This is a genomic window from Shewanella profunda (assembly GCF_023283765.1).
GTDB classification, from domain to species: Bacteria; Pseudomonadota; Gammaproteobacteria; order Enterobacterales; family Shewanellaceae; genus Shewanella; species Shewanella profunda.
Window position 1 is genome coordinate 112,801 of sequence record NZ_JAKILG010000001.1, and the last position, 57,671, is coordinate 170,471.

The window sequence follows — 57,671 nt, forward strand, 5'->3', positions numbered from 1 at the left end:
CTAATACACAGGAATATGAGTGCAGATATCCAACGGAGCATTTTGATTTCCTTATAAATTATCGACTATGGTTATTATTTTTGTAAAAACTGGTTTAGCTCGGGGTCATTTAGAATTTCCCCTGACAGTTGGCCGAGTAATTTATTCATATCTAATTCTAAGGTGGCAAAATCCGGTGTTAGAGGGCCTTTTAGTGTCCCCTTGGCTTTATAACGTTTAACGAGTTCTTGGGTAGAATTTCGCGCTTGCACAGCAATCAGTACACTGTGCTTAGCTTCGTAACCAAAGGTTTTTTTAGTGACATCCATCTGCAATTCTTCTAATTGAATTTGTACCGAATTGCTGGCTCCTGGATCAATTTGATAACCCGCTTGAGTAAAACCATTACGGAAAACCTCGTCGAGTTGTAACTTTGGCGGTTCACTCGGGCTGACTAAACGGGTTTCTGTGCCTTTCTCAATAAAGCGTGCGACATATTCGACGTTGCGGGTATCAAGGGTTTCCAGTGAGATAGGTATGGTTCTTGAAATTTGTTGGTTAACATCTGGAATTTGCGGGCTGAAAGCCATATGAGTTGGCTTTTGGCTAGCACAGCCCACGAATAGCAAGGGAAGAGTCAAAGTCAGTAATAGCCGTTTCATAGGATCTCTCGTGCAAGTAAAAGTGGTTACAGCATACCAGAAATCACTTTTGATTCCACAGACCTGCACGATTCAGTTAAGGTGCAGGCCATCGACGTATTATCGAAAGGCGCTTTTTTATTTTCAAATTTAATCCATTATAAATTTTGGATGTGGGTTTAGTTACAAACTAACAACAATTTGATGTTGCACTCTTTTAATGCAGAAGGGGACAGGTTAGAGTAAAAATTTGATGCATACATAAGAGAGCATTGATGCTCCCGAATCCTTTTACCACTGCAAGGCATAGCCATGTTAACGATAGCAACCCAAATAGCCCCCGATAGCCTTATCAATCCTAAGGGGTTACCCCACTTTGGTCATTTTGATGGCATAGTGAAAACCTTAGGTTTGGCGGACTTTACCTATTTCGATACGATGGACAAACCAGCATCTCCTTGGGCAAAACGCTTTAACTACAAGCAGTTTCAGTTTGTCTCTCTGGTGACTCCCCGATATGTCATTGGTGTTGCGCTGGCTGATATTGCCTATCTTGGCAGTGCCTTTTGCTATGTATATGACATTAAAGCCAATCGTTTATCACAGCGCAATTGGCTAAAGCCTCTGGGTGTTGGCTATCAGATGACGCCATCTCCCGCTAATGGTAAAAGTGGCATTGGCCGTAAGGGCTCGCGGTTAAGTTTTGATATTCTTGAAGGTGGCTGGCGCCTGATCATTGATACTAAAAACCTGCAAGCTGATGTGACGTTACATCCATCACCTCTGAGTCTACCTATGGCCATGTGTAGTCCAACGGGCTATAGCGGCTGGACTTATACTCAAAAACACAATGGCTTAACCGTTACAGGAAAATTAACTGTTGACCATGAGCAGCAACCCCTCAACGCTGCTCTAGCTGGTTATGACTTTTCTGCTGGCTTTATGCGCCGTGATACCAGTTGGCGCTGGGCGTCCATTAATGCCCAAATCGATGGTGGTATTATGGGGCTCAATTTAGCGGCTGGCGTTAATGAAACCGGCGCTAATGAAAATGTATTTTGGATTAATGGTGAGCGGCATTTACTTGGACCAGTACAATTTGAATTTGACCGTCATGCGACTAAAGGTACTGAGGTATGGCGTATTTATAGCCATAACGGCCAAGTTGATTTGCTATTTTCAGCGCGAACCTGCCGTAGCGAAAAACGTAATTTAATCTTGCTTAAGAGCAACTTTCGCCAATATATCGGTCTTTTTAGTGGGACTATTATTGATAATGCAGGGCGATGCCACCAACTCAATAATGTCCTTGGATTGACTGAAGATCACTATGCCCGTTGGTAGTGAGCCATGTTTTGTTATTAATTGATATTATTAACTGTATCAAGTCCTCGAAGCTGCTGGAACAATAAGAGAATAATAAGAATAGGGTAAAGGTATATGGATATCGCCTCACTAATTAATCACCCCGAAATTTTGCTACTAGTGCTCGCCCCAGTATTTTTTCTGTGTATTTTGCTTGAATGGTATTTGGGCGATAAGCGGCAAAAACTGCCTTTAAGTGCACGTTACCGCGGCCAAGAAGTGCTATGTAATTTTAGCCTCGCGGCTATGCATCAAGGTGCCGATCTGCTCACTGGTTTGCTGGTCGCTAAGCTGTATCTGGCGATTTTTGGTTGGAAGTTGTTTGATATTGAAATGGGCCCATTGAGCTTTATTGCGTTAATGGTTGCGCAGGATTTTTGTTATTACTGGTTCCACCGAGCGAGCCACAGGGTGCGTTGGATGTGGGCTGCCCATGTGGTACACCATAGCTCTGAGAATATGAATTTTAGCACTGCATTTCGTCAGAGTTTAATGTATCCCTTTGCGGGCATGTGGGTGTTTTGGCTACCGCTGGTGATAATAGGTTTTGACCCTAACTGGGTCATTTTCGTGGTATTACTTAATCTAGGTTTACAATTTTTCGTTCATACACAATCGGTTAAATCACTTGTGCCGCTTGAATGGATTTTCAATACTCCTTCACATCATAGGGTGCACCATGGCCGTAATCCCCAATATATCGATAAAAACTATGCAGGGATCCTGATCATTTGGGACAAATTTTTTGGTACCTTTGAGCCTGAAGTCGATACTGTTATCTATGGTATTACTAAGCCTATAAATAGTTTTAATCCTGTTAAAGTCACCTTTAGCGAGTGGAGGGATATGTTTATCGATGTCACTGCAAGAGGTTTAACCCTTAAACAGCGCCTTAGTATCCTGTTTTTACCCCCAGCCAATAGTTATAAAGATGATGATTAATTAGCCATCAGCTTTTCCATCAACGTCGTTTCGCGATCACAATCTTTCCTGAGCGAACAAAATTTAATCTCCAAACGTCAACTCATTCTAATAGCCTATTTTTCTTTTTTTTCAAATAAAATGGATTAAAAAATATACAAAACTAGGTGTTGGTGGTAATTTTTGCTACGGGTCTCTCATTATTAGGTGGTTGTCATATGGTGGATGAGCCTTATTTATCGGTGGAAGAGTTAGCTTGCTTTAGTGAGCTATTTGCACCCACATGTGTCAGCGCTACTTTCGGACCAGATTGCTTAACCGAAGAGCCTCTTGTTAATCATGTTCTTACCGTTACGACTGAAGTGCCGCAGGCTATTGCGTCTATTTTAGGTAAAGCGAAGCTCACGCTACTTGCCGAGGTCGGGCCCTATAAACTCTGGTTTCCCCTACGGATGAAAGTGGATGACTTTGGACAGTTGCATCCTACATTAGGTGTGCCAGAGGTTTTAGATGCTTCGGGGGAGGAACGAAGCTGGCGTTTGACTAAGGCAGAAAATGTATGGATATTTGACCATGATCAGGGTGAACAATGGTCTGTTGTATCGTTGTCAAGTTCAGGGATGGCTATAAAGGCTAAGTCGCAGCAACAGTTTGAGCTGTTACTGGATAGTAAAGATGTGCAGTTACAACTCCCAGATGGTGAAACAATGCATGTTGATATCGAACCTGTTCGCAACGTCAATGGGTTAGCGATTGTGAGGTTTCGGGCTGAAGCCGAAGAACGTGAAGCCCTGCGCCAGTTCCTATTTAATCGCCATCGCAGCCTGCATGCCAAACTCTATGCTAGCTTACGTGAATAAGTTAGCTTTGTTGGTCACTAAATTACGATGCTGTATAGGATTGTAAAATGTCCCTGCAGATCTTTTGTGATTGACGCCCTTTTCCGAGTTCTTACCTGCCAATCTGTCGCTTGATGGATTAGAATAGCCTCGAATTCAAAAACATCAGAGCGAGCAGTATGCACGTACATATTTTAGGAATTTGTGGAACCTTCATGGGTGGTCTAGCGTTATTGGCTAGGGCAAAAGGTCACAGGGTAACGGGCTCGGATGCCAATGTGTATCCCCCAATGAGCACGCAACTTGAAGAGCAAGGCATTGAACTGATACAAGGTTTTAATCCTAGCCAATTGGGTGAAGCGGGACATTATCCTGACTTAGTCGTGATTGGTAACGCCATGAGTCGTGGTAATCCCTGTGTGGAAGCAGCATTGAATTTAGGGATCCCCTATACCTCTGGTCCGCAGTTTTTAGCCGAGCATATTTTACCTGAACGCTGGGTTCTAGCGGTTTCAGGTACTCACGGTAAAACCTCTACCTCGAGCATGTTAGCTTGGATTTTAGAGGATTGTGGCTATGAACCAGGATTTTTAATTGGTGGAGTGCCCCAAAACTTTGGCGTGTCGGCGCGTTTGGGTCAATCAGCATTCTTTGTGGTTGAGGCAGATGAGTATGATAGTGCCTTCTTCGATAAGCGCTCAAAATTCGTGCATTATCATCCACGTACTCTCGTGATCAACAATCTCGAATTTGATCACGCGGATATTTTTGCCGATCTAGCCGCTATCCAAAAGCAGTTTAATCACCTTATTCGTACTGTACCCAGTGAAGGAAAAATCATTTGGCCTGCTGATGCTCAAGCGGTGAAACAGACTATCGAAATGGGCTGCTGGAGTGAGCAGGAAAACTACCATACAGCAGAGTCTGTTACTGGCTGGTATGGTAAAGCACTCACTGATGATTGCCATCGTTTTGAAGTGTTTTTAGATGGGGAGTCCCAAGGCGAGCTTGAGTGGGACTTAATTGGTCAACACAATATTGAAAACGCCATTATGGCTATTGCCGCCGCGCGCCATGTGGGTGTAAAACCGAGCGCAGCGATTGATGCCTTGGCGAAATTTATGCCGCCTAAACGTCGTCTTGAGTTGTTGGGTACAGTGAATGGTGTCAGTGTATACGATGATTTTGCCCACCATCCCACGGCGATTGCGACCACGTTAAAAGGGATGCGTGCTAAGATCGGCCAGAGCAAAATTATCGTAGTGCTTGAGCCTCGCTCAAATACGATGAAGAGTGGAGTGCATAAAGATACGCTGGCTTATTCTATGATGCAGGCCGATGAAGCTTTTTTATATCAAGCAGATACCATTGACTGGAATATGAAAGAGGCGATGGAAGCCTCGGTTATTCCTGTGATGGTATTGCATCAAATTGATGATGTTGTTGCTAAGGTTTCGGCAACTGCCAAAGCAGGCGATACCGTAGTGATAATGAGTAATGGCGGGTTTGGCGGTTTGCATAAGAAGTTGCTTGCAGCACTTGAATTGAGCCCGCAATCAACAGAGTCGACTCCATCATCTTCTGAGAAGAGTCTTTAAGATGGCTCACGCTAAGTCGGTTAAGGCGATTAGCCTTGCTTGGACTGGTGCTTCTGGTGCGCCCTACGGGTTGAAGTTGCTGGAGTACCTGTTGGCGTCGGGTTATCAAGTGTTTTTGATGATTTCTAGCGCCGCGCGAGTGGTATTAGCGACTGAGCATGGTTTGCAGCTCAGTGCGAATAGTGAAAAAGCGAAACAACAACTGCTTGCTTTATTCGCCGAAAAAAACGCGACGATAGTGGGGGAGCTGGTTGTGCTTGGTAAGGATGAGTGGTTTTCGCCTCCTGCGTCTGGCAGCGCTGCGCCTAAACAAATGGTCATTTGCCCTTGCTCGACAGGCACACTAGCAGCGGTCGCCACAGGGATGAGCAATAACCTGCTTGAACGAGCTGCGGATGTGGTCATCAAAGAACGCGGCCAGCTTATCCTAGTGCCTAGAGAAACGCCTTTTAGTGCCATACATTTAGAGCATATGCTAACCCTTTCGCGCCTCGGTGTGACTATTATGCCTGCCTCCCCCGGTTTTTATCACAATCCCAAATCGGTAGAAGATCTGGTAGACTTCATGGTCGCTCGAATTCTTGATCATTTGGGCGTTGACCATGCATTAACGAGTCGCTGGGGTTATGACAAGCAGACCCACCGCGACCTCGACAATTGAGACTGATATGAAACACACCACCGAAGTGATGATCTCCGCCGAAGAGATTAACCAAAAATTGGATCAAATGGCTGAGCTAATCAATGCCCATTATGTCAACAGCGAACGTTTGCTGATGGTGGGATTGTTAAAGGGCTCAGTAGTCTTTATGGCTGATCTGTGTCGCCGTATTAAGGGCCATGTTGAAATCGATTTTATGTCGGTTTCCAGCTATGGCAATTCGATGACCAGTTCACGGGATGTAAAAGTACTGAAAGACGTGCAATCGGATATTGCGGGTCGCGATGTGCTGATAGTAGAAGATCTCATTGACTCGGGTAATACACTGAGCAAAGTCCGAGAAATGCTACTACTGCGCGAACCTAAGAGCTTAGCGCTTTGTACTTTGCTTGATAAACCTGAGCGCCGAGAAGTAGATGTTAAGGTCGATTTTATCGGTTTTACGATTCCTGATGAGTTTATCGTTGGTTATGGTATTGATTACGCTGAGCAGTATCGTAATCTGCCCTATATTGCCAAAGTGGTGCCACTCGAATAATTGCATTCTTGTTAGGTTTCAACACTTAAAACTCCCGCTACATGCGGGAGTTTTGCTTTATTAAGGTTCAGTGGATTGATTCAAGCTAAATGCAGCCGTTCATTGGTGTCTGCTAGCTGGTTACCTATTAGAAAAAGTTCATAAACTAGTGTCCATTATTCAATAGATTAACAATACATTTCCCTTTATATAAAGTTGACGTATTGCATTTGGTTTTTTTGCCACCATCTTATTAGTCTCGTTATGTTAAGGATCAGGAACATCTATGGCGAATACAGCCCATGCTCTGGTACTCGAAGGGCTTAAAAAAACCTATAAAGGCGGCGTTGAGGCGGTCAAAGGCATCAGTCTTACCGTTAATCAGGGGGATTTCTTTGCCTTACTTGGCCCCAATGGCGCGGGTAAATCCACCACGATCGGCATTATCAGCTCTTTAGTTCAGAAAACGGCAGGTACGGTTAAAGTCTTTGATTATGATATTGATAAACAACTAGAGCATGCCAAGTTATGCATTGGTTTAGTGCCACAGGAATTTAACTTTAATCAGTTTGAAACCGTATTACAGATAGTGGTAAATCAAGCGGGTTATTACGGTGTACCAAAGTCTATCGCCCTAGAGCGTGCACAAAAGTATTTAACTCAGCTAGATTTGTGGGAAAAACGTAACAGCCAATCGCGGGAATTATCCGGCGGTATGAAGCGGCGTTTAATGATCGCCCGCGCTCTGATGCACGAGCCTAAGCTATTGATTTTGGATGAGCCTACCGCAGGGGTGGATATTGAGTTGCGCCGTTCTATGTGGGAATTCCTCAAGCAAATTAACCAGCAGGGCGTGACCATTATTCTCACCACCCATTATCTTGAAGAAGCTGAAATGCTGTGCCGCAATATTGGCATCATAGATAACGGTGTGCTGGTGGAGTGTACCAGCATGAAGGCACTGCTCAGTAAGCTGAATATGGAAACCTTTATTCTCGATCTTCGCCATGATATTCAAACTGCCCCAGTGCTCAACGGCATGGTATGTCGCCTAACCGATCCCCATACCTTAGAGGTGGATGTAGCGAAAGAACATAATCTTAATGAGGTATTTCGCCAATTAAGTGCGGCGAATGTGGAAGTGTTGTCGATGCGCAATAAGTCAAATCGGTTAGAAGAACTCTTCGTTGAACTGGTGAATAAACCCCAGGGAGTCAGCGCATGAACCAACTCTACTTTATCGCCTTCAAGAGTATTCTAGCGAAGGAGATTAATCGTTTTACACGGATTTGGATCCAAACCTTAGTGCCACCTGCCATCACTATGACATTGTATTTTCTGATTTTTGGCAATTTAGTCGGTAGTCGAATTGGTGAAATGGGCGGCGTATCCTATATGGAGTTTATCGCCCCTGGGTTAATCATGATGTCGGTGATCACTAACTCCTACTCGAATGTTGCTAGCTCATTTTACAGTGCTAAGTTTCAACGTAATTTAGAAGAGTTGATGGTGGCACCTGTGCCCCATTATGTGATGATTGCCGGTTACGTAGGTGGCGGTGTGGCGCGCGGTTTGTGTGTTGGCCTAATTGTGACACTGGTGGCGATGTTCTTTGTCGATATACGCTTGCATCATGCGGGTTTAGTGGTGATGACAGTGTTTTTAACCTCAGTGCTATTTTCCTTAGGTGGACTGATTAACGCGGTTTTTGCCAAAAGTTTTGATGATATCAGTATCATACCGACTTTTGTGCTCACCCCATTAACCTACCTTGGCGGGGTATTTTATTCCCTGTCACTCTTGCCATCATTCTGGCAGGGCGTGTCGGCACTTAACCCTGTGGTCTATATGATCAACGTGTTCCGCTATGGTTTTCTCGGTTTTGCCGATATCAGCGTGCCGCTATCCATCGCCATTATGGTGGGCTTTTGTGTAGCGTTGTGGGCTTTAGCTTACTATCTTATCTCACGCGGGATCGGGTTGCGTTCTTAATATTTTGAGAATAAAAGCTTAATAAAAAAGGAGCCACTAAGGCTCCTTTTGACTGTCTAACAATATGTTACTTCATACGACGACGTATTGCCGCCAATGGTAACAGTAGGGCTGTTAACCAACCAAGAGAACCACTATCGTTCTTTTTAGCGGGTGTTGGTTTGGCTGTTACTGTGACAGTCGCAGTGCCTAGAGTACTATCTAGCTCACCATCAGATGCAACTACCGTAAATATCAGCGATTGTGCACCTGCTGGAGCGGTGAAGCTGATAGTTTCACCACCATTTGTGAAGGTAACAGGGGTTCCACTCGTTTGTACCCAGTTATAGGTTAGAGTGTCTTGTTCTATATCAGCACCATTAGCGGTTGCTGTTACCGTTGACCCTTCCAAACCTGTTGAACCTACTGGAGCGACTGTTGGTGCATCATTAACATTTTGAACGTTAATCGTTACTAATGCAGCTTCTCCAGTATTACCATCTTCATCAACTGATGTGTAGCTGAGTGTATCTGTACCAAAGAAATCTAAGCTAGGGGTATAGTCAATATTACCCTCGGCGTTCACCACTGCAGTACCATGGGAAGGTGTTTCTACTATTTTTACTCCACCTAAGGCTCCTTTAGGCATAACGTCAATGACACGTAGTGCTTTCGCCGTCATTCCATCGCCAGTGACGGAAGCTTGGGCTACCTTTTGATCTGGTTTAGTATCGTTTTCTAGTACTTTGATAGAAACTAAAGTTTCCTCGTCCGTTTCAATTACATCAGCTTGACCAACATTAAGGGAAGTTGGTTTAGCATTGTAATTAATAGTAACATTGCCAGCCGTTGTATTTCTTAAGGTTATAGCGTCTCCAGATGTCACGGTGCCACCAGTACCATTAAAGTGATAAGTGGTTCCAATCGTTCCTCCTATGTTTTCTGCACCGATGGTGACTGCAGATGGTATATTTGGAATGTCGATATAGTTGAATACAACATCTTCTGTAGTGCCGGTTCTAATCCAAATACTAAAGGTATAAGCTGAACCTGATGTATCATCATAGAGTTGGCCTTTGTTCCACTCTATAGCTAACCATGTCACGCCAGCGCCATCGGTAAACACACCAATAGCAAGATCGCCACCACCAGTATCACCAACAGTTTTATCTGATAAGTCAAAGTCAGACCAGAATGGGGCTAGAATATTATTGGGATTTGCACCATCAGGTAGTTGTTTATTGGCATAAGTACCGCTAGCGCTTCCTCCACCAACAATTGCCAGACCGTTATCTGATATTGTAATTCTGGAGTAGCTCACACCGTTATATTTGAAGCTAGGAACATTGTAGCTGAAGCTTACCTCGTCACACCCATTCGTACATGCTATAGGATTGGTTCCTAAGTCAATAATACTAGGGAATCTTTGAGCCCCTTTTGTGGTCGCCATCTGAGGTAAATTAAGAGAACCAACCCAAGTAATCAGGCCTAAATCTTCATTTACCTGTAGTCCATTTTGGGTTGCCCCCGCGAGAGTGACTGTCACATCCTCTTTAGCGGTTAGCTTAGTCCCTTTCGGCGCCTGTGCTGTAAAAGTAACAGTATTTTCAAACAGTGTATTATTGAGTGTTGCAACTAGAGGAATTATATCACTGGCGTTAATATCTGCTTTGGTCGTGTTTGTTGAAATTAAGGATGCATTACTTGATTCTTTAGCTAACACAGCTAAAGGTAAGTGAGCATTTTGTAACCCTTCAGTACTGTTAATTAGTACGTTAGCAAAGATCCATGAGTCATACGTTGCAAAGGTTGAATCAACCGTTACTGTAAATGTTGCTGAGGCTCCAGGGGCTAGTTCTAATGTAGTAGGTGATACTGTGATACCAGTGCTATCAGATGAAGTTGATAAGCTCCAAGAGGTTGTAACATCGCTTTTGTTATAAACGGTGCGAGTGAAAGTACATGGGCCAACACAAGAGTCTGATGCTATCGATGGTCTGTCGAATGTTAATACAGCCTTGGCTGCAGCATCTAAATCCATGCGCCCTGCACCCATGTCAAATGGAGTTGCAGGGGTTGTTGCATCATCATCGAGAATGCCTTCATATTTAGCCGTCGAAGTGAGAGCAGTTTTTATATCATTTGCACTCCACTCTGGGTGCAGTTGGCTCATAAGAGCTGCCGCACCTGCAACATGAGGGCTTGCCATACTGGTACCAGAAATGACATTGAAATCTTTACCTCCATCATCTGGTGAGAAGGCCGATAGAATATCTGTGCCTGGTGCTGCTATATCAGGTTTTAGGATATTTTGATTGCCATCAGGGCCACGTGAGCTTGAACTATTCAGATTATCAGCAAGAACCGGGGTCATTATACGCTTGGTTTTTGCGACTAGAGTGCCTGTAGTTGCTGTTTCTCCCATGGCTTCGATAATGGCTAAGCCTGCATCTTTGGCAATCATTACTGCTGGAAACGGCTCATCGGGCATAGACATAGTAGTCGGAGCGCCTGCAACGCTGTTATATACAACAACCGCTTTTGCGCCTGCCGCTTTAGCATTGGTCGCTTTTAGTGAGAAGTTACACACGCCACGAGAAATTAATGCGATACCATCCTTGAACGAGTCAGCAGGAAAGGCATCACAGCCATTCGCATTCTGAGCGTTTAGTTTTACAGCTGCAATAACAGGAGCGGTAATATCTGCGCTCAACACTGCATCGGAACTTGGTATCGCCAGTAAATCTTCACCACCAGCATTAAAACTATTAGCAAAATAGCGGCCCGTAGTGGTGTTAGCGACCGTAATACCGGATTCAATACAGCCTGGACAACCTACAGTTTGTGCACCATTACCATCATTACCTGCGGCAGTGACTACAACAACGCCAGCCGCTTCTGCCGCTTCAAACATTGTCTTATATGGACTGTTAGCAGGATCTCCACCCGCGCCGCCACCCCATGAGTTGTTGATGACATCTGCACCATCATTGACAGCATGCTCCAACGCTTCCATTAACATAATATTCGAGCCGCTGCCTCTTTCACATTCGAGATTGCTATAAAGTGCCTTATAGACCATCAGATATGCGGCTGGGGCTACACCCGATAACTCAACAGGAATATCTTTGAAAGTTGTTGAAACCTTATTGCCGACTGCCGTTCCCGCTACGTGAGTACCATGCCCACCATAACCGAGTGGGCTCATATATTCTTTAGCGCAAACGGGGAAGGTAGGTTGTGACCAACGAGCCACAATGAGTTTGTTGTTACAAAAAGATGCGTCAACGGTAGAGCAATAATCATCTGAAGGAAGGTTGCCACTTGGAGCCGTGAAACCTGCATCAGCAAACATTGGGTTCTCGGGGCGTATACCACCATCAATGATTGCAACTTTAATTCCTTTACCTGCATTTTCCATCCCAGAAACGGCTTCCCACATTGCTTGGGTATTAATCACTTGGTGAGAAGCATCCATGTTTGTTTCATACATGGTTTCTGGATAGACGGATTTAACGCCAGGCATCTGAGCCAGTTTTTCAGCACTCAATCCTTGGCCAACAACGGTTACACCATTAAAAAGTGTTTGGAAATGACGTTCAACTTTGGCGTTAGGGATTGTTTTTGCTAAAGCTGATGCAAAATTATTTTGTTCTTTGGCTAGATGGCTGGCATAGCTTTTAACTTCAGCGGATTGTACGTTGAGCTTTTGCCCTTCTTTTGTCGAAGCTGTTGGGGCAAATGAACCTATACCCCCCTGATAAGTCGCGAGTGCAGGTGATTCCATTTCAACGATAAAACGCTGCGGAGCTGCAATATTGGATACAGCAACTTGAGGTTTACTGTATTTATCATGGGAGGACATTTCAGGTGAGTAAGGTTTAAAGGTAAATTCACTGTTTGCTATGGCGGTACTAGATAACAGTGCTGTAGATATGGCGATCGATAGTTTTGTCTTCACAACTTCATTCCTTGTCAATTAATGCCTTTAGCACTTTAACTGCATATGCCTGTAGCTGAATTGTTATAGTTATGCTGCACTCTTTGGTGTTAGCAATGAAGTTGTAACACAAAAGTGCTGCGTGGTTAACACTTTTGAAGGAAAAAAGACTTATGTCATATTTTGCCGTGCTTAATAGCACTTATAGCCAGTTAGATTGTGGCAATTTAAGGCTTAACCGCTCTGACTATCGGGTTTTGTAGGCTGATCAAGGTTTCTGTTGACTGGATTTCATCGATGGACTGAATGCGGTTGATAAGAACGTGTTGTAAACCATCAATAGATTGGCACATGACTTTTACAAAAATACTGTAATTGCCCGTGGTGTAATAGGCTTCGACGACTTCTTCGAGGGCGTTGAGTTTAGCGATAGCGGCCGGATAGTCGCCAGCACTTTTAAGATTGATGCCGATAAAACAACAGACGTCATAGCCTAGGGCTTTAGGGTTTACCGTGATCTGCGCGCCAGTGATAATGCCTGCTTGCTTCATTTTTTCTACCCTAACATGGATAGTGCCTGCGCTTACGCCAAAACGTTTGGCGAGTTCGGCAAAGGGTGTGCGAGCATCCTGCATTAGGGCTTCGAGGATATGATTATCGAGTTGATCGCGCTGAAATGCGGTATCCATAAATAAACTCTCTATAACGTAATGAATTGTCATAAAGTTACGTTTTTTTATGGAGAATTGCTACCGATTTTGCCCGTATTATTTGATTTTAGTGATCATTGTTCACCCAAAGGCTCACAAAAAGGGGCTTCAGCGCTAAAAGTCATACTGACACCCGTGTATGGATGTTTGATGGTGAGTTCTGCCGCATGTAGTAGTAAGCGGGGGGCTAAGGATTTAGCGAGTGAGTCGGCATAAAAACCATCACCTAAGATCGGATGACCTATTGCCATCATATGCACGCGCAACTGGTGTGAACGACCAGTAATGGGGGTGAGTTTTACTAGCGTTGAACGTTGGGCGTAGCTTAACACTTGATAGTGAGTTAAAGATGGCTTGCCAACGAGATGATCGACTTTCTGTTTAGGTCTATTCGGCCAATCACAGATCAACGGGTAATAGACACTGCCAGTATTGTTTTTGATATGGCCTGCGACCCTTGCAAAGTAGGTTTTGCTGGTTTCTCTGTCGTGGAATTGACGTTTTAGTTCCCGCTCGGCACTGCGGATCAAGGCGACAACTATGACGCCTGAAGTTGCCATATCGAGGCGATGAACGATTTGGCAATGGGGATGCTCGGCTTTTACTCTGGCATAGACACTATCGTAATGGGCAGGATCTCGACCGGGCACAGACAACAATCCCGAAGGTTTGTTAATGACAATAATATCTTTATCTTGATAAAGAATATCGAGCCAAGGAGTTGTAGGTGGTTGGTAAATAAAATCAGTCATCATAGTGCCTATTGGTCAATGCGGGACAAAGATACTCTGCTCGGCTTGAGGGCGCAAGTGCGTGGCCTAAAGATTGCCTGTTGTAACCACCCGCTCGAACAGAAGGAAAGCGCATTAGTTGATGATTTGCTGATAGAGCTACATTGGAGTTCTTGCTATAATCACGCTCTTTTTTGTTACTGATCATTTTGAGCCTGTGAAGCCATGAGCCAGCCAGAGATTTACACACCTGAGAATCTTTCTCACGTCCATAACCGCCTCGAGTTATTGGCGCCTGCAAAAAATGCTGACTACGGTATCGAAGCGATACGCCATGGTGCCGACGCGGTTTATATCGGTGGTCCAGCATTTGGCGCTCGGGCAACGGCGGGCAACAATGTTGAAGATATCGCGCGCCTGTGTACTTATGCTCACAAGTATCATGCTCAAGTGTTTGTTGCGCTGAATACTATCCTGATGGATAACGAACTCGCCGACGCCGAAAAACTCATTTGGCAACTGTACGAAGCCGGTGCCGATGCGCTGATTGTGCAGGATATGGGCGTATTGCAACTCAATTTGCCGCCGATTGCCCTGCATGCCAGTACTCAAATGGATAACCGCAGCCCTGAAAAGGTGGCGTTTTTAGAGCAAGTGGGATTTTCGCAGGTCGTGCTTGCCCGCGAACTTGGTCTAAGTCAGATCCGTGAAGTGGCGGCGCATACTAAGATGCAGCTCGAATTCTTTATTCACGGCGCGCTTTGCGTGGCTTTCAGTGGGCTATGTAACTTAAGCCATGCCTTTAGTAATCGCAGTGCTAACCGCGGTGAATGTTCGCAAATGTGCCGTTTGCCGGGTAATTTAAAAACCCGTGCGGGGGATGTATTAGCGCAGAACGAGCATTTATTGTCCCTTAAAGATAATAACCAAACCGATAATCTCGAAGCCTTAATCGATGCCGGTATTCGTTCATTTAAGATTGAAGGTCGCCTTAAGGATTTGAGTTACGTTAAAAACGTCACCGCCCACTATCGTCAAAAGTTGGATGAAATTATTGCGCGCCGCCCCGAATTTGTGGCTTCATCCCACGGCCGCTGCGAGCACACTTTTACCCCAGATCCTGAAAAGACCTTTAACCGCGGCAGTACTGATTATTTTGTCCATGAACGTAGCCAAGGGATCAAAGATTTTCGTTCGCCAAAATACATAGGCGAAGAAGTCGGTAAAGTGGTCAGCATAGGCAAAGACTTTATCCAAGTGAGTTCGACCCATGAGTTCAACAATGGTGATGGCTTAGCGTTTTTCCCCCTCAATTATGCCATGGCCAAACAGTCCGATGATAAGCTCCAAGGCCTACGGGTAAATCGTGCAGAAGGGTTGAAACTGCATATATTGCAGGTGCCAAAGGACTTAAAGGTTGGGATGACGTTATACCGTAACCATAATCAAGCCTTCGAAACCTTACTCGCCAAGGAGTCATCTAAACGCATTATTGGCGTGGATATGCGCTTGAGCGATACCACAGATGGACTCGCGTTGACCTTAACGGATACTTATGGGTTAAGCGCCAGCGTGAACTTAGTGGCCGAAAAAATCCCTGCGACCGATATTGAAAAAACGCTGCAAAATACCCGTACTCAGCTTGGCAAGCTCGGTAGTACCGACTTTGTTGCCCGTAGCATCAGTATCGATACGGCCCAAGCGTGGTTCTTACCTGCGTCTGTGCTTAATGGTCTGCGCCGTGATGCGGTCGCAGCATTAGAAGTCGCTCGCGTGCAGGGATATATACGTCCAAAACCGTGGAAATATAATCAAGATGCAGTTTATCCTGTTAAGCATTTGAGTTACTTAGGTAATGTGGCAAATGAAAAGGCCAAAGATTTTTATCAACGCCACGGCGTGATTGAAATTCAAGACACCTATGAGAAAAACGGCGTCACCGAAGATGTCCCCTTAATGATCACTAAGCATTGTTTGCGCTTTAACTTTAATCTTTGCCCTAAAGAAGTGCCGGGGATTAAAGCCGATCCTATGGTGCTCGAAATTGGCAACGATGTGCTTAAGTTAGTGTTCGATTGCCCAAAATGCGAAATGATGGTGGTGGGTGAAAACCGTCAAGTTAGAGGACAGAAGCATCTTTAATCTGTAACTCAACAGTCCCAAAATGCGGCCCCCCACATTTTGGGACTTTTAAATATGAGCAGATATTTAGGGCTAACCTAATGATTCAGTTCAACACGATTGAACTTGTGTTGGTTGCCTGTTCAATCCGCTCTCCGTTCATTGTATAGGTTTCTGAGAGTGCTATGCGGCCTTGATCGTCGTATTGATTGTGGATGCCAACCCAGAATTGTTCTTGTCCTTGGATTTGTAAATTACCTTCTTCGGCAATATGGCTATTGGGATGATAGCGTTTCAGTGTATAAAGTTTGCTTTCGTCATCAAACTTTAAGTGATAGGAGAGTCTTAGCGTTTCAGTAGACCTTGTTGTAACCACTGGTACCGCTTCCTCTTGTGCTTGCTTTGCCGCAGTATCACCATCACTAACATTTTTGCCGTTATGCGACTCTGCTTCGTCATCATCTTGGGCGGTAGTATTTTCATTAAAATCAAAGTAGTGACGGCTTTCGATAAGTTGTCCTTGCTCATCTAGCCACACTTCACGCAGGAGTTGTCCTTGAGGGGTAAAACGTTGCCAGTGACCAATATCGAGGTAGCGTTGTTCCGTGATTTGAATTGTGCCTGTTTCTAATATTGTGCCGTTTCTGGACAGTGACTTAGCAGTAAATAAGTTGTCTTGAATACAGGTTAATAACCAACGAATAGTACCATCTTCATAGTATTCGATTCGTGTATCTGGGATCCCTTGTTGGTAATATTCCCGTTGATTATTCTCCAGATTATAACCGCAGCGAGTATTGGAATGGCTTTGATAGGATTCGAGTATGCCTTGCTTATTATAGAAGCTGGATTCTTTAAGGTAGCCTTGGCCATCGCGCACTTCATATTCTGAAATAGTACGTATAGTACCATCCTCATAAAACCAGCGGGCGGTGCCATCACGGTAGCCTTGGGTGTGTGGTAGATACATTTGTATTTGCTGGTTTTCGTAGTATTCGGTAAAAGGGGATATCGAGAGGTTGTTTTTATATTGGCCTTCTGCCGAGAGCACACCGCTCTTATAGTAGCTTTTAAACAAACCTTCCCTCAGACCATTTTCTAGGTAAATCTCAAGGGCGAGTTGGCCATTGTCATGGTACCAATTGGCCATGCCCTGTTCTTTGCCATTCTCAAAATAGATTTTTTCTTCAAGTTGACCATTGGGGTACCATTTTACATGTTCACCGTGCAACTCGCCTGCAGGATTAAATTGTTCACGCCAAGCCAGTTGCCCGCTTTCATAAAATTCTTCAATGGTCTTTCCTGCGCTATCGGCGAGCATTTTTTGCTTTAACACGCCATTGGAATGATACCAAAATGCTTGATATTCATATCCTTGGTCGTAGTAGCGTTCCGCCTCTAGGGAGCCATTGTTGTAATATAGATATTCGATCCCATGGATCTGATCGGCGACCATAGGGCGGGTGAGCTGCACATTTCCTGATTCATAGAAGCGAGTTAAGGTGTTGATATAAGCCCCATCACTATCGATTTCTGCGGTTTCGCTAATATTGCCATGATCATGATAACGCGTAATAAACATCCCATTAGGGCGGCGATCTTCGCTGTAATTAATTTTACCTGTGTGGTGAAACCAAGTTTGTAATCCCACTTGCTGATCCTGAATAAAATGACCTTCAAATAACAAGGTGCCAAGGGCATCAAATTGGCGAGAAATACCATCGCGCTCGCCAAAATAGTTAGATTCAACGACTTGGGTCAATTTGGGAGTTTGAGTAATAACTCTTAGGCTACTTATTCCATGTTCATCTTCTACTTCATGGAAAGTGCGCTGAAGTTTCCCCGTTAGGCTGGCGTGATCTTGTATATCACCACAAACGATAAAGTGTGGATCTATATTAAAGCGACTTATCAGCAAAGCTTCGATATTGTAGAGCTCTACCTTCCATAACATATTAGGTTGGTTGGGTATTGTAGGTATGACACTGCACACTTTTTCCTTGCCTAACCAAAAGTGTTGCTCAGGCTCATTGGTTTGGTTGCTGATTTCTAGTCGATCAAATTGAGTACTATGGAAAGAGCAGGATTCATTAACCAACTCCCAACCGAGGAGTTCAATTAATTGCGGTGAGTCGTAGTGATAGATATTTATGCCCCTAGCGATATCTTGTTCCTGTGAGGTCGCGAGTGCCTCTGTTGCATGGATTTTTAAACTAAAGTGGCGATGAAAATGAGCGGGCTCGAGAGGGGATTCTGGGGATGCTATTTGTGGGGGAGTGTCTTGCTGGGCGCTGTAATTTTCCGATGAATTAAATAATTTGGCTTTTAGCGCGCGAAACAACGACATCGTGGGGAATCTCCATATCCATATGCAAAACAACAAATTTACTTGATATAGGCTCATAGAATATGAGCTTTATGTGGGCATATGATAGCGGTTTATGGTGTTATTTCTCAATGCCTCAATCGGTAAAAGACCGTTAAATAAAGGATAAAAAATGATCCAAAATTTTTTTAGTCAGTTACCAGAGGCTTTATCGGCGGAGGTTTTTGAAAAACTTGCGGGCAACGATAGCGTTACGATTGAGCGTATTGTTTCCAATGGCCAATCAACCCCAGTAGGCCAATGGTACGATCAAAACCAGCATGAGTGGATCATGTTGCTTAAGGGGGCGGCGACTTTAGTATTTGAGCAAGGTGAGCCAGTTATCTTAACACCGGGTGATTACTTAACGATTCTTCCCCACCAAAAGCACCGCGTAGCCTCAACGTCGACGAGTTCAGAAACCCTATGGCTAGCGGTATTTTATGATTAGGGATGGATATTAAATTAGTACTTGATTGAGCACTCTTTGCCAGTTGCCACCCATAAAACGGTCGCGGTCGGTAGATTTAAAGCGCGCCTTAGCTAGGGCATCGTCGATGCGGCTCATTCGGTCAATATGGTTAAGCTCTGGGATAACGACATGCCGTGGCTCAACATCGAAACCCAATACGTTTTTGGTACGCAGGCTGTACCACCACTCTTGATATTCTTTAATGCCTTGCTCATTATCATTATTAATTGCTAATAGATTTTCTTGGCCACGGAGTGGGAAGTCATTAGCGATTGCCACACAGTCCACTCCACCTACGCGCATAACGTATTCTAACTGGCGGATGTAGTCATCGATGGTTGGCACAGGATTTGGCGTTAACCAGAAACTCATCATAAATACGCCAAAAACACCACCAGAATTGGCAATGGCGCGGATAACTTCGTCGGGCAAACAGCGAGCATGGTTGACTATTTCACGCGCCGCGCCATGACTTTGGACGACAGGTGATTTGCTGATTTTGGCGATATCAAGAGCAGTTTGGGCGCTGGAGTGGCTCAGATCAACCAATATATTGCTGTGGTTGAGTTTTGCGATTAACTCTCTACCATGGCCAGTCAGTGGCTTATTCAGTCCGCCATTGGCATCATTATCTAAGGCGCCACCCGCGAAGGTATTGCCATAGTGGTGGGTGAGTTGCAGTGCGCGCAGTCCCTGCTGATGGAACTCATCGACTCGCGCCCATTGGTTGGCATCGCTATCTTCTTCAACGCAATCCGCCCCTTGAATTTGAAAATACACCGCAGTGCGTTGGCTGTCCCTTGCGAGCTGGATATCTCGTCCTGTTAGGCCTTGCAATAAAATATCGGGATGATCGCTTACCCGCTTAGCGGCCAGCTTAATACTTTCCATACAAGCTTTATAAGTGCGCTTATAGTTTTGCGTGCCATCGGGTTGCTGCAGGGTTTCAATGGCTGAAATATCGCAAAGATAGGCATCGAGTTTAGAGGTAGTCACATCACGTAAGTCATCGGGGAGAAACGATAAACCATCGACATACAACCGCCTTGGGGCAGCGGCAAAGCTTGGGATGCTGGCGAGGGGACTTAACAGTGTTGCTGCGCCAAGACCTTTAAGAAGAGTGCGACGGTAGTGATTGACAGCCTGGTTGGGCATGTTCGATTCCTATCAATTAACGCAAATGTAACTTCTTTATACCCTATTTAGCGGGTTGAAGTCTTTGATTAAATCCATTTTTTCGCTATTACAGTCCACAGTGTAGAAAACATTTATCTTATTGTGCTGCACCTTTGATTGCTTTGGCGAGCGCATTGAGACCATTAGTGCGTGATGGGCTAAGTTGGCCTTCTAACCCTAATTGTGTGAAGTAAGCCTTGGGATCAAAAGCTTGGATCTCATCACTGGTTTTTCCGTGACAAGCGCCAAGTAACAGTCCTATCAGTCCTTTGACGATACGAGCGTCACTATCGGCAAGGTAATAATGTCGACCATTTCGTGCTAGGTGATAGAGCCAAGCATCACTTTCGCAGCCTTTCACCTGTGCCATATCAACGCGAAATTCAGCGTTTATGCTGGGCAGATCTTTACCTAACAACATAATTTGGCGATATCTTTCCTGCCAATTAGCGGCCTCGGCAAAACGCGCCAGCAGGGTATCGGCATCTTGCACCGAATAGTGAAAATCGGCCTCGTTTGGCATAGGTATGGTCGAATCTGTCATGGACTAAAATCCTGTCTAACTTATTTTGAATATCGTATTAGTGACGTGTGAATAAATAGCTAAGTGTTGCTCGTTACAGCAGCAAGTCTTTTACCGAGGTTAGCGCGCTTATAAAACGGTCGATATCTTGTTTATTAGTGTAAATGCCAATGGAGGCGCGGCAACACCCCTTGAGATTCAAGCTTTGCATTAATGGCATGGCGCAGTGGTGACCGCAGCGAACAGCAATACCCTGTTGATCCAGCAAAATGCCTACATCTTGATGATGTTCGTTGGCAAGATTAAAGGCCACGACGCCGATATTGTTATCAAGGGAACCGTATAAATGTACCTCGCCGAGCGCGCGCAATTGGGTTTGTAAATACGTAAGTAGTTCAGTTTCATAAGCTTGAACCTGCGGCGTAAGCTCGGTTTGTAAAAAGGTAATAGCGGCGCCTAACCCTATCACTTCGGCAATGGGCGGTGTGCCCGCTTCTAAACGATTCGGTAGGCTACCAAATTCGGTTGCCTCAAAGCTTACGCGTTTTATCATCTCACCGCCTGTCATCAATGGTGTGAGAGAGTCTAAACATTCAAAACGGCCATAAAGCACGCCAACGCCAGTGGGGCCATACATTTTATGCCCCGAGAATACGTAAAAATCGCAGTCGATTTTAGTCATATCGAGGGTTAAATGCGCTACTGCCTGCGCACCATCGACTAAGGTGATTGCCCCTTGTGCTTTAGCTAATTGGACTAACTGAGCCACGGGATTAACTGTGCCTAATGCATTGGAAACATGGCAAAGGGCAACGATTTTAGGCTTTAACTCGAGCAAGGTTTTATAGGCGTTGATATCTAAACGGCAATCTTGCATCAGAGGGATAGGTTTAATGACTGCGCCCGTGCGCTTTGCTAGTTCCTGCCAAGGCACGATATTGGCATGGTGGGCGGCGGAGTCGATTAATATCATATCGCCCGCGCTTAACTGCGTACTGAGGCCAAAGGCGACTAAGTTGATAGATTCTGTTGTACCGTGGGTAAAGATGATTTCTTCGCGACGTTTTGCCTTTAAAAATTGCTGTAATTGATCGCGCACTTTCTCATAGTTTAGGGTCGATCGTGCCGATAACTGATGCGCCGCGCGGTGCACATTGGCATTGTCATTGGTGTAATACTGCGCCATCGCATCCAATACGATTTGTGGCTTTTGGCTGGTGGCTGCGGTGTCAAGATAACATAGGGGATAGCCATCAAGCATTTGGTTTAACGCCGGGAATTGCGATCGAATCCGAGCATTTTCTGACGTTGCCTCTGCTGAGCAAAGTGCCACAGTGTTATCTGGCGTGACATGGGAAGCCGCAGTGTTAGTCACTGAGTTTGACGTAGGCAATGCTGATTGAGTCATGGATAAGGCTAAGGGCAATGAAAAAGGCCAAGGGATCTTCTTTGATCTGCCTCTTTAATGCAAGTTTTAGCTCGCCAATTCCCCTGTGGACACCCGTATGTGATGATGTATTCCAACTATAGATATGAACGATATTATGCTGGTATAAAATTAATAGCATCAGTCATATCTTCCTGATGCTATTGCTTCACCATACAGCTCAATTACCCAACTAGGGGCAGGGCAATCTAAATTGATCTGACAATTCATTTAATCGCACTAATAGCTCGGGTGATAGTGTGACTTTTAAACTGTCGATATTTTCTTTCAGTTGATATAAGTCCGTGGCGCCTATGATGTTAGAGCCGACAAACTTACGTGAGTTAACAAAGGCTAACGCCATTTGGGCGGGCGTGAGTTTGAACTCGCGGGCTAAATCGACGTAGGCCTTTGTGGCATCGAGAGCCATTTGCGAACCTGTATAGCGGGCGAAGCGCTTAAATAAGGTCAGGCGTGCGCCTTCGGGCCATTGGTCGTTGCAGTATTTGCCGGTTAAGGCGCCAAAGGCCAGTGGCGAATAGGCCAGTAATGGCAAGTTTTCGCGGTGACTGATTTCGCTCATGCCGACTTCGAAGCTGCGATTAAGCAAGTTATAGGGATTTTGCACACTCACAATACGCGGCAGGCCGTGTTTTTCGGCGAGTTGCAGGTACTTCATCAAGCCCCAAGGCGTTTCGTTCGACACACCGATATAGCGTACTTTACCTTGGCGGATCACTTCGGCGAGTGCTTCTAGGGTCTCGAGGATCGGCGTTTGCTGCTCATGCTCTTGCTGATCGTAAAACAGTTCACCAAAGAAGTTGGTATTACGGTCGGGCCAATGGATTTGATAAAGGTCGATAGTGTCTATTTGTAGTCGTGCTAAAGACGCATCGACCGCTTGATGGATGTTGTTCCAGTCCAGCGCCATATTCTTGCGAATGTAATCACTCTTACCCCCCGGTGCGGCAATTTTAGTGGCTATGACTAAGTCGTCACGGTTACCGCGGGCCTTAATATATTGCCCTAGGATACGCTCGGTTTCCCCTTGGGTTTCCGGCTTAGGTGGTACGGGATACATTTCTGCGGTGTCGATGAAATTAATGCCATTTCCTATGGCGTAGTCCAGCTGTGCAAATGCCTCGGCTTGGGTATTTTGTTCGCCCCAAGTCATAGTGCCTAAACAAATTTTACTGACTTCGAGATTAGAATGCGGTATGCGTCTGTATTCCATCTATTTCTCCTACGGAAACTATCTTGGTTTGAGGCTATCAAGCTTTTACTGTAAAGCAAAGGTTAAAGCACAGTCCCTGATATCAGTGCGTTAAAAATCACCAGTAAGTAAACCCCTTTTACCCTATCTTAATGCAAGACATTGATTGAAGTTTGTTCGGTAAGTGTAAGTTTTAGTGGTTTTGTCATTAAATTGTGTTGAAATCTAAATTTCTGCTTATTTATGAGAACCTTAGTGATAACTAAAACAGCAACACTGTATTTATGTACAAGTTGTTATAAAACTACATTTCAGGGTTTGTATTGGGACTAGATGTGAAGCTGCGTCACTAAATCACGTAAGTTTACGTATCTAACTTACAAATTTGACGCGGAATGTGACGCCAATATCGGAATCTTTGTTAACAAACCTATACCCTAGAGGTATCTAAAAATTTTTTATGGTTGATATTTGTGATGGCAGATTTTTCAAACCAAATTATAACGATCAAAAAAGGCCTCGACTTGCCGATAGCGGGCGAGCCACGCCAGATCATCGAATCCAGTAATAAGCCATCCCAAGTGGCCATACTGGGCGAGGAATATGTTGGCCTAAAACCGACTATGTTGGTTGAGGTCGGCGATAAGGTCAAAAAGGGTCAACCTTTGTTTGAAGATAAAAAAACAAAGGGAGCCTTATTTACCGCCCCAGCCAGTGGCGAAATTGTAGCGATTAACCGCGGCGAGCGCCGAGTGCTGCAATCCGTAATGATCCGTTGCGATGGATTAGATGCGGATGAGCAGATCCGTTTTGATATTTTTCCTGAAGTAGCCTCCTTATCGCGCCAAGTGGTGCAGGAACAACTCGTTAGCAGTGGTTTGTGGACGGCGCTTCGCACTCGTCCTTTTTCAAGAGTGCCAGCTTTAGATAGCCAGCCTGCCGGTATATTTGTTACCGCGATAGATACCAATCCACTTGCCGCCGATCCCCGTTTGATTATTGCCGAACAACCCGAAGCCTTTAAGACGGGTTTACAGCTATTGACTCGCTTAACCGAAGGCAAGGTTTACCTATGTCAGGACAAGGGCGATGCCATTGCCAGTGATGTTTCACCTAATCTTGAAATTCGCCGCTTTACAGGCGTGCATCCAGCGGGGCTAGTAGGCACCCATATCCACTTTACGTTGCCTGTCAGTTTAGAGCGTCAGGTATGGCACATTGGCTATCAGGATGTGATTGCCTACGGCAAGTTATTCCTAACAGGTCAATTGTATACCGACCGTATCGTCGCCTTAGGTGGCCCGAGCGTGCTGAATCCGCGTTTACTGCGTACTCAGCTTGGGGCTGAGTTGAGTGTGCTCGTGGCTGGTGAAATTAAACCCGCTAATAACCGTGTGGTATCAGGTTCAGTGTTATCAGGCCATACGGCAACGGGTGTGCATGACTTTTTAGGGCGATTTCATAACCAAGTATCAGTACTGGCAGAAGATGCGCAGCATCACGTGCTCCCTTGGGTTCGTGGTGGTTCGGATAAATTCTCCATTACTCGTGCCGTAACATCACGTCTGTTTGGTGCAACTAAATTGTTCGAGTTTACAACTCATCAGGGCGGTTCAGCTCGCGCCATGATGGCTTTTGGTCAGTTAGATCGCGTGATGCCACTGGATATTTTACCCACCTTGCTGGTTCGAGACTTAGTGGTGCGTGATACCGATGAGGCGCAGGCCTTGGGCGCATTAGAGCTGGATGAAGAAGATTTGGCGCTATGTACCTTTGTGTGTCCCGGCAAATATGACTTTGGTAAAGAGTTACGTGCCTGTCTAGATGTTATCGAGAGGGAAGGTTAATGACGACACAACCTAAAAAACCTGATTTACAGCAAGAGTATTACGCCACGGGTAAATCGATGAAGGGCTTTTTGCGTTCATTGGTGATTGCCAGTGGCCGCAGCACTAAGGGACAAGTGCATGTACGTGACGCGATTGACGTAAAACGTACCATGACCTTAGTCGGCCTTTGTTTACTACCTGCCATTTTATTTGGTTTATATAACGTAGGCTTACAGGCACAGATTGCGCTGGCGAGTGGCTTATCGACCCCAGATGTTTGGAAGTTGGTAATCTTTAATACTCTGTTTGGTGGTCTTAGCCAAGACACAGGATTACTCGGTTTATTCCTCTATGGCTTAAGTTTCTATCTACCCATTTATCTCACCGCACTGCTAACCAGTTTATTTTGGGAAGTCGTATTTGCACGGGTTCGTGGCCAAGAATTACACGAAGGTTTCTTCGTGACGGCGCTGCTGTTTACCTTAATCCTGCCTGTATCGACACCGTTGTGGTTGGTGGCCATGGGGATTTCCTTTGGTGTGGTAGTGGCTAAAGAACTTTTTGGCGGCATGGGGTATAACTTCCTTAACCCTGCGCTGGCGGGTCTTGCCTTTATTTACTTTGCCTATCCATCTGAAGTTTCTACCGTAAAACAGTTAGTGGCCATTGATGGCTTCTCCGGTGCGACTGCACTGGCACAAACCGCGGCGGGCAAGCTGAGTTTTGCCGATTACTCATGGTATAGCGCCTTTAGAGACCCAAATTGGTGGAACAACTTTTTTGGTTTTACCGTGGGCGCCATTGGCGAAACCAGTACCTTAGCTATTTTAATCGGCGGCGCATTACTGCTGATTAGCCGTTTAGCAGATTGGCGTATTGTTGCGGGTGTACTGCTTGGCATGATAGCCACTGCAACCCTATGTAATGTTATTGGTTCTAGCAGCAACCAAATGATGGCAATGCCGTGGACTTGGCATCTTGTTACGGGCGGTTTTGCGTTGGCGATGATGTTTATGGCAACCGACCCTGTTACGACTTCTTATACTCGTCCAGGCAAATATGTTTACGGTGTCTTGATTGGTTTTATGACAGTGCTTATCCGTGTAGCGAACCCCAAAATGGCTGAAGGCGTGATGTTAGCGATTCTGTTTGCCAACCTTTGGGCACCGCTGTTCGATTATCTGGTGGCCCGCGCCAACATCAAACGGAGATTAAAACGTCATGGTATTTAAGAAAGATACAGTGGTGGGGACCATGATCTTCACCATTACGCTCTGCCTTTTGTGTTCCTTTATGATCACCGGCACCGCAGGCATATTGAAAGAGCGTAAATTAGCGAAAAAACGTGATGAAGTGCAGCGTTATGTGTTGATGGCTGCCGATGTTAACTTAGGCCAAGGTAATGAGTTTAGAGATATTTTTGCTAAATCTGTTAAGCCATTATTGATCAACCTTGACACTGGTAAAGTGGATTCTGACGCTAACGTGCTTGATTTTGACGAGCGTATGGCGGCGATTAATCCTGAGACCTCAAGTGCGCCTAAAAAAGATATTGCGAAGATTAAAACCCGTGCGAATGATGCCCGCGTATTTAAAGTATTCGATGCTGAAGGCAAATTATCGAGTGTGGTCGTGCCATTCTACGGCAAAGGACTTTGGTCGATGATTTACGGTTATGTGGCGGTTGAACCCGACTTCAACACCATTAAAGGACTAGTGGTGTACGAGCACGGTGAAACGCCGGGTATCGGTGATTTTTTGACAGATCCTAGTTGGTCATCGCAGTGGAAGGGTAAGCAATTATTTGATGGCAAAGGCAAATTTTCGATACGCCTCGTTAAAGGTGGTGCCAAAGAAGGCGATGTTCACGGCGTGGATGCGGTGAGTGGCGCGACCATGACTGGCCGTGGTGTACAGCGCGCAATGGAGTTTTGGTTTGGGGTTGAGGGTTTTCAAACCTTCTTCAACCAGTTAAAAACGTCGGCGGTGCAAGGTGAGTTGGGAGGTGCCAAATGAGCAACACTTTATCCATGCGTGACATGTTAACGGGGCCAGTGTTTGCCAATAACCCCGTTGCTATGCAAGTGCTGGGCGTATGTTCAGCGTTAGCCGTCAGTAACTCAATGCAAACGGCTCTAGTGATGACACTGGCGGTGACCTTTGTATTGGTGTTCTCTAACCTGATCATTTCGACTATCCGCAGTTTTATTCCTAACAGTGTGCGCATTATCGCTCAAATGACGGTTATTGCTTCTTTAGTGATTATCGTCGACATGGTTTTGCAAGACGTCGCCTATGAATTATCTAAGCAACTTTCTGTATTTGTTGGGTTAATTATTACTAACTGTATCATCATGGGCCGCGCAGAGGCCTTCGCCATGAAGTATCCACCGCATTTGGCGATTGTTGATGCTTTGGGTAATGCGATGGGTTATGGCTTAGTTTTGTTAAGCGTCGCTTTTGTGCGTGAACTCTTCGGCACGGGTAATTTATTTGGTCATCCTGTGTTTACCACCATCGAAAACGGCGGTTGGTATTTGCCGAACGAGATGTTTAAGTTACCGCCGAGTGCCTTCTTCCTGATCGGTGTGTTGATCTGGACTATCAATGTGATCCAGCGGAAACGGGGTTAAGGAGCAGATATGGAACACTATATAAATCTATTTTTGCAGGCCACTTTTATTGACAACATGGCACTGTCATTCTTTTTGGGCATGTGTACTTTCTTGGCGGTTTCTAAAAAGGTGTCCACCGCCTTTGGTTTAGGTGTGGCTGTGATTGTGGTGATGACCTTGGCCGTGCCGTTAAATCAGCTGATTTACGTCAAAGTGTTAGCACCTGGTGCACTGTCTTGGGCAGGTTTAGCTACTATCGATTTAAGTTATCTGCAATTGATCACTTTTATCGGTGTGATAGCAGCATTAGTACAAATCTTAGAAATGTTCTTGGATAAGTACATTCCTAGCCTGTATGACTCGCTCGGGATCTTCTTGCCTTTGCTCACCGTAAACTGTGCGATTTTTGCTGGGGTGATTTTTATGGCAAACCGCGATTACAACTTCGGTGAGTCAGTGGTGTTTGCCATGGGCTCAGGCCTTGGCTGGGCGTTGGCGATTGTCATGCTTGCGGGACTGCGTGAAAGAATGAAATTCCATGCGATCCCAGAAGGGTTACAAGGCATTGGCATCACCTTTATTACGACGGGCTTGATGGCGCTTGGGTTTATGTCTTTCTCAGGGATCTCGTTGTAAAGGTGCAGTACGCGAGCCAAAAGTTGAGAAAGTGAAACCACATTCTTTTTAGAAAAGAGCTAGAAAAGGGTTATACGATGGAAATGGCAATTGGCATAGGCATGTTCACGCTAGTGGTCTGTTTATTGGTGATAGTGATCCTTATCGCCAAAAAGAAATTAGTCACAAGTGGTGAAGTGACAATCGGCATTAATGATGATGCCGAAAGAAGCATTAAGGTCGCTGCAGGTGACAAGTTACTGGGCGCCTTAGCGAGTCAGAGTATTTTTATTCCGTCAGCCTGTGGTGGTGGCGGCACCTGCGGCCAATGCCGTGTAAAAGTTAAATCAGGCGGTGGTGATATTTTGCCGACTGAGATGGGCCATATTACCAAGAAAGAGGCCAAAGAAGGCTGTCGTCTTGCCTGCCAAGTTGCGGTGAAAACCGATATGGAACTTGAGCTTGACGAAGAAATCTTTGGGGTGAAAAAGTGGCAGTGCGAAGTGATCTCTAATGATAATAAAGCGACTTTTATCAAAGAGTTATTACTTAAGTTGCCCGAAGGTGAAGATGTTCACTTTAGAGCGGGAGGGTATATTCAGATTGAAGCGCCAGCCCATGTAGTGAAATACGCTGACTTTGATATTCCAGCCAAATACCGTGGCGATTGGGATAAATACGGTTTGTTTGACATTGTTTCTACTGTGAATGAAGACGTATTGCGCGCTTACTCTATGGCGAACTATCCCGATGAAAAGGGTCGCATTATGCTGAACGTGCGAATTGCAACGCCGCCTTCTGCCAATGTGCCAGCGGGCAAGATGTCATCCTATATTTTTAATCTTAAAGCGGGCGATACAGTGACGATTTCAGGCCCCTTCGGTGAGTTCTTCGTGAAGGAAACCGATGCTGAAATGGTATTTATTGGCGGTGGTGCGGGTATGGCGCCTATGCGCTCGCATATTTTCGACCAGCTTAAGAGTAAGAAAACTAAGCGTAAAATGAGCTTCTGGTACGGCGCACGTTCTACCCGTGAAGTGTTTTATCAAGCGGATTTTGATGCTTTAGCGGCCGAGAATGACAACTTCGTTTGGCATGTGGCGTTATCAGAGCCATTGCCCGAGGATAATTGGACGGGTTATACCGGCTTTATCCATAATGTGATTTATGAGAATTATCTTAAAAATCATAAAGCGCCAGAGGATTGTGAGTACTATATGTGTGGGCCTCCAATCATGAACTCATCAGTCATTAGGATGCTCGAAAGCCTAGGCGTTGAGCCGGAAAATATCCTACTCGATGACTTTGGTGATTAAGCGGTAGATTGAAAATAAACAATCGCGTTAGGCTAAGCTTAACGCGATTTTTGTTTATTGCTTGTTAGCGTTTTTAAGTTCAAAGCCTCTAACAATGACATATGCGATAAGGGCAAATATGAATACGATAAGATACATCCATGCGATACTTTGCAAAGTTTCAATAATTGTCCGATAGATCTCAATAGTCCAACGTTCTAGAGTTAGCTGTAGAATTTCTACATCTTTATGTCGAGCGGTAATGTAGCGCTCTAAATCATAAATCCTAACTCCGCCAGAAATGCCCACAACGTATGTGGCAAAAATGACATATTTTTGCCAAGCGGCACTTATTGAATCTTGAATTATTCGAGAAAATATTTCTCCCAGTGGTTTTTTGAAAATCGAAACAACCAGAAATGAAACGGTTATAGATAGTGCAAATGTAATAAACAGTAATGTAAAAAACATACTCTTTCCTTAGAATAGATAATCAAATCGGCAATCCTGCCAGTCATTTTAAATCAGCAACATAATCTGCTTTCGGTTTCATTTCAAGCCAATAGTGATTGAGGTCGCTTTAAAGATAGGTGCCAAGTGGATGTCAATATTTGTGAATGACTTTGCTGTCTGAGCTGTACTGTTCAGTGAGTTCAATTTTAGAATTGTCAAAGTCATGGGGCTTCACCCCACGACTTTGACTTTGCATTTAAAAACAATCAAACGAAGTTTGAAAGCATAAAGTCGCTCCCTAGTTTGGTCTACTCCACTCACTTTTAAAGACTAAGTCCAGACTGTCATTCCAAATTTCAAACATAACAACACTAAAAAACACTTGTGATAAGTTTGCCGCTTTCAACTCTGGCCATTGGCCAATTACGTTAAGGATAACCCATGCGTTTGAGTGTTATCAGTACCCTGTTGACTGGTTTTTTATTTATCGAGTTTAAGTAGCATCGGCATTTCGCAGGCGTCGTGGCCTGTGTTACCCAGTGGGGCCGATAAATGCACAAAACCTAATTTTTCATAGAGTTTCACCGCTTCTTTTAAGCTGGCAGTGGTTTCTAAATAGCACTTTTGGTAACCTGCTTCGCGGGCGAAATCGAGTGCCATAAGCGCCATGCGTTTGGCGAGGCCCCTGCCACGGACTTCGGGCATAAAGTACATTTTTTGCAGTTCACAAATGCCGGCATTATTGGCTAATGGGGCAATGCCAGCACCGCCAACAACGCGACCATCTAGTTCTACCACCCAATAATTCGCACCCGCTTGGGAGTAAATTTGGCTTAAGCAATCTAAGGTGGGATCTGCCACGCTATAACCTTTATCTGCGGTTAAGCCATATTCGGCCGAAACATCGCGGATCACTTGGGCAATAGCGGCATCATCTTGAACTGTAGCTTGGCGGATAAGGCAACCACTTTGGTGTTTGGCGTGATGTATCGCTTGATTATATAGCATTAGGGCTTGCTCTATTTGCAGGGTTTGTGCCGGAGTCAGTTGGGCTAAGATCTCTTGAAATAATTGATTTTGCTGAGTATCTAATTTTGCGAGCAACTTTTTCCCCGTGGGTGTAAGTTGCACCACTAAGCAACGGTTATCCCGTGGATGAGTTTGACTCTGGGCGAGATTCTTATCAGCTAAATGTTTGATCGCTCGGCTGGCATTGGACTTATCTATGCTGAGTTTATGGGCAAGTTCTTTGATGGTCAGCGGTTGGTTGCCTATCTCAAGTAATGCATGGGCTTGAACGGGGGAGAGGGGTAAGTCACCACAGGCAGCATTGAGCACGCCTAAATGTCGCACCATATAGCGGGATAAGTGCCTAAGCTGACTGGTTGATCCACAAGGCGTGAGCACGGGTTGCGCTGGTTCTGAAGGCTGTGCTTTTTGATGTTGTAGATGCTGTATTAGATTCGCCATAGTAAAACCACAGGTTGAGTCATAGGAGTGACATAAAGTGAGACTGAGTCAGTTAGCTTTGGTTGCAAGTCACAATCTAGTGAGGCTTAATATTTATTGCAACAAACCAATAACAAATTATAGGTAAAACTCAGGATTTAATAGTGGAGCCATGGCAAGAATAATGGCGTGGGTATAATTGCTCTCACGGGTTGCATGGCCGTGGGTGAGTAAGCCTATGGCGCCTCCTTTTTGTTTGATATTGACTGTATTAAATAATTTGTCCATCACCACCCCGAGTTCTTCACCGGCTTCTAATGCTCGATAAACCTGCATTGGCAGAGGCAGAATGGCACTGCGACCAATGGCAAGCTGATCTTGATGACCAATGGCAATATAGGCGAATGTGGCAGGGCCAAACTCAAAACAATCGACACCACCTTCCATCGCAAAATAGTAATCGGCCTCAGTGTTTTGCTTTTGGCTTTGTTGTTGGCAATAACGTACACGATTAATGGCACCTTGACGGGTTTCGAGATCCGTCATGGGCTGGTCTGCAACACCTGAAGGGGCATCCATACCCTGCGCATCGATTTGTGCATCAGGGAATAGTTGTGCCATTGCTTTAGCTGCTGCACTGATTTTTACAGGGTTTTTTGAGCCTACTTTTATCTTGATAATATTTTGTTGCATATAAGTTATTTGTTTACGCTTTTGATGTAGACGCTCGTTTAGATCATTGCTTAAATGGGTAGAGATGTTCAAGCATCGGGTTTTCTATTCTGCCATATTCGTCAGTGAAGCTCAGTAAAAAATACTGCTGAATGGGGGGCGAAATAGCCAGGCTTGGACATCAGGACGCGACATATATTATTGCTCCTTCAGTACTCAGACTGAAATTTGCAGTAAGGCTATGTCATTGAAGGAATCAAAATTAAGAGATAATAATGAAATTCAACAAACTCGTCATTGCTATGGGTATGACCTGCGGCGTTATGCTCGCGGGTTGTAACGACAACGAAGATAGCACCACACCGACAGAACCCGAAACCCAGCTTCAAACCTTTGCCCCTAACGGTCTACTTAAGGCGAATATTCGTCGAACAACCTACGGTGTACCACATATCCAAGCCGATAACTTAGAAAGTTTGGGTTTTGGTAGTGGCTATGCGCAGGCGCAGGATAATCTGTGCGTATTAGCCGATGGTTTTGTGAAGGCTAATTCGCAGCGTTCTATGTACTTTGGTCCTCACGCGTCGATTGATTTCACTACGGGTCTACCTACGGCGGAAGATAACGGCAACTTAATCTCTGACTTTGCCTATAAAGCGTTAAAGATCAGAGCACAAGCCGAAGCTAAGTGGCCTAATTTTAGTGAAAACTCGCGGGCGCTGATCCAAGGTTTTGCCTCTGGCTATAATCAATATCTTGCCGATGTTGAAGCGGGTAAACAAACGGCAGAACCTTTCTGTAACGGTCAACCTTGGGTAAAACCCATAGTGGCAGAAGATGTTGTCACCTATCTGTTTTCTATCGCTTTACTACCCGGCGCAGCTAACTTCCTCGATTTGATTTTCTACGCTAATCCGGGAGATGCAGAGGAATATATGCCGCGGATTGTTGGGCCCGCGCCAAGCCAAGATCAAACGGCGTTTGTTGCCGATATGCAATCTAAGTTGATGGCCCGCGCCGCACGTATGACGACGCCAGACACCAATCCCCGTGATTTAGGTTCAAACGGTTGGGGTTTAGGTAAAGACAAAACCGAAAACGGTAAAGGCATGGTACTGGGTAATCCACATTTCCCGCATACGGGTAACCTGCGCTTTTGGCAGTCTCATATCACTATTCCCGGGCATATCGATATGATGGGCGGCTCGCTGGTAGGTATGCCTGGCCCGATTAATATCGGTTTTAACAAAGACTTAGCTTGGACTCATACCTTCTCTACCGCCGAACACTTTGTGATGTATAACCTTGAGTTAGTTGCGGGTGATCGCATGCAGTATTTGTTCGATGGTCAGCCTATGCCTATCACTAAAGAAACGGTATCGATTCTAGTGAATGCCGGCCCAGCGGGCATATTGGTCGCCGAAAAGGACATTTACACCACAGCAAAGGGCCCCATGGTTGAAGCGCCGCCAGCTTTAGCCCCCTTTGGCTGGGATGATGGCAGTGCCTTTATGATCCAAGATGCCAATATGGGCACTATGGATCCTGTTGACCATTGGCTTGCGATGAACCGTGCGACGAATAAGCAAGAGTTCCAACAGGCCTTTAAAGATTACGATGGGGTCATTTTCAATAACACTATGTACGCCGATAGGGAGGGGAATGCCTTCTATATTGACGACTCTACCGTGCCGGGGCTTTCGGAGTCGGCTGTGGTATTGCTAAAAACTTCGCCAGATATTAAAGCGGCTAAAGCCCAAGCAGGTTTTACCATTCTGCCCGGTAATACCTCGTTATTCAGTTTTGATGGTCCTACGCCCTATGAGCGTGCACCAAAGCTGGAGCGCAGCGACTTTGTGCAAAACTCCAATGACTCATTCTGGTCAACCAACCTCAGTGAACCGCTGACCTACTTCTCACCTATGTATGGCGCAGAGGCGGGACAGTTGTCACTACGCACTCGAATGGGTTTAGCGTTAATGCAGGATGCGGCTGGCGCAGATGGTAAGTTCAGTTTAGAAGAGCTTGAAGCGGCAGTGTTGTCGAATCGAAGCTATCTAGCAGAGCTGGTGTTGCCTGATTTGATTGCTCAATGTGATGCTCAAGGCAGTACGCCTGTTGTGGTTTCAGCGAGTCTATCTAAAGATGTCACCTCAGCTTGCGCGGCATTAAAGGCATGGAATGGTAAGCAAGATAACGATAGCAAAGGTGGTGCCTTGCTGCGTGAGTTTGCTCATCTATTTAATCAAACAACTATGCTGACGCAGGGATTTGATCCTGCCAATGCGGCGACAACACCTAAAACCTTGGCTACCGATGGCAGTGTTTTGGTGGCGTTAGCCCAAGCATCACTTAACTTAGAGGCGGCAGGTTTTGTCTTAGATGCGCCATTGGGCGATGTACAGTTTGTAGAAAAATCGTTACCCGATGGCACCCCGAGTGGGGCGCGTTTACCTTGGCCGGGTAGTCATAATGCCGAGGGGGGCTTTAATGTGTTTTCGACCAGCCTTTCTGGCGATGACACCTTGATCCCGCAGCACAAATACGCTTCAGTGATGGATGTGGTGACGGGTAAAGCCCTAGGTTCAGGGCTAACCGCTAAGGGATATCAGATCCGTTATGGTTCGAGTTGGATGATGGCGGTGAGTTTTACCGATGAAGGTCCAGTAGCCCGCGGAATATTAACTTACTCTGAGTCTAGCAATATTCTGACGCCTGAATTTACCGATCAAAGTGTGTTGTATTCAAGCACGAAAAGCTTTCGTCCCTTGTTATTTAAAGAGGCTGATATTGCGCCTGCCGTAGTATCAACGATTGAACTGACACTACAAAAACCGAACTGATTAACGCTGTAGTTGCTAAAATGGCCCACAAATGTGGGCCATTTTTATCTCACTCGCAAAATAGTTGTTTGGCTATCTCGAAACGTCAACAGGCCCTAATAAGCTGTTAAAAATTAACAAATAAGAATGTGATCTGGTTCTGCTTTTGGTTGTAACTTGCAGATTGGTGTCTCTTTTTTGTTGTTATTGTGATGACTAATGGTTTTGTTGGTTTTCCCAGCGGATGGTATTTGTCGCATTTTTGGTGTCAAGGTAAATGTATTGTGCATTTAAGATATTGGTTTGTGATTTTTTTGAGGCTATTTTGAAAACTTATTACATAGGTTAATAGATCTAGATCCCAATATCTCTTTAATCTGAAATTCCCTTACTTTAAATGGTGTCAGATCAACTTTTAGAAGGTTTTTTTAGTTATCCTTACGGCGAATTTTTTATGCGAGCCACACCGTAAGGTAACCTTATATGCAAAAAGATACGATTAGTGTTCTTGGTACACCCCAAAGCACGCAGGAACAGGATACAACAAGACGTTTATCTTGGACGCGCCAAGACACCACATGGATGCTGAGTTTATTTGGTACCGCTGTGGGTGCGGGTATTTTGTTTTTACCTATCAATGCGGGTATGGGCGGTTTTTGGCCGTTAGTACTTATGGCCGTCATCATAGGCCCTATGACCTACTTAGCTCACCGTGGACTATCTCGTTTTGTGTGTTCATCGAGCATTCCCGGCAGCGACATTACCCAAGTGGTTGAAGAGCATTTTGGTGTTGGCGCGGGTAAAGCCATTACCGTACTGTATTTCTTTGCCATCTACCCAATTGTCTTAATTTACGGCGTGGGTATTACCAACACTGTCGATAGTTTTATCGTCAATCAGTTGGGAATGGCATCGCCACCACGGTTCATTTTATCGGGTGTATTGATCCTCGGTATGATGGCTGTGATGGTTGCAGGTGAGAAATTCATGTTGAAAGTGACACAATTGCTGGTGTATCCATTGGTGGGTATTTTGGCCTTTATGTCGTTCTACTTGATCCCAGAATGGAAAATGGATGCCTTACAAGTTGTGCCTGAAGCGGGCGCATTTTTAGGGACGGTTTGGTTAACGATCCCAGTATTAGTGTTCGCCTTTAACCATTCACCAGCGATTTCACAGTTTTCTGTTTCACTGAAACGTGATCACGGCGTGAATGCTTCCCGTAAAGCGGATGTGATTTTACGTAATACTTCCATGATGTTAGTGGGCTTTGTGATGTTGTTTGTGTTCTCTTGTGTGCTGTCGTTATCGCCAGCCCAATTGGCAGAAGCCAAAGCACAGAACCTACCGATTTTATCTTACCTCGCCAACGTGCATTCAAGTGGTTTTGTTAGCTACTTTGGTCCGTTAATCGCCTTTATCGCGATTGTGTCCTCTTTCTTCGGCCATTACATGGGCGCCACAGAAGGCATGAAAGGCGTGATCGTTAAGCAGCTACGCTCAAGTGGCAAATCCGTTGAAGATGCGAAGATCAATAAGTTCATCCTAGGCTTTATGTTTGTCACTATCTGGGTTGTGGCTGTAATCAACCCAAGTATCTTAGGCATGATTGAAGCCTTAGGTGGCCCAATTATCGCGGCGATTCTGTACTTGATGCCTATGTATGCCGTGTATAAAGTACCAGCATTAAAAGCTTACCGTGGTCGCATCAGCAATATCTTCGTGGTCATTGCGGGTCTGCTGGCAATGACGGCGATTCTATTTGGTTTCTTCCGTTAAGTTTAATCTCAGTTGCAGCACGGTTTAAACTTGAATCGTGACTCATAAAAAAAGGATCGTGCCATTGGCCCGATCCTTTTTTATTACTTATAACGTATTGAATGGTTTATTTTTCTTCGTACATTAAGTAGTAACTTTGCTTCATCCCTAATGCTTGATAGGTCTGCTGTGCGGCGAGGTTTTCTTGCTCGACATATAAACGGAAGCTTGCGGCGCCACCATTGGCTTCGGCCAGTTGTTTGACTTCGTTGTAGAGTTTACCATAAATACCTTGGCGACGATTTTGCGGGCGAATATACACACTTTGGATCCAGTAATAATCCTTAGCGCGCCAATCGCTCCACTCAAATGTCACCATCAGCGAGCCAACTATTTCCGCATTTATTTCAGCCACAAGGTAAAAACCCTTTTCAGGTGAATTAAGCAGAGTGCTGACCCCTTTGGTAAGCGTGGTTTCGTCTAACACTAAGCCTTCAGTTTCTTGGGCCATAGCTTGATTAAATTGCACTAAGGCGGTGAGATCTTGAGCTTTAGCTTTACGAATTAACATACAACAACTCCTAGGCGATTGTTTGGCAAGACCGCTCTTGTTTTATAAGGGATATTTTTGCGACTTACTTTAGCACGAAACTCATCTAAACATGGAGTAGTGCGGTAGAACGAGTTAGACCGCGAGTAGCAAACGGGGTTGAATTGATGATTTTTGTCATATTCCTGTGAATATTAAGGATCATCATATTTGTTGGATTTTATGGTGGTTGGCATCAACGTGATATAGATCATCCTTAGATTTTTATCCATTATGCTAGACTCAGCGGTTAGCTAATTTAGAGAGATAAGTTAGCACCAGCGATGCACAGGGCTTTGCCATATCATCATTTCAACATCAGGGTTTAAAACATGTCAAAACAAAGGTCGTCAGCGCTAGGCCGAGCTTGGTCACGTTGGATGTCAGTGCCACTGTGGCTACAAATTTTTATTGGTATGGTGCTAGGTATCACTGTTGGGGTGGTGTTAGGTGAGCAGGCGGTTTACTTAAAACCTATCGGCACTTTGTTTGTGAATACAATCAAGATGCTGATCGTGCCTTTAGTGTTCTGCTCGTTGATTGTCGGTGTGACTTCAATGGAAGACACGGCCAAAATGGGGCGCATTGGCTTTAAATCCTTCGCGTTTTATCTCTGTACTACGGCAATAGCAATCAGTTTAGGGCTTGCGGTGGGTTATATTATCCAGCCTGGCGCAGGCGTGCCGCCCTTGCATCACGATATAGTGCATACCGTAAAGGAAGCACCATCGGTTATGCAGACCTTGATTGATATAGTCCCCACCAATCCTATCGCGGCATTAGCCAGTGGGCAAATTCTGCAAGTGATTGTATTTGCAGTTGCCTTAGGCATTGCGTTAGTGCTGATTGGTGACCATGGTAAGCCAGCGATTAAAGTGTTTGAGAGCTTAGCCGAGGCGATGTATAAGCTCACTGATATGGTGATGAAACTTGCACCCTACGGTGTGTTTGGCTTAATGGCTTGGGTGGCCGGTGAGTATGGCGTTGATATGCTTTGGCCGCTAATCAAGGTGATTATTGCGGTTTACCTCGGCTGTATAATCCATATTTTAGGCTTTTACAGCATAGTATTGCGCGTGTTCGCTAAGCTGAATCCATTGCATTTCTTTAAGGGAATTAGCAATGCGATGGCGGTTGCTTTTACCACCTCAAGCTCCGCTGGCACGCTACCAGCCAGTATGAAATGTGCTAGTGAGTATTTAGGGGTAAATAAAAAGATTTCTAGCTTTGTGTTACCGCTGGGCACCACTATTAATATGGATGGTACGGCGTTATACCAAGGTGTGACGGCATTATTTGTGGCGCAGGCCTTTGGTATTGACTTAACTTGGGTGGATTATCTCACCATTATTTTAACTGCGACTTTAGCTTCTATCGGTACCGCTGGGGTGCCCGGTGCTGGTTTAGTGATGTTGACATTAGTGCTATCGACAGTGGGTTTACCGTTGGAAGGGGTGGCGTTAATTGCGGGTATTGATCGTATCTTGGATATGGCGCGTACGGTTGTAAACGTATCCGGTGACTTAGTGGCAACCATTGTGATTGCAAAATCAGAAGATGAGCTTGATGAAGATCATTACAATGCCGATATGGCGCAAAGCGCCGTGTTAGCAGAGCAAAATGCCGCCCTTGAAAATGCAGCGGCTAAGAATGCTAATGTGTAGCTTGTTTTTTGTACTAGATAGTTGTTTCCAATCGTCGGCACTTAAGTCGATAGTAAGCGCAGACATGCATAAATCTTCTATGGCGAGTAGAGTCCTTGAGAGGGGTTCACTCTGGTCGTAGTGATCTAAATTAGGAACAGGCCCAAGTTAAAACCTAAAGAAACCGCCAATGGCGGTTTTTTTATAAGGCTATTTAACTTGGCTGAGGATCAGCACTGGCTTGTTGTCGCTACTGAGCAACGTTAGGCGACCTTCGGCTAACTTGGCTTTTGCGACTAATGGCATCGCTTGCATGACTTTATGCTCTTGCTGCATGAGTGCATCAACGCAGGCTTTCATTGTGCTACCCGCTGGCATTAGTTTAAGCTCTTGCCCTTGCTGAATATATTGGCCAAAAAAGTTGTTGCAGCTGTTATTGCCATGGAGTTTACCTTCGGCTTCAAAGGTGATTTGTGCTGGGCTGTAATCGATAACGGGTTGACCTTGAATGGCTTCAATGCGCCAACTGCCCTGTAATGGAATCGCATTGTTTTTTGTTATGTCAGAGCCCTGACAAGCGGTTAATCCGAGCAGCAATGCGCTTACTATGAATGTTTGTTTTAACATCGTTTCTATTCCTTTTACCATGATTATGCCCACAGTCTGACAAGTTTAGCTCAAAACCTAAAGAGGTTTATATGGTAGATGCAATTAAAAGTACTATGAATTTGTTGAAGTTTTTACATTGGTTAGGGGTGTTAATGTTAGTTTGTGGCGTTGGGTTTTATATGTTGACTCAATGGAGTCTAGAAATCAGCGGTATGTTATTAATCTCAAGCCTTATCGGCTTAGGGTTAATGTTGATGTCGCCCTATCCAGTCGTGCTTTTTATCCAATGGGCTAAGCAACAGGATGAAAAATGACGCTGATTACAGCTCTGATGAATCAGCGGCAGGATTATCGTACAGACTAGAATCGAGCATCGGTGTATTTGGCGCGGCACTATCAATCGTTAAGGAGCCAGTCGTCGAGGTACCAGTAGTTGATGAGCCAGTAGTCGAGGGGTGCATTGAGCTCAGTTTATTGCGAGCTTCCTCCATCATAGGTGCAAGTTTAGCGCTTGATTCTGGTGTAAAAAAACTATAGCCAGTGTCAAGTTTGAGTTGATGATTTTGTTGCTCTAGCAGTTTTTCAACGCGTTTTATAATGTGCAATACGTCCCGTTCACCGTCCACAAAGACAAGCACAACAAATTGCGTGACACTGTAATGGGCGGCGACATCGGCAGTCCTTATTGTATCTTGGATCAAGTTACCCAGTAATCTGTGGTGTTTTTCTTCTAACGGTTTATCCGCCTCGCGTTGAATAGCTAACTCAAAGAAAATAATCCCCGCATGGGCACCAAAACGACGACCTAAATTGAGCTGTCTTGGCGCCATCATCACAAAGCCATAATGGTTGAGCATGCCCGTTTCTTGGTCACGCATTGAGAGAGATTCAATACGATGGTTCTGGCAAAGTAATGATAACTCCTGCTGCAATAATATCTGGAAGGGTTCAAGCATTGCCGCATTGCCTAGGGTGTCATTTATATGGGGGTTTAGTACGCATAGTGCACCAAATTGGCTGCCGTCTGGCCATGCGATGGGGCGTGAAAGAATCTGTTGGATGCCATTGAAATCCCTTGGTAACTCATCATGCATAAAACTGGCGAGATTTTGATAATTTCCATCGGGTTGGTTGTTTACCATTTGCTGAAACAGGCTGAAGTCAGAGGGGTAAATAGTACCAGCAGTAAAAAGTGGTGTTTTATTCGCGGAGCTGACAATGATTTCTAAGCCCAAATTGGTCGTTTGTAATACAAATACACTGGTGGCGTTGTAATAGCTTTTAAGTAACTCACATTGGTGCATCCAGCGACCTAAGTTAACTTGTTGATGATCACTGTCGAGTAGGCTGATATGGGGATTGATGGTTTCGGGTAACATAGTTTTTTTTGAGCGATGAAAAAACATCCTTAAGTTTGGAAAGCAAAAGGATATTTAGCAAATGATTATCACAAATAATCCTCACATCGAAGAGCAATAGGCTTGGGTTGCCCTTTAGCTAATGTATAATTATACCAATCGTATTAAATATCTGTTCATTCAGCGGGAGTTCAACGCGCTTTAGACAAGGCGAAGGCTTGAAGGCATAGTGGTGCCTGTCGAAGCCTTAAACGTAGTATAAAGCGCGTTGCCATGACGTTAACATCAGCCGCCCTTCGGGAGCCACACAGGCACCCCACTCCGGTGTTGCATTGACTTAAAAGGGAATGACCATTTCTGCGTCAATGCGCCTTGGATTGAGATGCCTGTGAGGCTCTGAACTGACTAGATATTTAATGTGATTGGTATTATTGAAATCGAATCGACTTAATACATTAAATACTGAGAGTATTGCAGTGATAATACGACTAGCGACCCCGCAAGATATTGATTTGTTGGTGATGCTTGAGAAACGACATCTCAATGATGAGCTAGCTTCGATAAATATTGGCCTTGAAGGTCAGGCATTTTCTCGCAATGAACTCAGTGAATTAGTGAGTCATCATTGGGTTATGGTTGCCGAGGTCGAATCGAAAATTATCGGCTATGTGATAGCAGGGCGTTGGGCGTTTTTCGAGGCTTGGCCGATCTATCGCTCGCTATTAAATCGTCTGCCTCAGCTAAGTTGGGATGACCCAAAGCTGACAAAAAATAATAGCTGCCAATATGGACCTATTTGGGTACATCAAACCTATCGTGGAACCGGAGTGTTTGAAGCCTTAGTGAAGGCGCTCCGCTCGGTTGTTGCGCCGCATTTTAGTTATATGCTGACTTTTATCGCAGAGGAAAATGAGCGTTCATTTGCCGCTCACTCGGGAAAAGCGCAAATGCAGGTGGTGGACTTTTTCACGGTCTCAGCAAGGGATTACTATTTAATGTTGGCGAAGACATAAGTCAGATAGCGGATTATCGCAATTGAGAACAGTGTCTTTATTGACGAATATTCAGGAGATCAATACGTGAACGATCCATTTGTTGAGTCACTCTTAACCGCCTATACCGAAATCAAGTTATCGGCTTGGGACAACTTGAGATTGGTTCTATCCGAGTGCGCGCACCATGAGTGTGAGGCGAGGGGATTTGAAGTCGAGTTTGTCTGCGACTCAGGTCAATCGCTGCATTACTGGGCTCAAGTTGGGAACATCTGGCTCGATTGCGGCCGAACCAATGCTTATTCTGTGGCAATAGAATATGTTACGGCCGATGATTTTGAGCGAGTAAAGGTAAAAAATAACGTAGAGTGCGCACTGTTATCCCAAGAGCAGATCGGTCTACTCTGTATGCAAAACGCCCATTTCGATCATTGCTAAGTGGTTTGATATTAGCGCTCTGATTTTAGAGCTTTTAGTTAAGTGTGTTTATACGGTAATTTTTGCTCAGTATTGCTTTATTAATACTTTTTCATTCCCTAAAATTTCAAAATTATATTGCCTAACGCCTTCGACTAATGCATCGACAATCGCGCTATTTTCTTCATGAATAACGTCAAAGTTCACTTAGATTCCGTCCTTAAAATTGGGTGTTTTTGTTTTATAAAAGCACTAAAGACATTACGCGATTCAATAATCATTACTGTGATTTTAAATCATATAGCAACTATCACGAACTCGGTATTGGACAGAAGAGCGTTAAATATAGAAGGGCTAATACCACTAAATGACTTATTGTTTGGTTATTAAATGCAGGCCCATATTGAAGGGCGAACCATGGTATTTGCTCGACGAGACGCAGCTAGTCCATCCGTGGATGCTCGACCGCCCCGTCCATGGGGCGGACGGTCGTCTGGCTAATCACCATGGCTCACCTGTTTAACATCGGTGTAGCCTGTTTGTTTTAAAGCAGATATGTGACTCTCGTTTTGGGATAAAAACGAGCTAGGACTAATGCTCCGATTGGTATGTTTCAGATTAAAATTTGTATGAGTTAACGCTCACATATGGTGCCCATTATACGCTTGCTAGTCTTTTCGACCCTATGCCGACCCAGCAAGCGTGTAATGAGTCGGCTTTAATATGCTTGTAATACGCTTGGTGGTCTCAAGCAATTTTTGAAAGACCTTTGCTGATTAAGTCGCTTTCTAGATGGTTATACCCGTAGGATGGATGAGGTGAGCCTATTACATGAACTTTTCTATCTCCAATAGTAATTGAACAGAATTTGTAGTGGCCAGTATTCCCCTTGGGTATAGATATAATGTCGCTTTTTACTTTGTAATACTGGGTTAGATATTTCCATGCAGAGTGACCAGAGTCAGCATTTCCATATGCGAAAATAACGCTTGGGCTGGACAAAGATAAGGTGCAGTTGTGAAAAAAGTCCATTGAAGACTTTACGATATCACCAATACGACTGAAATCGGTGTTTTTCTCTTTTAGCTGTTTGAATCTATTGGGGATATCGGAAACTCCTTCAGAAGCTAGAAGAAGTCCGTTAGTTAGTATCATCCTTGATTTATCGAAAGTTTCATCTCCGTAATAGTCATTTAATACGCTCGGTAGCTTTAAAAGCTCCTCACGAAGAGGAGATTTACCCCAGTTACCCTTAGACAGGTGGCAGTAATCGGAATTTCTAGATCTTTCAGAAACCCATTCTTTATTAGTTTTCTTATAATCGGTCATGTTTCCGTTTGTTCCCATGACGACTAGGTTAATTTCATTCTTGTTCTTTTTGAAAACGTCGTAAGCATTATCATATGGGCTTCCACTCACATTGCTTAAGCCGAAATCTAAAAGGTAGCTTTGAATATTCTGACTGATTCTGTTCATGCTTGAGTTCGTATAACGCTAAGCACACGCGCCGTGCAGTGGGTTGGCATCCCAGCGACCAACGGGAGCGAGTGATGCGCATTGTTATATGCTTACTCGAAGCCGAGTTTATCTATAGTAATTTTGATGTTTTTAACTTGCTTTTCTTCTGCAAGCCCTGCCTGTACAGGAAAGGTATGTTGCCACTGAATACTTTTAACATTTGCTGTTATGTATCGCTGACCATTCCGTTTATAAGTTTGAAACTTCTCGTCGCCTATGTAGTTGAGAGTTTTATATACACCTACCTCTGCGCCAAGCTCATAAAATTTCAGTGCAGTCTCAATGATTAGCCTTTTGACTTCATCACTAGCATCTTTGGGGAAGTTTATTTTTTCATCAATCAGACCATCATCTTTAAATGCTCTTAAAGCGTGACGGATACCAATAACACGATGTTTATCTAGATCTTTGTCCATATTTAAATCCTCGGAATCTAATTTGAAACATATAACGTCTTAAGTATTTATGCACTGCGCTGTTTGCAGGGCATAAATCGCTTGTTTACTAAATCTCAAATATGGCCGCAGTCACATCCAAGTAGATTGGTATAAATGATGCTATAGGAATTTGCTTTTTTGCGGTAGCGGTTTTTTATACAGTTTGATGGGTAATCACTTGATATCGTTTTACCTTTCTCGTTCTTTCACGCTTATTTTTTGCTGATGAATCGCTATCTAACGACTCAAAACTCCAAGGAATACACCTCCCCTCGGAGTTGCCGCAGGGCGAATAGACAAATTGCGTGAGTTCGGTCATGGATGACCGACTAGCTTTCGCAGGTGCAGGGACGCATCCTTCGGAAGCGATAGCAAATTTGTCAATGAGCACAAGGGGCTTTCAACTCCGTTGGGGGCGTCTTGGAGCATCCAAGGAGGATAGGACGAGCAGTCCTCCTTGGTCGGGTGTGGGGTGAAGCCCCACGACTTTGATTTTGATTAAAGCATTCAAACTACGAAACACACTTGGGGCAATAGCTTTTTCGCTGAACGAACAGCTAGAGGGTTAGTTAAGATTGGCATTGTTGCACCTGTGACCTTCTAAAACAGGATGTTTTAGTTGAGCCCTTAGGTACGCTTTTTGTTAAACAAAGAGGCGGCGAGTCACTGAGGAAGCAATGATAATGAATGCTGCACAACTGGCGATACAATTATCTTGCTTTGGGGAATCCAAATTGCAGGCATAAAAAAACCGCTGGGTAGCGGTTTTTTATACATTTTAATATAAAGATTATAAGCCAGCGTCAGCGCGCAGTGCTTCGGCTTTATCCGTCGCTTCCCATGGGAATTCGCTGCGACCAAAGTGGCCATAAGCGGCAGTCGCTTGATAAATCGGACGCGCAAGATTTAGCATTTCTGTCAGACCGTATGGGCGTAGGTCGAAGTGTTGACGCACTAATTTGATCAGCACTTCTTCAGACACTTTACCCGTACCGAAGGTTTCGATACTGATAGACGTCGGTTCTGCTACGCCAATAGCGTAAGACACTTGCAGTTCGCAGCGGTCAGCAAGACCTGCTGCAACTATGTTCTTAGCCACATAACGGGCAGCATAAGCCGCGCTACGGTCAACTTTCGATGGGTCTTTACCAGAGAATGCACCACCACCGTGACGCGCCATACCACCGTAGGTATCAACGATGATCTTACGACCTGTTAAGCCACAGTCACCCATAGGTCCACCGATAACAAAACGGCCTGTTGGGTTGATGAAGTATTTAGTGTCTTTGCTTAACCATTGTGCGGGCAGTACAGGTTTGATGATGGTTTCCATCACGCCTTCGATCAAATCCGCTTGGTTAATGCTTGGGCTGTGCTGGGTTGAAAGTACAATCGCATCGATCCCAACAATTTTGTTGTTTTCGTAGGCGAAGGTGACTTGGCTTTTCGCATCTGGACGTAACCAAGGCAGGGTACCATCTTTACGCACTTCTGATTGGCGCTTCACTAATGCGTGGGCATAGGTGATAGGTGCTGGCATCAGAATGTCAGTTTCATTACTGGCATAACCAAACATCAGTCCTTGGTCGCCTGCGCCTTGCTCTTTCGGATCGGCGCGATCAACACCTTGGTTAATGTCGGGAGACTGTTTACCAATGGCGTTTAATACGGCGCAAGAATCGGCATCAAAACCCATGTCTGAATGGGTATAACCAATTTCGCGAACCGTTTTACGGGTCAGCTCTTCAATATCAACCCAGGCAGAGGTGGTCACTTCACCACCCACTAATACCATGCCAGTTTTGACGTAGGTTTCACACGCCACGCGTGCTTTAGGATCTTGGGCCAGAATTGCATCTAGCACAGCATCAGAAATCTGATCTGCAATTTTATCGGGATGACCTTCTGAGACCGACTCAGAAGTAAACAAGTGCTTTGCCATAGTAGGAAAATCTCGTCGTTAGCATTCAAACGTGTAGAAGCATCTACATCTAGACGGCTATTTTAGTGGAATTTCACTTTGATGACACCCCCTAAGCTAAATATTTGTGTGTAAAGTGAGGTGTGCCCCAAATTATCATTATCACTATCGGTATGAGCTAAATAGTTAACTTAATGAATTAAAGTAGAAATTATGATTTCCCTTACATCATTCCTTAGTTAGTTTTAGGATCTGCACGCCCTAGTTTAGGCTATTTTCTCCCTTGGGGAATTGAGGCTTGATTGACAAATAAATTATCTCTATTTGTTTATTTGTATGACTAATGTCACATATTTGCTGGCTATAATAATGGGATTACGCCAATCTTAGTGCTTTAAATAGGCCCAACTTGGGTTTTTAGGTGCATTTTTCGTTTGCGTCATCCCTTTATGTAGGGGAAAATATGCATCCAAATTGCCCGCTAGACCCCACAAATTAAGCAGGAGAGAGCATGTCTTCCCGTAAAGTACTCGCCAACGCAATCCGTGCATTAAGTATGGATGCAGTTCAAAAAGCAAATTCAGGCCACCCCGGCGCCCCAATGGGCATGGCAGACATTGCTGAAGTGCTGTGGAATGATTTCCTTAAGCACAATCCGAACAATCCGAAATGGGTAGATAGAGATCGTTTTATCCTCTCTAACGGTCACGGCTCTATGCTGATCTACTCTTTACTCCACCTGACGGGTTATGAGTTACCGATTGATGAACTGAAGCAGTTCCGTCAATTACATTCAAAAACGCCGGGTCACCCTGAATACGGTTATACCCCAGGTGTTGAAACCACAACGGGTCCATTAGGTGCGGGCATTAGCAACGCAGTCGGTATGGCGATTGCTGAAAGAACTTTAGCGGCGCAGTTTAACCGCGATGGTCACGATATCGTTGATCACTACACTTACTGTTTCTTAGGTGACGGCTGTTTAATGGAAGGTATTTCCCATGAAGCCTGTTCATTAGCTGGAACTTTAGGCCTAGGCAAACTGGTCGCATTTTGGGATGACAATGGTATTTCTATCGACGGTCATGTTGAAGGCTGGTTTACCGATGATACGCCAAAGCGTTTTGAAGCTTACGGTTGGCACGTGATTGCTAACGTCGATGGTCATGATAGCGATGCGATTCGTGCGGCAATTGAAGCGGCAAAAGCCGTTACCGATAAACCGACTATGATTTGCTGCAAAACCGTGATCGGTTTTGGCTCTCCAAATAAATCTGGTAGTCACGATTGTCACGGCGCGCCATTAGGTGATGCAGAAATCGCAGCAGCCCGTGAATTCCTTGGTTGGCCACATGCTCCATTTGAAATCCCAGCTGACGTTTATGCCGGTTGGGATGCCAAAGAAGCCGGTGCTGCCCGTGAGGCCGCTTGGAACGAGAAGTTCGCCGCTTACGCTAAAGCGTACCCAGAACTGGCTGCTGAATATGAGCGCCGTGTACTGAAGGGTGAATTACCTGCTGATTTTGAAGAAAAAGCACAGGCATTTGTTCAAGCATCACAGGACAAAGCGGAAGGCATTGCGAGCCGCAAAGCCTCACAAAATGCTATCGGTGCTTTTGGTGCTATGTTGCCTGAACTGTTAGGCGGTTCTGCTGACTTAGCGGGGTCTAACTTAACCCTATGGTCAGGTTCTAAGGGTATTCAAGATGATCCAGCGGGTAACTATGTGTACTACGGTGTGCGCGAGTTCGGCATGAGCGGCATTATGAACGGTGTGTCACTTCACGGTGGTTTTATCAACTACGGTGCCACTTTCATGATGTTTATGGAGTATGCCCGTAACGCAGTGCGTATGTCGGCATTGATGGGGATTCAAAACATCTTCGTTTATACCCATGACTCAATCGGTCAAGGTGAAGATGGCCCAACACATCAACCCGTTGAGCAGTTAGCAAACCTGCGTATGACGCCAAATATGGCGGTATGGCGCCCATGTGATGCGGCAGAAACGGCGGTTTCTTGGAAGGCTGCGATTGAGCGTCGTCACGCGCCAACATCACTTATCTTCAGCCGTCAAAATCTCAAAGCCCAAGCGCGCAGCGCTGAGCAGTTAGCCAATGTGGCTAAAGGTGCTTACGTGCTGAAAGATTGTGCGGGTACACCAGAGCTAATATTGATTGCCACAGGTAGTGAAGTGCAACTGGCGGTGGATGCTGCGGCTGCGTTAACCGAACAAGGTAAACAAGTTCGCGTGGTTTCTATGCCATCAACGACTGAGTTCGATAAGCAAGATGCGGCTTATAAAGAGTCAGTATTACCCCGTGCTGTGACTAAACGTGTGGCTATCGAAGCGGCTCATACCGACTTCTGGTACAAGTATGTAGGGTTTGAAGGCACTGTCGTTGGTATGACCACCTTTGGTGAGTCTGCGCCTGGTAATGTATTGCTGAATCACTTCGGTTTCACCGTTGAAAATGTGCTGAATGCAGCAAAATCACTAGGCTAATCAGCCAAAGGATTAGATTAAATACAAAAGGTTAAACTTTTGAAGTGTTAATCTGTATAATACGGCCTGCAATCGTTTGCAGGCCGTTTTTGTATTTAGAGGAAGCTGAGACCTCAATGATCCGAGTCGCTATTAATGGTTATGGTCGTATCGGCCGCTCTATCCTTCGTGCTTTATATGAGTCGGGAAAACGTCAGCAAATACAGATTGTCGCGATTAACGAATTAGCTAAACCTGAAGCCATTATTCACCTGACCCAGTACGATACCACCCACGGTCGGTTTCAACACAAAGTAAAGCTTGTCGATAATCATATGTTGATCGGTGACGATGCCATTAGCATTCTCCATGAGCCAGATCCTGCAAAGCTCCCTTGGCACGAGATGGACATAGACATAGTGTATGAAGCCACAGGCGTATTATTAGACCGTCAAAGCTGTGAAGCCCATATCTGCGCTGGCGCTAAACGCGTGCTTATCAGTCATCCATCCTCGGCCGATGTCGATGGCACCATCGTCTATGGTGTCAATCACGATTTACTGCGCGCCGAACATACCGTTGTCTCTAATGCTTCTTGTACCACTAACTGTATTGTTCCTGTGATTGATGTGCTCGATAAACACTTTGGTGTGAAAAGCGGTGCTATTACCACTATCCATTCCGCGATGAACGATCAGCAAGTGATTGATGCTTATCATGATGATCTGCGTCGCACCCGCGCCGCTGGCCAATCGATCATCCCCGTAGACACTAAACTTGCCCGGGGAATTGAGCGGATTTTGCCGCATATGAAGGACAAGTTTGAAGCGATTTCGGTGCGCGTGCCAACCATTAACGTGACCGCTATTGATTTGTCTGTGACCTTAGAAAAAACCGTTGATATTGCTACTGTGAACCAAGTATTAGAATTGGCAGCCAATGGACGATTTAACGGCATCTTAGGCTATACTGATGAGCCCTTGGTATCATGCGATTTCAACCATGATCCCCGCTCCAGCATTGTTGATGGTACCCAGACTCGCGTGAGTGCAGGGCAGTTAGTAAAGTTATTGCTTTGGTGCGATAACGAGTGGGGCTTTGCCAATCGTATGTTAGATACGAGTTTAGCGATGATCGCGGCAAAGCATAGCGATTAAAGATTTTTACACATTTGGCTTAAGTTAAAATGCCCCAATTCGACGGGATGTCGAATGGCAAAGGTGGCAACTTCCCGAGTGTGAAACCAGTTTGTTTTTTGATTATAAAAGGAAGCGTTACCATGGCAATTATCAACATGTCAGATTTGGATCTACAAGGTAAGCGCGTGCTTATCCGCGAAGATCTCAATGTCCCTGTCAGCAATGGCGTCGTCACCAGTGATGCACGTCTGCGCGCCTCTCTACCCACTATCGAGCTGGCCCTTGAAAAAGGTGCGGCTGTGATGGTGATGTCCCACCTAGGTCGTCCGACTGAAGGTGAGTACAATGCCGAATATTCTCTGCAACCTGTGGTTGATTATTTGGCAAAAGCCCTGTCTTGCCCTGTGCGTTTAGCAACCGACTATTTAGATGGCGTTGAAGTTGCCGTCGGTGAAGTCGTGGTATTTGAAAACGTGCGTTTTAACGTTGGCGAAGGCAAAAACAACGAAGCGCTATCTAAGAAAATGGCCGCTCTTTGTGATGTCTATGTGATGGACGCTTTTGGTACTGCGCACCGCGCCCAAGCATCGACCCACGGTGTGGGTATGTTTGCGCCGATCGCCTGTGCGGGTCCATTATTGGCACAAGAATTAGATGCATTAGGCAAAGCGCTAGATAATCCAGCACGTCCTATGGTGGCGATTGTCGGTGGCTCTAAAGTGTCAACTAAGCTGACAGTGTTAGAAAGTCTATCAGGCATAGTAGATCAGCTCGTTGTTGGTGGCGGTATTGCTAATACTTTCATCGCGGCGGCGGGCTACAATGTCGGTAAATCGCTTTATGAAGCGGATTTGATCGACGAAGCGAAACGTTTAGTGGCCAACGCTAAGAGTCGCGGTGCCGATATTCCCGTGCCGACCGATGTAGTGGTGGCGAGTGAGTTTAGCCCAACTGCGGCGGCAACCTTAAAATCGGTGAGTGAAGTGGGTGATAGCGATATGATTTTTGATATCGGCCCAGACAGCGCAGAAGCCTTAGCTAAAATCATCGAATCTGCTGGCACTATCGTATGGAACGGCCCAGTAGGGGTGTTTGAATTCGACCAATTTGGTGAAGGTACTCAGCGTATCGCCCAGGCAATTGCCGATTCAAAAGCTTTCTCTATCGCTGGCGGCGGTGACACCTTAGCTGCGGTTGATAAATACGGTATTGCCGATAAAGTCTCTTATATTTCAACTGGCGGTGGCGCTTTCCTTGAGTTCCTCGAAGGTAAAGAATTACCCGCTGTGGCTATGTTAGAAAAACGTGGCGCCTAAGGATTAAGCTTCAGAAAGCGGCGCATAAGACGCCGCGATTGATAACAAAAGAATTATAAAAACCGCTCATCCTCTTTGGTGTTGACAAGCATTTATAGCCAGTGCTTAAGTGGATGAGCATCAAAATCCATCCAAACGATAGCGACCTCGGTGAGTGAACTCACCCTATTATTGGAGTTAAAAAAATGGCGTTAATTTCCCTACGACAACTACTCGACCACGCGGCAGAACATGGATATGGTGTGCCTGCGTTTAACGTAAACAACTTAGAACAGATGCGTGCGATCATGCAGGCCGCTGAAGCGACAGACAGCCCTGTTATTGTGCAAGCTTCGGCTGGTGCACGTAAATATGCGCGCCCACAGTTCTTAAAATATCTAATGACCGCAGCCCTTGAGCAGTATCCTGATATTCCGGTGTGTATTCACCAAGATCACGGTACTGATCCTGATATCTGTCAGCGTTCTATCCAATTAGGCATGTCATCTGTGATGATGGATGGCTCGTTAATGGCCGACGGTAAAACACCCGCATCGTACGAGTACAACGTCGATGTAACCCGCAGAACAGTGGCTTTTGCCCACGCCTGTGGCGTGTCGGTAGAAGGTGAAATTGGCTGTTTAGGTAGCCTAGAAACAGGTCAAGCAGGTGAAGAAGACGGTATTGGTGCAGTGGGCACATTAAGCCACGACCAAATGCTGACTAGCCCTGAAGAAGCGGTGCGTTTTGTTGCCGATACCCATGTCGATGCACTCGCTATTGCGATTGGTACTAGTCACGGTGCGTACAAGTTTAGTCGTAAACCGACGGGCGATGTGCTGCGTATTGACCGTATCAAAGAAATCCATGCCCGCATTCCGAATACTCACTTAGTGATGCATGGTTCATCTTCTGTACCACAAGAATGGCTGCAGATCATCAACCAGTATGGCGGTCAGATCCCAGAAACCTACGGTGTACCATTAGAAGAAATCGTTGAAGGTATTAAACACGGTGTGCGTAAAGTTAACATCGATACCGATTTACGTCTGGCCTCAACAGGTGCTGTACGTAAATATTTGGCAGAACATCCAAGTGAATTTGACCCACGTAAATTCCTAAAAGCGTCAATGGAAGCGATGGCGGATATTTGTACCATTCGTTATGAAGCCTTTGGTTGTGCTGGTCAAGCCTCTAAGATTAAACCATTGTCTTTACAAGCAATGTATAAAGCCTACCAGTCAGGTGCGTTAGATCCTCAGATCAACATGTAAGCTTTAGGCTAACTAAAAACCCGCTTTAAGCGGGTTTTTTTATGCCTAAAATAGGTGCGATTTTCATTTCTGAATCGTAAATGTTAGTATTGCGCGCATTTTTTAGGAGTACTAACCCTATCAAGATGTATTTATCCGGCTGTGCTGGGCCGAACGGATACTTAATAAGATTGGTACAACGAAATAGGAACGGATGGACATGAAGAAAGTACTGACCGCAGCGATATTAATGGCTGCACCTTTTATGGCTAATGCAGGGGCTGATTTTGTCAAAGGCGACAAGACATTCGCTGGTGAAGCCGAGTTAGGTGCAACCTTAACCACAGGTAATACGGATACTTCATCCTACAAGGGACGTTTAAATCTTAAGCACGAGTTAGGGGATTGGGAAAATCAGTACCTGCTCGAAGGTTTATACAAGGAAGATACCGGTAGTGTCACTGCCAAACGCTATTTAGCGGGCGCGCAGGGTAACTATAAGATGGCTGATCGTAGTTATTGGTTTGCTAATGCTAACTACGAAGTCGATCCATTTACGGGTTACGATTACACCCTGTCAGGTGCAACAGGTTATGGTCATAGACTTTACGATACCAGTAAAACTTTTTTAGATGTTGAAGTCGGTCCCGGTTATATCTACCAACGGCTTGATTCTGAACAGGCAGTTTTAGAGGGGCAGGATTCAAACGATAGTGTCGTTGCCCACGGCGTGATTAACTTTGAAACTGAAATTACCGATACCTCTAAATTCCAACAGCGTTTTGTCGCTGATTATGGTGATAAGTTAGATGCGCGCTCGGAAACCTCGTTGACAGCAAGTATTATCGGCTCCTTGGCAATGAAGTTTGCGATTATTGTGCGCTATAACAGTGAGCCATTGGACAATAAGAAAAGCACAGACACAGAAACCAATATGACGCTGCTATACGCGTTTTAATTGGCTAAGTCTCATCGATATAACCAAAAAGCACCTATGGGTGCTTTTTTATTGTCAGGTTTAGGTTAATACGTAAGTGAGTTTCAGGTTTTTATCAGAACCAACAAAATCAATCTAGAAACGTCAACAGACTTTAAGCCATCGGTAAGATTGACAAAAATTAATGCTTTTTAGGCAATGAGCCATCAATGGGTATTCAGAAGTATGCTTCTTATCAATATTTTCTATTGACTCGGTATGGTAATTTCTAAACTCATTCCCACGTAGAGATCAACTTAATGAAATTACAGCGGTTGTTTAGGGGCAGTGGAATGGCATTTCTCTGCCTATTTTGTGTTGCAGTATTAGGCGGTTTTTCGCCCGCAGCTTGGGCGATGGCAGACGGAATTGAACGTCTTAATTTAACTACCGCCACAGTGGGTTACATTGCTATTTTTGTGTTTGTGATTGCCTATTTATTGGTAATGACTGAAGAAAAGTCACACTTACGTAAGTCAAAACCCGTACTCGTTGCGGCGGGAATTATTTGGGGCATGATAGGTTTTGTGTATACACAAAATGGCATGTCAGAAATTTCTGAGGCAGCGTTTAAGCATAACTTATTGGAATACTCAGAATTATTGTTATTTTTACTCGTTGCTATGACCTATATCAACGCGATGGAAGAGCGTAATTTATTTGATGCTATTCGTGCTTGGCTCGTCGGCCGTGGTTTTAGTTTGAGAACCGTATTTTGGCTAACGGGGTTTATGGCCTTTTTCATCTCCCCCGTGGCGGATAACCTCACCACTGCATTATTGATGTGCGCCGTGGTGATGAAGGTGGGTGCTGGGCACCGAAAATTTATCACCCTTGCTTGTATTAACATTGTGGTAGCTGCCAATGCGGGTGGTGCTTTTAGTCCATTTGGTGATATTACGACGTTAATGGTATGGCAAAAGGGGGTGGTACACTTCGAGGAATTCTTCCATTTATTTATTCCTTCTTTAGTGAACTTTGTTCTGCCTGCAGCCATTATGAGTATGTTTATTCCACATTATGTGCCTGAAGCTGAAACGGTACAGGTTTACACTAAACCCGGTGCTAAACGTATTGTCGCCCTATTTCTGTTTACTATTGCAGCCGCGGTTTGTGCTCATTCGCTCTTTGGTATGCCACCTGTGCTAGGTATTATGACAGGCCTAGGCTTTCTGCAATTTTTTGGTTTTTACTTGCGTAAAACCTTCGATCGTTCGGTGGCACGCGAACGTGCTAAAGCAGAACTAAGACACGATGAATTGCGTTTACAGCAACTCGGTAGTGTTGTGCCCTTTGATGTATTTAGCCGTATTGCTCGCGCTGAATGGGATACTCTGTTGTTCTTCTACGGGGTGGTGTTATGTGTTGGTGGCTTAGGTTTTATGGGTTACCTGAGCCTAGTGTCTGAAGCTATGTATCAGCACTGGGATGTAACCTATGCCAACATCGCGATAGGGCTATTATCATCGGTTGTTGATAATATTCCGGTGATGTTTGCCGTACTAACCATGAATCCAGATATGAGTTTAGGGCAGTGGTTATTAGTGACGCTGACTGCAGGTGTGGGGGGCAGTTTATTATCCATCGGTAGTGCTGCTGGGGTTGCCCTTATGGGGCAAGCTAGGGGGATTTATACCTTTGGTGCACATCTGCGTTGGACACCTGTGATAGCGTTAGGCTATGCAGCCAGTATTTGGGTACATATGTGGATGAATTCGGCGATGTTTTAGGGCATCCATCTTCTAAAAATAAGTTGAAGAATAGAGGCATCTACGGATGCCTCTATTGGTTTGGAGATATGATGAGAAGGATTATTGCGGTAGAACTTGGATTAAACTCAGCTCGTTATTGGCTTTTGCGCCGTAGATCTGAATCGCGACTTTAATTTGTGCCACTGAACCACTTGGATCCTGCTCCGACCAATCTAAGCCTGCTATCTCAAATTGATATTGACCGCTGGTCACTTCGGTTAATTTGCCGCTGCATTCACCAAGGCTTTGGCAACGATAACTTTGGGCAACATGCCAGCGTTTCCATGCCTTAGGATTAGAGGAACCCTTGTCCTTGTCTGGAAAACCAAAATAGTAAATATCATAGGTTTTTGCAGCTGTGATCACTTCTTGTTGCGCATCCGTCAGTGAAAATTGAATTGTCCCTGTACTCGAGTCAAATTGCTCGAGCTTGAGATTTATCTCAGTTGCTTCATCAATGTTTACTGTATTTTCGACGGGAGGTGGCGGTGGTGTCGGCGGTGTTTCTTCCTCCGTATTATTGCTGTCACTGCCACATCCTACAAGCATCAGTGCCGCTAAGGTCACTGCGAGTAATGGGTATTTCATCACAGCCCCCTTAATTAAAATGCCCAGTATGGCAAGTAGTGCACTCCATATCGGTTTTTACACTTGCCGCTGAGCCTAGTGTGCTAGTGCTACCATGGCAGCTTTGGCAATCTTGCGCATCGGGCGTTGGTTTACTGCCAACGAGTCCGGCGATATCTTCCCCTTGATAGGCGCGGTTCAATACATCGACTAAGTAGTAGGCCATCGAGGCGGATAAGCGATAACAGCGTTCACCTTTCTTCGCAAATGATAAGCCAGAAGCTTTCGACCAATTACTGATTGATGAGTGGCATAAAACGCTTTTTGCTTTTGATGAACTGCCGACAAGGGCCGTTTTTTCTGCGGTAGAACCAATACCTGCAACAAATTCAGCAGAGGATAAAGGTAATGTAGTATTTTCGTAGTAGCGGAAGGTATTGGCAATGACCGCATTATTCTGACCATTAATGTTATCTAAAATATTCACTAGCATACCTATGGCATTAAGGTTGCCACAGAGCGTACCTTGACCCGTTACCCCCGCAAAACCATAGGCGGCTAATGCAGTCGGTATAGTTTTGAACTTGTCGGCATCTGCACTATTGGACTGGGCTAGCATAGTCACAACGGCGTGAAAAACTTGGTGCATACAACCACCACCGGTTTCATAGGCCAATTTTGCGGTTGCCATAGGATCGAGTGGCACATATTTGAGTTTTTCACCTATAGCTAATTGATATTGACCATCGGCATTGGTCGCAGCGAGAACTGAGGTTCCCATAAGAGTGGCGCCCGCTGCAGCGGTGCTAATACCGATAATACGGGTTAATGCTTGGCGTCGATTCATGCTCATCTTCTATGTCCTCTATGTAATTACTTTTATTTATCAAATGGTAAAGCAACATTGGTGAGATGAGTTTAGGGCTTAGGAGGATAAATATTGTGATTTGTAGAGAAGGATATTTGACTGGGAAATATCAGCAAAATAGTCAAAATATGATTGATTTTATATGACGATAATTAACCTTTTAATTAATTAAATCGAATGCATGCTGACTTATATCACTCTATTTGTTGTATTTATGTAAATTTAAATGCATTTGTTGGTAATTTCTACGGTGTAAAATCGGATTTATCCCTGTGAGCCAAGGCAAATTTTCATCCAATTGGATCTGACCTGAGGTGTGTTTCACGAAATTAAACTATTTGCACTCTTTGGGTTAGCAAGATCACAGTAATAATTAGATATCTTGCATAGACTTAACCCTGTACTTTTATGAGCTTGAGGGGATGTTATGCAATTGGGAGGTTGCTGGTTTGATCGAGATCGGGGTTTGCTTGTCGAGCAGTCCCGAGATGAGTCATGGCATCTTCCGCGTGCCGAACTACAGGTATTAAGTTTACTTGTGGAGCATCAAGGAAAACTCGTTTCTAAGCATGTGCTTAAGACAGGAGACGGCGCACATCCTCCCTTAACTGATACCTCAGTTGCAAGGGCGGTGTTTATGCTCCGCTCCTTTTTGGGTCCTCAGTATGAAAGTTTAATAGAAACCGTCAAAGGACAAGGTTACTTACTGCATACTTCCTATAGCCAACTGCCTAGACATCTTCACCATACAGGATTGCTCTCATTCTCTTGGTGGGGAGTGTCGTTACTTTTTGGTCTGATGTTAGCGGTTTCCCTCTTTTATATCAGCCGGATTGACCATAGCATACCGACTGAACCCTTAATGTCGACTGAGCTACCCCTTGAATCAGGTCAGCATATTCGTTTGTATTTATATGCCAATTCAAAAACCAATAATACCTTGTTATTTGAGTTAGGCGAACGCTTAGGGCAAGGACTTATCGCTTGTAGACGCAGTGATTGGGCTGACGTTTATACCTCTTTATCCCATGATAAGCAGTTGTTTTATATAACACTACGAGGTCATAAGCTTGGGCAGTCTGTTATCCGTAATATCAAGATTGCGGATCTTAGGAGGCCTAAGGAGTTTATTGATGCTCAGTGGCTACAGGAGGTTGGGATCTGTGGCTAACTGGC

Annotated in this window: 52 protein-coding genes (2 of these 52 only partly in view); 30 read left to right on the forward strand and 22 right to left on the reverse strand. The window is 44.9% G+C overall.

What is annotated here, in order from left to right:
* Both L2744_RS00625 and L2744_RS00630 read right to left on the reverse strand, forming a co-directional pair.
* A protein-coding gene (locus L2744_RS00625) for a peptidylprolyl isomerase (protein WP_248990225.1) crosses the window boundary here: on the reverse strand, window positions 1-41 show its 5' portion. 544 nt of this gene lie to the left of the window's left edge; the window shows 41 of its 585 coding nt (coding positions 1-41); its start codon is at window positions 39-41; the stop codon falls past the left edge of the window.
* Window positions 42-74: 33 nt separating this feature from the next.
* Window positions 75-641 carry a YajG family lipoprotein gene (locus L2744_RS00630; RefSeq protein WP_248990226.1) on the reverse strand — a complete coding sequence of 189 codons (567 nt, stop codon included), beginning with the start codon at window positions 639-641 and terminating at the stop codon, window positions 75-77.
* A 291-nt stretch (window positions 642-932) separates the two neighbouring features.
* On the opposite strand from L2744_RS00630, the gene L2744_RS00635 reads away from it, so the two are divergent.
* The 8 genes from L2744_RS00635 (at window position 933) to L2744_RS00670 (ending at window position 8,513) form a co-directional block, all read left to right on the forward strand.
* The gene (locus L2744_RS00635) at window positions 933-1,964 is read left to right on the forward strand and encodes a DUF2804 domain-containing protein (RefSeq protein WP_248990227.1); all 1,032 of its coding nucleotides are present in this window, start codon (window positions 933-935) and stop codon (window positions 1,962-1,964) included.
* A 96-nt stretch (window positions 1,965-2,060) separates the two neighbouring features.
* Complete coding sequence (locus tag L2744_RS00640) at window positions 2,061-2,927, forward strand: sterol desaturase family protein (RefSeq protein WP_248990228.1); 867 nt, start codon at window positions 2,061-2,063, stop codon at window positions 2,925-2,927.
* 197 nt (window positions 2,928-3,124) lie between these two features.
* Window positions 3,125-3,766 (forward strand): hypothetical protein, encoded by a 642-nt coding sequence (locus L2744_RS00645; RefSeq protein WP_283103850.1) that lies wholly within the window; start codon window positions 3,125-3,127, stop codon window positions 3,764-3,766.
* 158 nt (window positions 3,767-3,924) lie between these two features.
* A complete protein-coding gene (gene mpl, locus L2744_RS00650; RefSeq protein WP_248990230.1) occupies window positions 3,925-5,343 on the forward strand; it encodes a UDP-N-acetylmuramate:L-alanyl-gamma-D-glutamyl-meso-diaminopimelate ligase in 1,419 nt (472 codons plus the stop codon).
* Window position 5,344: 1 nt separating this feature from the next.
* Window positions 5,345-6,004 carry a flavin prenyltransferase UbiX gene (locus L2744_RS00655; protein ID WP_248990231.1) on the forward strand — a complete coding sequence of 220 codons (660 nt, stop codon included), beginning with the start codon at window positions 5,345-5,347 and terminating at the stop codon, window positions 6,002-6,004.
* Window positions 6,005-6,011: 7 nt separating this feature from the next.
* Window positions 6,012-6,542: a hypoxanthine phosphoribosyltransferase gene (gene hpt / locus L2744_RS00660; protein ID WP_248990232.1), complete on the forward strand. Its 531-nt coding sequence runs from the start codon at window positions 6,012-6,014 to the stop codon at window positions 6,540-6,542.
* Between the two features lie 265 nt (window positions 6,543-6,807).
* Window positions 6,808-7,746, forward strand: a complete 939-nt coding sequence (locus L2744_RS00665) for an ABC transporter ATP-binding protein (protein WP_248990233.1) — start codon at window positions 6,808-6,810, stop codon at window positions 7,744-7,746.
* A complete protein-coding gene (locus L2744_RS00670; RefSeq protein ID WP_248990234.1) occupies window positions 7,743-8,513 on the forward strand; it encodes an ABC transporter permease in 771 nt (256 codons plus the stop codon). Before L2744_RS00665 ends, L2744_RS00670 begins: the two co-directional genes overlap by 4 nt.
* A gap of 67 nt (window positions 8,514-8,580) precedes the next feature.
* Here L2744_RS00670 and L2744_RS00675 read toward each other — a convergent pair whose 3' ends face one another.
* The 3 genes from L2744_RS00675 to rluA all read right to left on the reverse strand — a co-directional run bounded on the left by L2744_RS00675 (window position 8,581) and on the right by rluA (window position 13,894).
* Window positions 8,581-12,453 carry a S8 family serine peptidase gene (locus L2744_RS00675; RefSeq protein WP_248990235.1) on the reverse strand — a complete coding sequence of 1,291 codons (3,873 nt, stop codon included), beginning with the start codon at window positions 12,451-12,453 and terminating at the stop codon, window positions 8,581-8,583.
* 206 nt (window positions 12,454-12,659) lie between these two features.
* On the reverse strand, window positions 12,660-13,121 hold the full coding sequence (gene asnC, locus L2744_RS00680) for a transcriptional regulator AsnC (RefSeq protein ID WP_014609941.1): 462 nt from the start codon (window positions 13,119-13,121) through the stop codon (window positions 12,660-12,662).
* Between the two features lie 95 nt (window positions 13,122-13,216).
* A complete protein-coding gene (gene rluA, locus L2744_RS00685; protein ID WP_248990236.1) occupies window positions 13,217-13,894 on the reverse strand; it encodes a bifunctional tRNA pseudouridine(32) synthase/23S rRNA pseudouridine(746) synthase RluA in 678 nt (225 codons plus the stop codon).
* Between the two features lie 204 nt (window positions 13,895-14,098).
* On the opposite strand from rluA, the gene L2744_RS00690 reads away from it, so the two are divergent.
* Window positions 14,099-16,015 (forward strand): peptidase U32 family protein, encoded by a 1,917-nt coding sequence (locus L2744_RS00690; RefSeq protein WP_248990237.1) that lies wholly within the window; start codon window positions 14,099-14,101, stop codon window positions 16,013-16,015.
* Between the two features lie 85 nt (window positions 16,016-16,100).
* Here the strand turns inward: L2744_RS00690 and L2744_RS00695 are convergent, their stop codons facing one another.
* Window positions 16,101-18,341: a toxin-antitoxin system YwqK family antitoxin gene (locus tag L2744_RS00695; protein ID WP_248990238.1), complete on the reverse strand. Its 2,241-nt coding sequence runs from the start codon at window positions 18,339-18,341 to the stop codon at window positions 16,101-16,103.
* A gap of 151 nt (window positions 18,342-18,492) precedes the next feature.
* Between L2744_RS00695 and L2744_RS00700 the strand changes: the two genes are divergently transcribed.
* Window positions 18,493-18,810 (forward strand): cupin domain-containing protein, encoded by a 318-nt coding sequence (locus L2744_RS00700; RefSeq protein WP_248990239.1) that lies wholly within the window; start codon window positions 18,493-18,495, stop codon window positions 18,808-18,810.
* A gap of 9 nt (window positions 18,811-18,819) precedes the next feature.
* On the opposite strand, the gene L2744_RS00705 is transcribed toward L2744_RS00700, so the two are convergent.
* The 5 genes from L2744_RS00705 to L2744_RS00725 all read right to left on the reverse strand — a co-directional run bounded on the left by L2744_RS00705 (window position 18,820) and on the right by L2744_RS00725 (window position 23,190).
* Window positions 18,820-19,986: a membrane dipeptidase gene (locus tag L2744_RS00705; RefSeq protein ID WP_248990240.1), complete on the reverse strand. Its 1,167-nt coding sequence runs from the start codon at window positions 19,984-19,986 to the stop codon at window positions 18,820-18,822.
* Window positions 19,987-20,104: 118 nt separating this feature from the next.
* Window positions 20,105-20,551, reverse strand: a complete 447-nt coding sequence (locus L2744_RS00710) for a SufE family protein (protein WP_248990241.1) — start codon at window positions 20,549-20,551, stop codon at window positions 20,105-20,107.
* Window positions 20,552-20,624: 73 nt separating this feature from the next.
* The gene (locus L2744_RS00715; protein ID WP_248990242.1) at window positions 20,625-21,938 is read right to left on the reverse strand and encodes a cysteine desulfurase; all 1,314 of its coding nucleotides are present in this window, start codon (window positions 21,936-21,938) and stop codon (window positions 20,625-20,627) included.
* Entirely contained in the window at window positions 21,898-22,098 is a 201-nt protein-coding gene (locus L2744_RS00720) for a hypothetical protein (protein ID WP_248990243.1), read from the reverse strand. Before L2744_RS00720 ends, L2744_RS00715 begins: the two co-directional genes overlap by 41 nt.
* A 51-nt stretch (window positions 22,099-22,149) precedes the next feature.
* Window positions 22,150-23,190: an NADP(H)-dependent aldo-keto reductase gene (locus L2744_RS00725; protein ID WP_248990244.1), complete on the reverse strand. Its 1,041-nt coding sequence runs from the start codon at window positions 23,188-23,190 to the stop codon at window positions 22,150-22,152.
* 455 nt (window positions 23,191-23,645) lie between these two features.
* Here L2744_RS00725 and L2744_RS00730 point away from each other — a divergent pair, with 455 nt between their 5' ends.
* From L2744_RS00730 to nqrF, 6 genes are all read left to right on the forward strand, one after another.
* On the forward strand, window positions 23,646-25,016 hold the full coding sequence (locus L2744_RS00730; RefSeq protein WP_248990245.1) for a Na(+)-translocating NADH-quinone reductase subunit A: 1,371 nt from the start codon (window positions 23,646-23,648) through the stop codon (window positions 25,014-25,016).
* The gene (locus L2744_RS00735) at window positions 25,016-26,230 is read left to right on the forward strand and encodes an NADH:ubiquinone reductase (Na(+)-transporting) subunit B (protein ID WP_248990246.1); all 1,215 of its coding nucleotides are present in this window, start codon (window positions 25,016-25,018) and stop codon (window positions 26,228-26,230) included. The genes L2744_RS00730 and L2744_RS00735 overlap by 1 nt, the downstream gene beginning before the upstream one ends.
* Window positions 26,220-27,014: a Na(+)-translocating NADH-quinone reductase subunit C gene (locus L2744_RS00740; protein WP_248990247.1), complete on the forward strand. Its 795-nt coding sequence runs from the start codon at window positions 26,220-26,222 to the stop codon at window positions 27,012-27,014. The genes L2744_RS00735 and L2744_RS00740 overlap by 11 nt, the downstream gene beginning before the upstream one ends.
* Window positions 27,011-27,631, forward strand: coding sequence for an NADH:ubiquinone reductase (Na(+)-transporting) subunit D (locus L2744_RS00745; protein WP_248990248.1), 621 nt, complete (start codon window positions 27,011-27,013; stop codon window positions 27,629-27,631). The genes L2744_RS00740 and L2744_RS00745 overlap by 4 nt, the downstream gene beginning before the upstream one ends.
* A gap of 9 nt (window positions 27,632-27,640) precedes the next feature.
* Window positions 27,641-28,249: an NADH:ubiquinone reductase (Na(+)-transporting) subunit E gene (nqrE, locus tag L2744_RS00750; RefSeq protein WP_248990249.1), complete on the forward strand. Its 609-nt coding sequence runs from the start codon at window positions 27,641-27,643 to the stop codon at window positions 28,247-28,249.
* Between the two features lie 77 nt (window positions 28,250-28,326).
* The gene (gene nqrF / locus L2744_RS00755) at window positions 28,327-29,544 is read left to right on the forward strand and encodes an NADH:ubiquinone reductase (Na(+)-transporting) subunit F (protein WP_248990250.1); all 1,218 of its coding nucleotides are present in this window, start codon (window positions 28,327-28,329) and stop codon (window positions 29,542-29,544) included.
* Window positions 29,545-29,598: 54 nt separating this feature from the next.
* Here nqrF and L2744_RS00760 read toward each other — a convergent pair whose 3' ends face one another.
* From L2744_RS00760 to yjjX, 3 genes are all read right to left on the reverse strand, one after another.
* Window positions 29,599-29,994, reverse strand: a complete 396-nt coding sequence (locus L2744_RS00760) for a hypothetical protein (RefSeq protein ID WP_248990251.1) — start codon at window positions 29,992-29,994, stop codon at window positions 29,599-29,601.
* A 462-nt stretch (window positions 29,995-30,456) separates the two neighbouring features.
* Window positions 30,457-31,446, reverse strand: coding sequence for a GNAT family N-acetyltransferase (locus tag L2744_RS00765; protein ID WP_376711920.1), 990 nt, complete (start codon window positions 31,444-31,446; stop codon window positions 30,457-30,459).
* Between the two features lie 117 nt (window positions 31,447-31,563).
* Window positions 31,564-32,118 carry an inosine/xanthosine triphosphatase gene (yjjX, locus tag L2744_RS00770; protein WP_248990252.1) on the reverse strand — a complete coding sequence of 185 codons (555 nt, stop codon included), beginning with the start codon at window positions 32,116-32,118 and terminating at the stop codon, window positions 31,564-31,566.
* A gap of 254 nt (window positions 32,119-32,372) precedes the next feature.
* Between yjjX and L2744_RS00775 the strand changes: the two genes are divergently transcribed.
* Both L2744_RS00775 and L2744_RS00780 read left to right on the forward strand, forming a co-directional pair.
* Window positions 32,373-34,940 carry an acylase gene (locus L2744_RS00775; protein WP_248990253.1) on the forward strand — a complete coding sequence of 856 codons (2,568 nt, stop codon included), beginning with the start codon at window positions 32,373-32,375 and terminating at the stop codon, window positions 34,938-34,940.
* Window positions 34,941-35,402: 462 nt separating this feature from the next.
* Complete coding sequence (locus tag L2744_RS00780) at window positions 35,403-36,698, forward strand: serine/threonine transporter (protein ID WP_248990254.1); 1,296 nt, start codon at window positions 35,403-35,405, stop codon at window positions 36,696-36,698.
* A gap of 106 nt (window positions 36,699-36,804) precedes the next feature.
* Here the strand turns inward: L2744_RS00780 and L2744_RS00785 are convergent, their stop codons facing one another.
* A complete protein-coding gene (locus L2744_RS00785) occupies window positions 36,805-37,248 on the reverse strand; it encodes a GNAT family N-acetyltransferase (RefSeq protein ID WP_248990255.1) in 444 nt (147 codons plus the stop codon).
* Between the two features lie 350 nt (window positions 37,249-37,598).
* Between L2744_RS00785 and L2744_RS00790 the strand changes: the two genes are divergently transcribed.
* Window positions 37,599-38,930 (forward strand): dicarboxylate/amino acid:cation symporter, encoded by a 1,332-nt coding sequence (locus L2744_RS00790; RefSeq protein ID WP_248990256.1) that lies wholly within the window; start codon window positions 37,599-37,601, stop codon window positions 38,928-38,930.
* A 189-nt stretch (window positions 38,931-39,119) separates the two neighbouring features.
* On the opposite strand, the gene L2744_RS00795 is transcribed toward L2744_RS00790, so the two are convergent.
* Window positions 39,120-39,536, reverse strand: coding sequence for an META domain-containing protein (locus tag L2744_RS00795; RefSeq protein WP_248990257.1), 417 nt, complete (start codon window positions 39,534-39,536; stop codon window positions 39,120-39,122).
* Window positions 39,537-39,607: 71 nt separating this feature from the next.
* On the opposite strand from L2744_RS00795, the gene L2744_RS00800 reads away from it, so the two are divergent.
* Entirely contained in the window at window positions 39,608-39,832 is a 225-nt protein-coding gene (locus L2744_RS00800) for a hypothetical protein (protein WP_248990258.1), read from the forward strand.
* A 6-nt stretch (window positions 39,833-39,838) separates the two neighbouring features.
* Here L2744_RS00800 and L2744_RS00805 read toward each other — a convergent pair whose 3' ends face one another.
* The gene (locus tag L2744_RS00805; RefSeq protein WP_248990259.1) at window positions 39,839-40,897 is read right to left on the reverse strand and encodes a GGDEF domain-containing protein; all 1,059 of its coding nucleotides are present in this window, start codon (window positions 40,895-40,897) and stop codon (window positions 39,839-39,841) included.
* A 455-nt stretch (window positions 40,898-41,352) separates the two neighbouring features.
* Between L2744_RS00805 and L2744_RS00810 the strand changes: the two genes are divergently transcribed.
* Both L2744_RS00810 and L2744_RS00815 read left to right on the forward strand, forming a co-directional pair.
* Window positions 41,353-41,889 carry a GNAT family N-acetyltransferase gene (locus L2744_RS00810; protein WP_248990260.1) on the forward strand — a complete coding sequence of 179 codons (537 nt, stop codon included), beginning with the start codon at window positions 41,353-41,355 and terminating at the stop codon, window positions 41,887-41,889.
* A gap of 66 nt (window positions 41,890-41,955) precedes the next feature.
* Window positions 41,956-42,306 carry a hypothetical protein gene (locus L2744_RS00815; protein ID WP_248990261.1) on the forward strand — a complete coding sequence of 117 codons (351 nt, stop codon included), beginning with the start codon at window positions 41,956-41,958 and terminating at the stop codon, window positions 42,304-42,306.
* Window positions 42,307-43,032: 726 nt separating this feature from the next.
* Here L2744_RS00815 and L2744_RS00820 read toward each other — a convergent pair.
* From L2744_RS00820 to metK, 3 genes are all read right to left on the reverse strand, one after another.
* The gene (locus L2744_RS00820) at window positions 43,033-43,761 is read right to left on the reverse strand and encodes a hypothetical protein (protein ID WP_248990262.1); all 729 of its coding nucleotides are present in this window, start codon (window positions 43,759-43,761) and stop codon (window positions 43,033-43,035) included.
* A gap of 92 nt (window positions 43,762-43,853) precedes the next feature.
* Window positions 43,854-44,219 (reverse strand): hypothetical protein, encoded by a 366-nt coding sequence (locus L2744_RS00825; RefSeq protein WP_248990263.1) that lies wholly within the window; start codon window positions 44,217-44,219, stop codon window positions 43,854-43,856.
* An 811-nt stretch (window positions 44,220-45,030) separates the two neighbouring features.
* Window positions 45,031-46,182, reverse strand: coding sequence for a methionine adenosyltransferase (gene metK / locus L2744_RS00830; protein WP_248990264.1), 1,152 nt, complete (start codon window positions 46,180-46,182; stop codon window positions 45,031-45,033).
* Window positions 46,183-46,672: 490 nt separating this feature from the next.
* Here metK and tkt point away from each other — a divergent pair, with 490 nt between their 5' ends.
* The 6 genes from tkt to nhaD all read left to right on the forward strand — a co-directional run bounded on the left by tkt (window position 46,673) and on the right by nhaD (window position 55,039).
* Window positions 46,673-48,667: a transketolase gene (gene tkt, locus L2744_RS00835; RefSeq protein ID WP_248990265.1), complete on the forward strand. Its 1,995-nt coding sequence runs from the start codon at window positions 46,673-46,675 to the stop codon at window positions 48,665-48,667.
* A gap of 116 nt (window positions 48,668-48,783) precedes the next feature.
* Window positions 48,784-49,803 carry an erythrose-4-phosphate dehydrogenase gene (gene epd, locus L2744_RS00840; RefSeq protein ID WP_248990266.1) on the forward strand — a complete coding sequence of 340 codons (1,020 nt, stop codon included), beginning with the start codon at window positions 48,784-48,786 and terminating at the stop codon, window positions 49,801-49,803.
* Window positions 49,804-49,925: 122 nt separating this feature from the next.
* Window positions 49,926-51,101: a phosphoglycerate kinase gene (locus L2744_RS00845; protein ID WP_248990267.1), complete on the forward strand. Its 1,176-nt coding sequence runs from the start codon at window positions 49,926-49,928 to the stop codon at window positions 51,099-51,101.
* Window positions 51,102-51,286: 185 nt separating this feature from the next.
* Window positions 51,287-52,354 (forward strand): class II fructose-bisphosphate aldolase, encoded by a 1,068-nt coding sequence (gene fba, locus L2744_RS00850; RefSeq protein WP_248990268.1) that lies wholly within the window; start codon window positions 51,287-51,289, stop codon window positions 52,352-52,354.
* A gap of 199 nt (window positions 52,355-52,553) precedes the next feature.
* Window positions 52,554-53,291: a DUF481 domain-containing protein gene (locus tag L2744_RS00855; RefSeq protein WP_248990269.1), complete on the forward strand. Its 738-nt coding sequence runs from the start codon at window positions 52,554-52,556 to the stop codon at window positions 53,289-53,291.
* 278 nt (window positions 53,292-53,569) lie between these two features.
* A complete protein-coding gene (gene nhaD / locus L2744_RS00860) occupies window positions 53,570-55,039 on the forward strand; it encodes a sodium:proton antiporter NhaD (protein ID WP_248990270.1) in 1,470 nt (489 codons plus the stop codon).
* A gap of 81 nt (window positions 55,040-55,120) precedes the next feature.
* On the opposite strand, the gene L2744_RS00865 is transcribed toward nhaD, so the two are convergent.
* Entirely contained in the window at window positions 55,121-55,648 is a 528-nt protein-coding gene (locus tag L2744_RS00865; protein ID WP_248990271.1) for a hypothetical protein, read from the reverse strand.
* Between the two features lie 10 nt (window positions 55,649-55,658).
* Window positions 55,659-56,480, reverse strand: coding sequence for a cytochrome c3 family protein (locus tag L2744_RS00870; RefSeq protein ID WP_248990272.1), 822 nt, complete (start codon window positions 56,478-56,480; stop codon window positions 55,659-55,661).
* Window positions 56,481-56,922: 442 nt separating this feature from the next.
* On the opposite strand from L2744_RS00870, the gene L2744_RS00875 reads away from it, so the two are divergent.
* A complete protein-coding gene (locus L2744_RS00875; protein ID WP_248990273.1) occupies window positions 56,923-57,666 on the forward strand; it encodes a winged helix-turn-helix domain-containing protein in 744 nt (247 codons plus the stop codon).
* On the forward strand, window positions 57,659-57,671 hold the 5' portion of the coding sequence (locus L2744_RS00880) for a hypothetical protein (protein ID WP_248990274.1). 518 nt of this gene lie beyond the right edge of the window; 13 of the gene's 531 nt are visible here — the first part of the coding sequence; the start codon lies at window positions 57,659-57,661; the stop codon falls past the right edge of the window. Before L2744_RS00875 ends, L2744_RS00880 begins: the two co-directional genes overlap by 8 nt.

Coding starts and splice junctions, on each gene's coding strand:
- L2744_RS00630 (WP_248990226.1), bottom strand. CDS start 641: ATGAAACGGCTATTACTGACTTTGACTCTTCCCTTGCTATTCGTGGGC.
- L2744_RS00635 (WP_248990227.1), top strand. CDS start 933: ATGTTAACGATAGCAACCCAAATAGCCCCCGATAGCCTTATCAATCCT.
- L2744_RS00640 (WP_248990228.1), top strand. CDS start 2,061: ATGGATATCGCCTCACTAATTAATCACCCCGAAATTTTGCTACTAGTG.
- L2744_RS00645 (WP_283103850.1), top strand. CDS start 3,125: ATGGTGGATGAGCCTTATTTATCGGTGGAAGAGTTAGCTTGCTTTAGT.
- mpl (WP_248990230.1), top strand. CDS start 3,925: ATGCACGTACATATTTTAGGAATTTGTGGAACCTTCATGGGTGGTCTA.
- L2744_RS00655 (WP_248990231.1), top strand. CDS start 5,345: ATGGCTCACGCTAAGTCGGTTAAGGCGATTAGCCTTGCTTGGACTGGT.
- hpt (WP_248990232.1), top strand. CDS start 6,012: ATGAAACACACCACCGAAGTGATGATCTCCGCCGAAGAGATTAACCAA.
- L2744_RS00665 (WP_248990233.1), top strand. CDS start 6,808: ATGGCGAATACAGCCCATGCTCTGGTACTCGAAGGGCTTAAAAAAACC.
- L2744_RS00670 (WP_248990234.1), top strand. CDS start 7,743: ATGAACCAACTCTACTTTATCGCCTTCAAGAGTATTCTAGCGAAGGAG.
- asnC (WP_014609941.1), bottom strand. CDS start 13,121: ATGGATACCGCATTTCAGCGCGATCAACTCGATAATCATATCCTCGAA.
- rluA (WP_248990236.1), bottom strand. CDS start 13,894: ATGACTGATTTTATTTACCAACCACCTACAACTCCTTGGCTCGATATT.
- L2744_RS00690 (WP_248990237.1), top strand. CDS start 14,099: ATGAGCCAGCCAGAGATTTACACACCTGAGAATCTTTCTCACGTCCAT.
- L2744_RS00695 (WP_248990238.1), bottom strand. CDS start 18,341: ATGTCGTTGTTTCGCGCGCTAAAAGCCAAATTATTTAATTCATCGGAA.
- L2744_RS00700 (WP_248990239.1), top strand. CDS start 18,493: ATGATCCAAAATTTTTTTAGTCAGTTACCAGAGGCTTTATCGGCGGAG.
- L2744_RS00705 (WP_248990240.1), bottom strand. CDS start 19,986: ATGCCCAACCAGGCTGTCAATCACTACCGTCGCACTCTTCTTAAAGGT.
- L2744_RS00710 (WP_248990241.1), bottom strand. CDS start 20,551: ATGACAGATTCGACCATACCTATGCCAAACGAGGCCGATTTTCACTAT.
- L2744_RS00715 (WP_248990242.1), bottom strand. CDS start 21,938: ATGACTCAATCAGCATTGCCTACGTCAAACTCAGTGACTAACACTGCG.
- L2744_RS00720 (WP_248990243.1), bottom strand. CDS start 22,098: ATGCTATTAATTTTATACCAGCATAATATCGTTCATATCTATAGTTGG.
- L2744_RS00725 (WP_248990244.1), bottom strand. CDS start 23,190: ATGGAATACAGACGCATACCGCATTCTAATCTCGAAGTCAGTAAAATT.
- L2744_RS00730 (WP_248990245.1), top strand. CDS start 23,646: ATGGCAGATTTTTCAAACCAAATTATAACGATCAAAAAAGGCCTCGAC.
- L2744_RS00735 (WP_248990246.1), top strand. CDS start 25,016: ATGACGACACAACCTAAAAAACCTGATTTACAGCAAGAGTATTACGCC.
- L2744_RS00740 (WP_248990247.1), top strand. CDS start 26,220: ATGGTATTTAAGAAAGATACAGTGGTGGGGACCATGATCTTCACCATT.
- L2744_RS00745 (WP_248990248.1), top strand. CDS start 27,011: ATGAGCAACACTTTATCCATGCGTGACATGTTAACGGGGCCAGTGTTT.
- nqrE (WP_248990249.1), top strand. CDS start 27,641: ATGGAACACTATATAAATCTATTTTTGCAGGCCACTTTTATTGACAAC.
- nqrF (WP_248990250.1), top strand. CDS start 28,327: ATGGAAATGGCAATTGGCATAGGCATGTTCACGCTAGTGGTCTGTTTA.
- L2744_RS00760 (WP_248990251.1), bottom strand. CDS start 29,994: ATGTTTTTTACATTACTGTTTATTACATTTGCACTATCTATAACCGTT.
- L2744_RS00765 (WP_376711920.1), bottom strand. CDS start 31,446: ATGGCGAATCTAATACAGCATCTACAACATCAAAAAGCACAGCCTTCA.
- yjjX (WP_248990252.1), bottom strand. CDS start 32,118: ATGCAACAAAATATTATCAAGATAAAAGTAGGCTCAAAAAACCCTGTA.
- L2744_RS00775 (WP_248990253.1), top strand. CDS start 32,373: ATGAAATTCAACAAACTCGTCATTGCTATGGGTATGACCTGCGGCGTT.
- L2744_RS00780 (WP_248990254.1), top strand. CDS start 35,403: ATGCAAAAAGATACGATTAGTGTTCTTGGTACACCCCAAAGCACGCAG.
- L2744_RS00785 (WP_248990255.1), bottom strand. CDS start 37,248: ATGTTAATTCGTAAAGCTAAAGCTCAAGATCTCACCGCCTTAGTGCAA.
- L2744_RS00790 (WP_248990256.1), top strand. CDS start 37,599: ATGTCAAAACAAAGGTCGTCAGCGCTAGGCCGAGCTTGGTCACGTTGG.
- L2744_RS00795 (WP_248990257.1), bottom strand. CDS start 39,536: ATGTTAAAACAAACATTCATAGTAAGCGCATTGCTGCTCGGATTAACC.
- L2744_RS00800 (WP_248990258.1), top strand. CDS start 39,608: ATGGTAGATGCAATTAAAAGTACTATGAATTTGTTGAAGTTTTTACAT.
- L2744_RS00805 (WP_248990259.1), bottom strand. CDS start 40,897: ATGTTACCCGAAACCATCAATCCCCATATCAGCCTACTCGACAGTGAT.
- L2744_RS00820 (WP_248990262.1), bottom strand. CDS start 43,761: ATGAACAGAATCAGTCAGAATATTCAAAGCTACCTTTTAGATTTCGGC.
- L2744_RS00825 (WP_248990263.1), bottom strand. CDS start 44,219: ATGGACAAAGATCTAGATAAACATCGTGTTATTGGTATCCGTCACGCT.
- metK (WP_248990264.1), bottom strand. CDS start 46,182: ATGGCAAAGCACTTGTTTACTTCTGAGTCGGTCTCAGAAGGTCATCCC.
- tkt (WP_248990265.1), top strand. CDS start 46,673: ATGTCTTCCCGTAAAGTACTCGCCAACGCAATCCGTGCATTAAGTATG.
- epd (WP_248990266.1), top strand. CDS start 48,784: ATGATCCGAGTCGCTATTAATGGTTATGGTCGTATCGGCCGCTCTATC.
- L2744_RS00845 (WP_248990267.1), top strand. CDS start 49,926: ATGGCAATTATCAACATGTCAGATTTGGATCTACAAGGTAAGCGCGTG.
- fba (WP_248990268.1), top strand. CDS start 51,287: ATGGCGTTAATTTCCCTACGACAACTACTCGACCACGCGGCAGAACAT.
- L2744_RS00855 (WP_248990269.1), top strand. CDS start 52,554: ATGAAGAAAGTACTGACCGCAGCGATATTAATGGCTGCACCTTTTATG.
- nhaD (WP_248990270.1), top strand. CDS start 53,570: ATGAAATTACAGCGGTTGTTTAGGGGCAGTGGAATGGCATTTCTCTGC.
- L2744_RS00865 (WP_248990271.1), bottom strand. CDS start 55,648: ATGAAATACCCATTACTCGCAGTGACCTTAGCGGCACTGATGCTTGTA.
- L2744_RS00870 (WP_248990272.1), bottom strand. CDS start 56,480: ATGAGCATGAATCGACGCCAAGCATTAACCCGTATTATCGGTATTAGC.
- L2744_RS00875 (WP_248990273.1), top strand. CDS start 56,923: ATGCAATTGGGAGGTTGCTGGTTTGATCGAGATCGGGGTTTGCTTGTC.